Genomic DNA, 57,671 nt, shown 5'->3' with positions numbered 1-57,671 from the left:
GGCTCGTGAAGATCGACGAGGCGGCGGCCAGGCTGACGTCGGCCGACCCGGATGACGCACGACTGCTCAAGACCCTCGACGCCGACCGCAGGCAGACCAAGCGCCTGCTCGGCGCCATCGGCCGCTCGCCAGCGCACAGCACACTCGTCGAGTACGGACTGCTGCCCAACTACGCGCTCACCGACGCGAGAACCACCCTCGAAGCGACCCTCACGTGGGAGGAGAAGGACGCCGAAGGGCACGTCACCTACCACAACGACCCACGCGAGTACGCCCGGCCGGCAAGCCAGGCACTCACCGAGATCGCCCCAGGCAACACCTACTACGTCCGCGGCTACGGCCACGAGGTTTCCGGCCTCGACATCGGGGTCAAGGGCCGGGCCGTGCGCACCTGGCGGGTCTGCCCCTCCTGCGGGTACGTGCGGACCGCGCTCGCCGCCGCCGACATCACCCCCTGCGACCGGTGCGGCGAGGGCAACATCGCCGACAGCGGACAGCTCTACGACGTTTTGGTACCCACCCGGGTCACGTCGCGGGACCGCCGCGACGACGCGCGCATCGGCGACGACGACGATGACAGGGAGTCGGTCTCCTACACCACGGCCACCATCGTCGACATGGGTGCGGCAATGGCCGGGTCATGGCGACACGCCACCGAGACGTTCGGTGTCGACTACTCCCGACACGCAACGGTCCGGCGATTCAACCTTGGTCGGCTGCGCTTCGACAGCCGTACCGACCATCCGTTCGCAGGGGACACCGTACGAGTCAACCACTTCCACACCTGCGTGTCGTGTGGCGGCACCACTAATGACGGTCCGCCGCAGACCGCGGCCGGGCTCGGCATCTCGTCGGCGGTCGGCCGGCCACGCGGCGCCGAACACCACCGACCGTGGTGCCAGGGCTGGCGCGGCGCCACGATGGACCATCGCGCACTGGTGCTCGCCCACGAACTGAACACCGAGGCGCTGCGGATCCTCGTACCCGCGGTGGCCGCGCTGGTCGACCAGCGGATCCTGTCGTTTCAGGCGGCGCTGCGGCTTGGCATCGCCCAGCGTTACGGCGGCGACCCCGACCACCTGCGCACCGTGCGGGCATACCTGCCGGACACGGGCGAGGGCGGCACCGGTCAGCAGCGCCAGTTCGTCGTGCTTTACGACATCCAGCCCGGCGGCACCGGATATCTGCACCGCCTGTCCGACCCGGAGGAGTTCCGGCTGGTCCTCGCCGAGGCGCGGGAGGTGATCGCCAACTGCGCCTGCCGCGCCGAGAGCCGGGCCGCCTGCCACCGGTGCCTGCTGCGTTACGCCACGCCCAGTGAGTTCGACCTGATGAGCCGCCACGAGGCGTTGCTCATGCTCGACGGGCTGCTCGGCACGTGGCAGGTCGAACGGGACGTGCGCACCGACGAGATCTCGCTCATCCACCAGGTGGAGAGCGAACTGGAGGCGAAGTTCCTCAACGCGCTAATAGCGTGGGGCGGCCGCACCGACACACCCGCATCCATCAGTAAATCCAACGACCGCGACGGCGCCCGCATCGCTGAACTCCGGTTCACCTCGCCCGGCGGCGGCATCACGCACTGGCGGATGAAGCTGCAGAACACCATCAAGGGCACCCGACCCGACGTCCACTTCGCCCGCCTCGACGCCGCCGGCCCGGAGGTCGCTGTCTATCTCGACGGCTTCAAGTACCACGCATCGCCGCAGTACAACCGGCTCGCCGACGACGCGATGAAGCGCTCGATTCTGCGGTCCCACTCCATGTACGTATTCGCCGTTACTTGGGACGACGTCGAGCGCTGGACCGGCCGGAACGTGGACCGCAAGCCGGTGTGGCCGCCGTACGGTGGCAACGGGCAGCGAAAGGCACGGGAGTGGTTCAGCAAGCAGCCCGGCCGTGACCCCGACGAGCTGGAAAGGCTCGTGTGGGCGAACCCGATCGACACGCTGCTCGGCTACCTCGCCGACCCGGACGGCGACGTGTGGTGTGCGAGGGCGACGGGGGCGCTGCGCGGCCTGCTGGAGCTGCCGGCCCAGAAGACGACGGTCACGTCGCAGGCGGCCGGCGCGGCGGTTACTGCTGCCCTTCATGGTGATCCGCTGCCCGCACCGGTGGGCGGTGGGCGCATCGGTGTGCTGCGTATGACCGACGAGAACGGCTGCCCGCTGACCGTACTCATTGATGGGCGGGCAGGGGGAGCGCCGACCTGGTCGGCTCTCACCGTCGTCGACGATACGGCGGCGACGGTGGGGGGCGACAAGGACGCGCACCAGCAGCGCTGGGCCGCCTGGCTCTGGTGGGGCAACCTGATCCAGTTCCTTGACGCGGCGGGTGGCGACGGGGCTCAACTCGCGGTCACCACGCTGGGCGGCTTTGAGCCCGCTGAGCTGGCCATCAGCGAAGGTACCGGGCTCGTGTTGGCCCGTCGCGGCTTCGCGCTCGACGCGGAGACCGCTACCTGGCTCGGCCGGGCCACGGTCCCGGATGTGGAGCCCGAGGCGGATAAGGTCGATGAGCGCCAGCTCGACTCGCGCTGGCGCGACGTGCTCACCCTGCTGTTCCCCGACGAGTCGGGGCTTGAGTCCCTGGTGCGTGGCCTGATCGCGCGCCAGGCGCCGCTGCCCGAACACGGCTATGAACTCGACGACGCGGGCTGGCAGGCGGAGCTAGCCTGGCCCAGCCGGCGGATAGCGGTGATCCTTGCCGACGACTACTCCCACGAGGCCGCTGAGCGGGACCGTGCGTTCGCCGAGCAGGGCTGGGACGCGCGTACCGCGAAACAGTGGGACGTCGACGACCTCATTGTCAAGATCATGGCGACATCTGGGGAGGGCCGCTAATGGCAGGGCAGGGCGGTGCGACACTGCGCATCCTTGAGCGGGCGGACAAGGAGATCATGAAGTTGTCCCGGTCCGACCGGGGCGCCGTCTGGGAGTTCGTCTCCAAGTTCCGCACCAACCCAGGCAACCCGGGCCTGCACTTCAAACAGCTCAAAGGTGACTCGCGGCTGTTCTCCGCGCGGGTTAGCGCCGATCATCGAGCGCTGTTGCTGCACGCCGGCGATCACGACTACCTGCTCGTCTCAGTGAAGCACCGCAAGGACGTCTACGAGGACCTCGACCGGTACGCGTACCAGATCAACCGGGTCACCGGCGGGATCGAGGTCTTCGACCTCACACCAGTGGGCGACAGCATCGTCGGCAGACTCCTGCCCCCGGATCCCGCGGTGGTCGCGCCACCGGCCGCTGCGCTGTTCGCCGCCGTCAGCGACGCCGATCTGCTCCGGCTCGGGGTCGCGGAGCCACTGCTGCCCGCGATCCGGCAACTGACCAATGAGGACGAACTGCAGGCGCTCATTGAGGAGGCGCCGGCGCTGACCGGCGAGGCGCTGCTGCAGCTGTTCGGCGGCGCGAGCGTCGACGAGGTGTACGAACAGGTCACCTTCCCGGTCGCGGCCGGCGAAACGGTGGACCCGGACGACTACCTGGCTGCCGTGACCCGACCTGCCACTCCGGTCACGACGGATGACGAAGCGTTGCAGGCGATGCTGGACGAGCCGTTCGCCCGCTGGCAGGTCTACCTTCATCCGGCTCAGCGCAAGCTGGTCGAGCGTGACTACAGCGGACCGACCCGAGTAGGTGGCGGGCCCGGCACCGGCAAGACCATCGTCGCGTTGCACCGGGTCAAGCATCTGGTCGAACAACTGGAACCGGGCGCGGACCGGCCGATCCTGCTCACCACGTTCAACCGCAACCTCGCCGCGGACCTGCGCACGCGCCTGCTCACCCTCGGCGGTGAACAGGTCCTCGCGCGCGTGGACATCGTCACCATCGACAAGCTCGCCAGCCGGGTCGTTACCGACGCGGGCATGGGTACCGGACGCCGGGTCATCGACGACGACCGCGCGGTACAGGAGTGGCACGACCTGCTGTTCGAGCTGGGTACGCCGAAGTGGGAGCCCGACTTCCTGCACGCCGAATGGAGCCAGGTCATCCTCGGCCAGGTGCTCACCTCACGTGCCGACTACTTCCGGGCCCGCCGACCCGGTCGCGGCCGGGCGCTGACCCGCGCCGACCGGGACGAGATCTGGCAGCTCACCGAGCGGTTGGCCATGCGCCTGGAGGAGAAGGGTGTATGGACCTGGCGGCAGATCGCCGCGGCCGCGGCCCGCGCCGAGAACGCACGCGCCGACCAGGCCGCCGAGGCGAGTGACGGATACCGGTACCGGCATGTCGTGGTTGACGAGGCTCAGGACCTCAATGCCGCGCACTGGAAGATGCTGCGGGCCATGGTCGCGCCCACGCGCAACGACCTGTTCATCGTGGGCGACACCCACCAGCGCATCTACGACAACTACGTGACGCTCGGCCAGCTCGGCATCAACATCCGGGGCCGATCCTCACGGTTGACCCGCTGTTACCGCACCACCCGGGAGATCCTCGCCTCCGGCCTGGAGCTGCTCACTGGAGAGACCTATGACGATCTCGACGGTGGCGAGGAGACACTGGCGGGCTACCGGTCCCTGCTGCACGGCGACCGGCCGGTGCTGCGCGGGCTGCGCACCTGGGCCGAGGAGCGCGACGCGATCGTGGCACACCTGCGCGCCTGGGGACCCGCCCTCGACGGGTCGATCGCAGTCTGCCTTCCCACCCGGGAGATGGTCGGCGAAGTGGTCGACCGTCTGCGTGCCGAAGACATCCCCGCCGCCGAGATCGGGCCGGACGGACCGAAGCAGCCCGACGGGGTACACGTGGGCACGATGCACCGCTTCAAGGGCCTGGAGTACCAGCGCATGATCCTTGGCGGGATCTGCGACGGGCTCGTGCCGCGCGCGGGCATCACGGCCTACGCCGATGTCGACCCGGTTCGCTTCCAACGCGAGCGGGCACGCGAGCGGTCCCGGCTGTTCGTCGCCGCCACACGCGCCCGCGACGAGCTGGCGGTGTTCTGGCACGGCACCCGCAGCCCGTTCGTCACTGACGCGCTGGCGTCCCGGGCCGACACGTGAGCGGCCCGCTCGTCGGCGGCCGATACGAAGTCGAGGATCTGCCTGAGCGCGGCAGCATGGGCGAGGTCTTCACGGCGTACGACCTACGTCTCGACCGACGGGTCGCTGTCAAACGCATGCACCCGGACCTGCTCGGCGACCCCGGTGCGGTCAAGCGGTTCGAACGCGAAGCGCGCCTGACCGCAAGGGTGAGCCATCCCGGCGTACCCCGGGTGCTTGATTATGGCCTGGACGAGTACGGACCGTACCTGGCCCTCGAACAGGTCAACGGCAGAACGCTGCGGGATCTCATCTGCGAGATCTATCCGCTGCCCGTGGCGTGGGTGGCTGCGATCGGCGCCCAGATCTGTGCAGTGCTGATGCACGCCCACGCCGCCTCGCTGATCCACCGCGATCTCAAGCCGGCCAACATCCTGCTGCGCCCCGACGGCACCATCGCGATCATCGACTTCGGCGTCGCCGCTGTCGTCGGCGCCTCACGACTGTCAACGTTGACAGGTTCGGGCGCCATGGTCGGCACCCCTGAGTACCAAGCGCCCGAGCGCCGCCTCGGTGTGGAGAGCCCGCTGACCGACTTGTATGCCGTGGGCAGAGTGCTGCACGACCTGCACACGGGCACGCTCCCCGGACTCGTCCTGCCACGCGACCGTGTGTGCCAGACCGGCAACAACGAGGTGCAGGGCCTGATTGGTGAGCTGAGCGCGGTACGGCCGCAGGATCGGCCCTCCAGCGCGCGGGTCGTGCTGGATCGCCTGCTTCCCCTGGTGGGCGCGCCCGGAATACTGCCTGGTTTCGTGCTGGACCCGCACGCGATCCCTGCACAGGTCACGGCGTACGCAGCGGCCGTGGTGCCGGCGACCGGCATCCGGAGCGCGCCACCCAACGACAAGACGGCTGGCGTTGACGTTCCGCATCTGCGCCGCCGAGCTGAACGCCTCGCCCGCGCCGAGCGACATCGTCAGGCTATTGACTTGATCGACTATGTCATCGACCTGGTCGCCGACCCGCACGAGGCATTGAACCTGAAGTGGGATCGTGCGCGCTGGCTGTTTGAGGCCGGCGACCACCGACGGGCAGCAGATGCATTAAGGGACGCAACCGAGCTCATGGCTGCGCGACTCGGGGCGGTGCATCCGGCCGTTGTCTCAGGCCGACTGATGTTGGCTCAGGCCATGGCCGGCAACGGCGAAGCACCGGTTGCGATCGCCCTGCTCCGGACGTTGCTTGACGATCTCGCTGCCGACGGCGGCGCTGAAGGCCAGCAGTCTTTTCCGGTTCGGCTGGAACTCGGCATCCAGCTCGCCGTGGTCGGGGAAACGGATGAAGCGCGGACCACACTTGAGCCATTGGCTGCTGCCCAGCGTGCCGAATTGGGTGCACACCACTCCGATCTGGCGCTCACCCTCGACGCGCTCGCGGTGCTGTGAACGTGCCGAGGCGCAGCCTGGTCGCCTTTGGACTTGGGGCGGAACCTCCCCAGCGAGTTCAGCTCGCATGCGAGTAACTGAGTTAATGGCGTCCGACGTCGTCTTTGCAGGCACCCGTACATGGTGGAGACGGTGCCGCGGGGGCCCTGGTAGCCCCTTGTCGGCCCAGACTGGGAGGTTCGCGCACGCCAGTGCGTCGATGAGCCCGTGGGTGCGGGCGGCGGTCAGGCCGTGGGTAGTGCTTGGCAGGGCGGGTGAAGCCCAGAGCAGGTGGCCTCGCGCCCGGCCAGGACTTGGACGTTGACGCCGTGGCGGCGGTGCTTGCCCAGTGGCACGGTCGCTGGCCGGCCACCCGCTCGATTGGGACGTGAGTGCCGTCCAGATCACCCGCAGCGTTGCACTGCCGACCGCTTGGCGAGATTGCGTGCATGAACGGAGAGCAGGCCAACCGCCGCACGCAGGTGGCGGTAGACCGTGCCCACACCGAAGCCGAACGCGGCAGCCAGCCAGTGGTAGGTATCGCCGTTCGTTGCCACGCCAACGCCGGCAGGGACTGATGGCCAGGCTCAACGCGGCGTCACCGCGATCCGATCCGAGCACGGTGGTGTCGGATGAGGTCCGCCAGAACGATCAGGCTACGTGTCGCCAGCGGGATCGTGGAAGGATAGGCAGGCACGGCGCTCCCCGGAGATGACAGTGGTCTTGGTCGACTTGTTCATTTTCCAGGAGCCCTGTCCGGCACGGACCGCGGCTCATCGTCTGGCTTGACTTACCCGGCAGGTCGAAAAGGCGTCACTGGATTCCGAAGTAGACCATCAGTCGATCGCAAGGAGGCACAGTGGTTGGCCGGCAACTCGGGATCCTCTTCGCCGACGATGCGTGCATGTCCTACCTGCAGGAGATTGCCGATCGACGCGTACGAGGCGGGAACGGTGATTGCCGCGTGTCGTTTCCCGTACGTTCGCGGGTCAGAGCGGACGCGGTGTTGATCGCATATCGGAACGCCGTGCACTTCCTAGCAGGCGTAGATCAGGAACGCCGAGCTGATGACATCCGATGGGCATTCGGATTGCGATCGTTGACCCCGCTCGGCCGACCACTGGAAGTGAGCCGCCTGCGGGCAATGCTCCGAAAGGATCAGCGGCGTCCGTTGGATAGTCAGGGGGAGCTGACGGAGAAGGCCAGCACGGTTGTGCTCGATGTTCTCCTGGCCGAGAACCCCGAACTCGATTCAGTGATCGGAGCCCTGTTCAATAACCGGGACATTGATCTGCCCACCCAACGCAAGGCGGCGCTGGCCGAGGAGCGAGACACCCTAGCAACACTGTGCGCCTTCACCGGCGCTCCTGACCTTCTACCAGCCAACGGGTTCCTGGCTGAGGACGAGATCGACAGCATCGCCGACCGTGAGTCCTTCCTGCCCTCGATGCCTGGCCTTCCGCCACGAGAAGATCCGATGGTTGAACACGACGCGAACACGTTTCTCGGCTGGTCACGCCAAGAAAGCGACCGGCTAGCAGTTCGGAAATTCACTGACGGTAACGGTCGTACATTGGAGATAATGAATGTGAACCGATGGCCGATCGAGCACATGTGTATTCAGTCTTAAGGGACCGGCCGCGGTGCGATCTCCAGCGCGATACAGCGGGATGTCCCCAGGTGCGTTCGACGGCCGCGAGCACGCACCGCGTCTCCGATACTGGAATTTCGAACCCGCCGTCAGGCAAGCGACGAAGCCCGGGCCCACTCAGCACCATACGATCTCGACATAGGTGTGCCTGCCATTCGCCCGCCGCCGGGTTCGACCGGCGTGTCGTCAAGATGGAACACCTCCGCACAGTCGGTGTGTAGCACTGCCATACGAGGCATGGCCCTCCTAACATCCCGATGTATGCCGCATGAAGTGATCAACTGTTCGGCTTGGTTTGGGTCAGCATTCGGTGGAGTTCCTCGGGTACGGGCGGCCCGGCTCACTCATGTGGTGGTCGAGGTGCGAACTGGCGCCGCGGATGTGCAGGCGCCGACGGTGGGCCGGGATCTGGGCGATCGCATCGGCCCCAGTTCTTTTGGATGCGGTGACGCAGGCAGCGCAGGCCGGCGCCTGGTGTGCTCTCGAACGGTCGGCACGTGGACTTGGTCGGATCGGCGTGCACAAGGCCGCCGACTTGCTCCGCCACATGTGGGGGACACGACCGAGCGTTCCATGTCCCAGCACGCCGTTCTCGAAGGCCTTGCCGGCTGCGCGCCAGCGTCGACAATTCCACCGTGCTGGTTGTGTAAGCGAAGCGCGTGGTCCGTAGGTCCGAACTGGAGTAGGCCGGCAAGCGCCAGTCGGCGTTGTCGCCAACGTGCCCCCGTTTACCCCCCGAAAACCCCATCCCAGCGGTGACTATCAGTGACAAGCGCTCATCGTTGTCCGGCGGTGTTAGTGCAGCTCAGTGCACGAATTTGACAAACAGCGATAAACGAAATCGGATTACGTTCCGTAACAACCAGTCGTGGGTTCAAATCCCACTCGAGGTTAGCTCGGACCCGCATGGGCGGGAGCTACCTACGATGTTCCTACCGGCAACGCCAAGATCGTTAACGTGATGCTCCCGATGTTTCGGGATTGGCTGCCGGATGATGGGATGGGGTCATCCGGCGTCAACGGCGTTGAACCGATGTCAACGGTGTTCAAAGGGCGTGCCGTGACCTGCCGAAGTGCCGTTTCGGCAGGTCACGGCTGGGTGGTGGACCGTGTTGACACAGAGGTCCTCGCTCAACAGCGTCCAACTGCGCTCAACGGCGTCGAACCGCAGGTCAACGGCATCATCGAGGGTGACAAGGTTCCAGTTCCGCTCCCCGCGCACTTCGGCGTTCCAGAAGTTCGGGCGACTCGGCATGATCAAGTCGGGTGACGCGACAACTTCCTACGTGAACTGCGGCACTTGGAGCCACGTATCCACTCCAGACGCTGCCAAGTAACGACAGCTTCCGAAGTGTAGAAGCGCTCGGTCGATTGCCGTTGACCTCGTCTGACGCTGGCCGAGGGTGACCGCTTCCGAAATGTGGAAGCGCTCGGCGATTGCCGTTGACCACGGCAAACGTTAGCCGAGGGTGACCGCTTCCGAGATGTGGTAGTCCTGCTTCCAGGGATGGCCGCTTCCCGAGCGTGGAAGTGCTCCTGCCCCGGCACTGAACGTAGGTGGGCCGGACCGGCTGTTCAGGCGTCGGGCACGACAACTGGTCGTAGGTGGTTGTGGGTCGCAGGAGTCGTTACTGGCCGATGCAACGAGCCGTGCCCCCACCGACCCCGCACCCACTCGATCAGAGTCTCGTCAGTGATGCCGCGGTTGGAGTGGCTGAGCTCGACGATGACACTTTCGACGCCCACATGGGCCATCACCTCCGTACTGGCACAGTGTTCACTGGCACGCGGCGCGAGTCCGGGTGCCGTATCGGTCACGGAGTGCGCGTTGCCGCGGGCGCTGGGGCCGAGGACGGAGTCGGGGTTGCGGGGCCGCTGGCGTCGGGCTGCCGTTGGGCGGCGGCGATGCGCTGCGCACCGCTGATGTCGTTCGTTGCTGTGATCGAGGTCGGCCGGTTCATAGTCCATCGGCTAGTTCGGGATGTTTTTGAGCCGATCGCACGTACGCTGGCGACGGCAGTCTGTGTTGCAATGTCGTCGACCGTATGGCAATCGCGAATGCCATTGTGGAGGCCATTGTGGTGGGACTCTACGACGAAGCTGCTGTGCAGGCTCGCATCGCGGCGGAGCTTGAACCCCTAGCGCGGCCACGTCGCGACGCCGGTCAGATAATTGCACCGCCTACCTATGTACGTCGTCATGGCCCTGAGCACGCGGACGCGGGCGCCACGTTGGCTGATGGCCCGTTCGTCTCGGCTGAGTTCCTGCCTTTTGCTGATCCTCAACGGCTCCGGCCGTTACTGCGAGTCGACGCTCGGGCACCGACGGCCGGTTCGGCTCATCAGCGTCTCCTGGCCGCGTTTCGTCAGTGCTCGTACGCGTGGAATTGGGATCACCCGACCCAGAACCGTGAAACGTTGGCGTTCCATCAGCGTGCCGTGGAAGGTTCGATCACATCGCCGGAGCCCATCGGGCTGTGGCATACCGTTTGGGCCCGATGGGCTGCCGGATCTGGATGGGTCGTGGGCCGCCACACCGGCCGCATTGCGGCAGTGGCGACCGCCGTCCTGCCCGACGGGCGGGTCGTGGCCGTCACCGCCGGTCACGACCGCGTCGTGCGAGTGTGGGACCTTACCGTCGGCGCCGCTGTCGGCGATCCCCTCGCTGGCCACACCGACGCAGTGGTGGCGGTGGCGACCGCCGTCCTGCCCGACGGGCGGGTCGTAGCCGTCACCGGCAGCTACGATCACACGGTGCGGCTGTGGGACCTGACCACCGGCGACCCGATCGGCGATCCCCTCACCGGCCACACCGACGCAGTGGTGGCGGTGGCGACCGCCGTCCTGCCCGACGGGCGGGTCGTAGCCGTCACCGGCAGCTACGATCACACGGTGCGGCTGTGGGACCTGACCACCGGCGACCCGATCGGCGATCCCCTCACCGGCCACACCGACGCAGTGGTGGCGGTGGCCACCGCCGTCCTGCCAGAAGGGCGAGTCGTGGCCGTGAGCGGCAGCGCCGATGCCATGGTGCGGATGTGGGACCTGAGCGCCGTCGCGCCGGTTGGCGACCCCATCGCCGGCCACGCCAGCACAGTAAACGCGGTAGCCACCGCCGTCCTGCCTGACGGTCGGGTCGTGGCGGTCACTGGTAGTTTCCACGGTTCGGTGCGGATGTGGGACCTGAGCGCCGTCACGCCGATCGGCGAACCCTTCACCGACGACATCATTTGGGTAAACGCGGTAGCCACCGCCGTCCTGCCAGACGGTCGGGTCGTGGCCGTCACCAGCAACTGGCACGACACGGTGCGAATGTGGGACCTGGTTACGGCCACCCCCGTCGGCGACCTACTCACAGGCCACACCAGCACAGTGGAGACGGTGGCCACCGCTGTTCTGCCCGACGGGCGGGTGGTGGCGGTCACCGGCGGCCTCGACGCCACGGTGCGGGTGTGCGACCTCGCCAATGCCTCCCCGGTCGGCGATCTACTCACGGGTCACACCAGTACAGTGGAGACGGTGGCCACCGCTGTTCTGCCCGACGGGCGGGTCGTGGCGGTCACCGGCAGCGACGATCACACGGTGCGGCTGTGGGATCTGACCACCGGCGTCCCGATCGGCGAGCCCTTCACTGGCCACGTCGATAAGATCAGAGCCGTGGCCACCGCTGTTCTGCCCGACGGGCGGGTCGTGGTGGTTACCGGCAGCGACGATCACACGGTGCGGCTGTGGGATCTGACCACCGGCGTCCCGATCGGCGAGCCCTTCACAGGCCACACCGACGCAGTGGTGGCGGTGGCGACCGCCGTTCTGCCCGACGGGCGGGTCGTGGTGGTTACCGGCAGCGACGATCACACGGTGCGGGTATGGGACCTTGGGTCCGGCGTCCCGATCGGCGAGCCCTTCACCGGCCATGCCCACCAGGTGGTGGCGGTGGCCACCGCGATCCTGCCCGACGGACGGGTGGTGGCGGTCACTGGGAGCTGGGACGCCACGGTGCGGGTATGGGACCTGACCAGTGCCTCCCCGGTCGGCGAGCCCTTCACTGGCCACACCGCCATGGTGGAGGCGATCGCCACCGCTGTGCTGCCCGACGGGCGGGTCGTGGCCGTCACTGCTAGCACCGACGCCACGGTGCGGGTGTGGGACCTGTCCACCGCCACGCTGATCGGTGACCCCCTCATCGGCCACGCCTACATAGTGTCGGCGGTAGCCACCGGTGGTCTTCCTGATGGGCGGGTCGTGGCCGTTACCGGCGGCGCCGACGCCACGGTGCGGGTGTGGGACCTGGCCAGTGCCTCCCCGGTCGGCGAGCCCTTCACTGGCCACACCGGCATGGTGGGGGCGATCGCCATCGCTGTGCTGCCCGACGGGCGGGTCGTGGCTGTCACTGCTAGCACCGATGCCACGGTGCGGGTGTGGGACATCGCGGTCGGGACGTCGGTAGGCCATGCGCTATGTGTGGTCGATCCGGCTTGCGCGCTGGCGTGGGAGCCCTCCGAGGGTGGGGCATTAATATTCGCGGGGCCTGGCCTCGCACGATTGACCCTTTCATTGGCGGAAACCCGGCCTGCGGTTGCGGGTGGAGAAGTGGTGGCGTCGTGACTGTGGTGGTGGGTGTGCACGGCATTTGGCAGCAGCAGCGGGGTCGCCAACAACTGCTGGCGGAGTGGGGCACAGCGCTGGGAGATGGCTTGGAACGGGCGGGTCGCCGTGCCGCGTCGGTGGCGTTGGACATTGCGTTCTACGGTCACCTGTTTCTGCCCGACCTTCAGGGCAAGTCCGCAGTGGATGACATCGATCTGTTGGGCGAGGTGATGCCGGAAGAGTTGGCTGATCTGACCGATGCCGTGCTGGAGATCGACCCGGGCGCGGACCTCGACGACGAGTACACGAAGGGTGCACCGGCAATTCCGTTGCCGGTGCAGCGACTTGTCCGGTACGTGGATCGGCGCTTCAATTTGCCGGTGGGTGCGTTGATGCTGGGTGAGTTGCGGCAAGTACGCCGCTACCTGTGCGATCCGCAGTTGAAGGCGGCAGTGGATAGGGTAGTCGCCGAGATTGTCTCCGGAGACACCCGAGTGGTGGTGGGCCATTCGTTGGGAACGGTGGTCGTATTGGAGTACATGCGCCAACATCCCGGCATGGTCTTTGACCTGTTATTGACATTGGGGTCGCCGCTGGGTTTGCGGATGATCCGCAGGTACCTGCCGGACCCGACTTTCGGGGTAGCGGGTGGCAAGCCGGCCACGGTGGGCCGGTGGGTAAACGTGTACGACCCACATGACGCGGTCGCCGCCGCGGGCGGCTTGAAGCAGGTGTGGTCGGCGGTGGAGGACCGGATCGTGGACAACCAGGTCGATGCCCACAACGTGCAGCGGTACCTGTCGAAGAGGGTCACTGGGGATGCGATCGCGGCTGTGCTGCCGGGCACTGGCCGATGACAAGTCCCGCCAACAGGTCCGAGGTACCGCTTCGTCGTCACTTCGTGGCAATGGTCAGCGCCGCCTACGACGATCTACGCCTGCCGGCGTTGCCCGGCCTGGACAAGGAACTGGCCGTGCTGACGGCATGGCTCTGCTCGGAAGAGCTGTCGCCGGATCGCCACTTCACCCCGGCCCACACCGACCTAGCCCGCAACCCCACCTCCGGCGAGGTTCGCACGCTTATGTCGGCTGATCATGAGTGGTCCCCGGATGACGCAGGCGTGGTGTTCGTGACCGGTCACGGCGTCCGGAAACATGGCCGACACTGGTTGGCCTTCCGCGATACCAGGCTCGACAACGTGTTCGGCACCGCGGTGGAGACCGCTCAGTTCGTGGGCGCAATGGCCACCCGAAGTTACGACAACCTCCTGGTAATCGTGGACGCCTGCTACAGCGGGGCGACCGGCGAAGCCACGATCGCGTTCGACACCCCGATCCCCGAGCATTGCCTCGTCTTGGCCAGCGCCGGCGCCAACCAGCCGGCCTACGTCGGGACACTCACCGGAGTCATCGGCGAGATCCTGGCAGAGTTACGGTCCGACGCGCCTAGCCCGTTTGGTGACCAGCCATACCTGCGTGAGGACCATTTCTTCACCGAAGTCAACGAACGACTCAAGGCGCATGGCCAGCATCTGGTTCCGCTGGGGCATCGGCTGCTGACCGCCCGACCCAACCGGTGTCTGCCTAACCCCCGCCACCGCCCCGACACGGTCCAGCCGTCGCGGCGGGATCTGGCCATCCGCGCCGACGATCTCGCCGCCCACTGGGATCCCCGATCGAGGGGTGTCGTGTCGGCTGGTGAGCTGGGCTGGTTGTTTACCGGCCGCGCCGATCTGATGCGCCAGCTCATCGCTGCGGCCAGCGGGCCGGCTGGCACCACAGTGGTGACCGGCCGGGCCGGGTGCGGCAAGTCCGCCGTCCTGTCCAGGTTGGTCACTCTTTCCGACCCAGGGTTCATCGACAACCACGCAATGCAGGTCGCCGTGATCCCCGATGATCTGAAACCTTCGCCGAACGCTGTTGATGTGGCCGTACTGGCCACCGGCAAGCTTTCCGCCGACATCTTCGCCCAGGTCCTCTACGCCCTTGACATCCCCCTTGCCGCGTCAGTCGGCACCGTGCCGTCGCTCGCCGACATGCGCACGGCCTGGGCCACCCGGCCCAGCAAGGACACAGGCCTGGTCACGGTCGTGGTGGACGCGGTGGACGAGGCCGCCGACCCGGGCAGTCTCATTGACGACGTGCTGACCTCGCTCGCGGCCGACGGTGGCATACGGCTCATCATCGGGGTCCGCGCACCGAGTCCCGACGAACCCAGGCCGGAACCACCCACAGCGGCGCTGAGCGACCTTATCGCTGAACGACTCGCCGCCACCCGGCTGCAGATTGACCGGCCTCCCCTGTGGCGGGTAGACGATCTTGCCGACTATGTCGCCCAGACCCTCACCCAGGCCGATCACTCACCGTACAGGCACCTCGTAGTCGATAAGCTTGCCGAGGTCGCACGACGTATCGCTGCCGATGCCGGGTCGTCGTTCCTCATCGCACGCCTGGCCGCCAGCCAGCTCGCGACCCGCCCCGAGATGGTAGACATGGATTCTGCGGCGTGGCAGCACGCTATCCGGGCGGGGGTGGTCGGCATGTTCGGCGAGAACCTGCGCACCTCCCTCGGCCAAGACGATCGCGAGCGCGTGGTAGATCTGCTGCGGGCGGTCGCGTTCGCGTTCGGGCGTGGCCTGCCCTGGTACCAGATCTGGCCGCGGGTCGCCAACGCGGTGTCCCTCAACGGACGGGCTTATGGCGACGCCGACATAAGGTGGCTGCTCCAATCACCGCTATCCGGCTACCTGGTCACCGACACCGAAGACGACGCCACTGTCTATCGGCTCTTCCACGACGAGCTGCGTACCGCGCTGCGCGTACACGCGCACGAACTGCTTCAAGCCCAGCCATGAGCAGCATCGAGGATGTGGAGCGGCGGATTACCCGCGCGCTGGCGGACCTAGCTGACCTAGCCGAGCCATTGGACCGAGGCGGCCAACCTTCGCTGCCTCCGCCGTACGTGAGGCGACACTTCGTTGAACACGCCGCCGCTGGCGACACCCTTAACAACACCATCGTCCCTGATGCATTCCTGCCCTATGTGGATCCGGTTCGGCTTCGGTTGGCCGCGTTCAATCAGACTTCAGCGCCGAAGCTCAGTTGGTTGCCGCTGTTGCGGCGGGTTGGCCACCGCTGGGACTGGCACCGTCCAGAGTTCAACGACGCTGCGCTGCAAATATGGGGCGCCGCCACCGGCCACCCCTACCAGCGCCAACCCGCCGCCCGTGGTGGTTTCCATGTTCGCTGGTCCACACGTTCTGCCGATGACAGCGAGATCGTAGCCGCGTCCGTAACCGTCAGCTGTGTCGCGACCGCGACCCTGGACGACGGCCGAGTCGTGGCCGTCACAGGCAGTTACGACACCACGGTGTGGATGTGGGACCTGGCCACTGGCGCTCCGATCGGCGGCCCGCTCACCGGCCACACCGGTGAGGTGGCAGCAGTGGCCACCGCTGTGCTGCCCGATGGCCAGGTGGTGGCCGTCACAGGCAGTTACGACACCACGGTGCGATTGTGGGACCTGGCCACTGGCACCCCGGTCGGCGACCCACTCACCGGCCACACCTCCCTAGTGACGGCAGTCAGCACCGCCGTGCTGCCCGACGGCCGGGTCGTCGCAGTCACCGCCGACCACACGGTGCGGATATGGGACCTGACTACCTGCAACCTGGTCGGCGACCCACTTATCGGCCATACCGCCGCAGTGCGGGCAGTCGCCATCGCGACCCTGCGCGACGGGCGGGTCGTAGCCATCACCGCCAGCTTGGACGACACGGTGCGGTTCTGGGACCTGGCCACCGGCACTTCGATCGGCGAACCCGTGAACGGCTATGCCCTTGTGGAGGCGGTGGCCACCGCTACTTTGCCCGACGGCCGGGTGGTCGCCGTTACCTGCGGCTGGGACGACACGTCGCGGATATGGGACCTGACCACCGGCACTCCAATCGGCGATCCCCTCACCGGCCACACCCGTCAGGTGGTGGCCGTGGCGACCACCTGGCTGCCCGACGGCCGGGTCGTGGCCATCACCGGTAGTTACGACACCACGGTGCGGATTTGGGACCTGACTACCGGCAACTCTATCGGCGATCCCCTTACTGGACATACCTGCCCAGTGGTGGCGGTGGCGACCACCTGGCTGCCCGACGGCCGGCTCGTGGCCGTCACCGGCAGCTACGACGACACGGTGAGGGTATGGGACCTGACCACTGGCAACCCGATCTGCGACCCTCAAACTGGACACACCGGCCCAGTCTCGGCGGTGGCCACCGCGACTCTGCCTGATGGTTGGGTCGTGGCTGTCACGGGTAGCTACGACGACACGGTGCGGGTGTGGGACCTGACCACTGGCAACTCTATCGGCGATCCCCTCACCGGCCACACCGCCCCGGTGGCGGCGGTGGCCACCACCGTACTGCCCGATGGCCGAGTCGTAGCTGTCACCCGCAGCCTCTACATCGACACGGTGCGGGTGTGGGACCTGACCACTGGCAACTCTATCGGCGATCCCCTCACCGGCCACACCGCCACCGTCGCGGCGTCTGCCATGACCGTCCTATTAGATCGCCGGCCGGTGGCCGCCGCCGTGCTGCCCGACGGCCGGTTGGTGGCTATCATCGGCAGCAGCAGGGACGACAGGGTGCAGGTGTGGGACCTGACAACGGGCATCGCGATCGGCGACCCCCTTATTGGCCACACCGGCCCAGTCGCAGCAATCGCCACGGCCGTGCTGCCCGACGGCCGGGTCGTGGCTGTCACTGGTGGCTGGGATGACACTGTGCGGGTGTGGGACGTGACCACCGGCACTCCGATCGGCGACCCCCTCATTGGCCATGCCTCCGCAGTCGCAGCAATCGCCACAGCCGTGCTGCCCGACGGCCGGGTCGTAGCCGTCACCGGCAGCGATGACGCCACGGTGCGAGTATGGGGGATAGCCGATGCTGTGAGCTTGGACGTCCTACCAGTGCCTGCGCCAGTCGTAGCCGTTGCTGCCACAAACGAAGGGACGATAGTCATTATTGCGGGATCCCTGACCATTGCTGCCGACCTGATTCTTTGACTCGAGGCCAGCCCAGCGGTCACTGGGCGAGGTTCGTGTCGTGTCACTTCGACTGGCGTATCTTGGCGTCCCCAGCGCCATGGTGAGGCGAGCGGCGGGACATCGAAATTCCGAGGAGCGGGCGATAAGGGGAACCTCAACCATTTTCGTGATCCGCCAGATACGCCCTACGAACTATCACCCCCCGCTGACTTATTGCCGTGCCTACCAGCGCGAGGTGGACCAGGAGGCGTCGGAAGGGTGGGTGCCGAAAACTCCGTCCGGGCAGGTCAAGTGGCCTGTTCGAATTCATGGGCGACGCTTCCCGACGTCGCGTCGAGTGGCCCGTCCATGCCGTCGTCGCCGCCGCCCATCTCCGGCTCGGAATCGGTGTACGGCCAGCAACGATGCGAGCGTGCGTGCGGTGAGGTTCATGCGCCCGGCGCGGGTCGTGGGGGAGCGCGCGACGACGATCCTGCGGGAAACACCAAGATCGGTAGCGTGGTGCTCCCGTTGCTGCGGGATTGTCCGCTGGATCATGGGGTGTGGTCATCGGACGTCAACTGCGTTGAACCGACGCGAACGGCGTTCAAGAGCGGGCCGTGACCTGCCGGAATCCCGTTTCGGCAGGTCACGGCTAGGTGATGGACCGTGTTGACACGGAAGAGGTCACTGGTTCAAACCCAGTATCGCCCACCATCTATATAAGCAGTTCAGCTAGCCCGTTACCGAAGATGCGGTAACGGGTTTTTGCATTACTGGCCCTTACATTGGGAGCAGATTGGGAGCACAAGATCATCTAGTGTTCCGGTCGGTCCTGCGGTGGTAGTGAACGGCGTCGTGGGTTGCCGAGGATCGTCTCCTATTTCTTCATGAACCTCTGCGATGCAGGGACGCGGACCGTAGCCGCGCTCCGAAGGTTAGGTGCGGCTCCGCGCCAATCCGTACGGCATTGGTACGGCGGTCGGCAGGCGGTTGTCCGGGAACAGCTGAATGAAGTGCGGTGCCGCGGCGGTTTGGTCCCTTTCAAGCAGGGTACGGGGCGTGTCATTGGCCTGCCGGTGTCGCCGATTACGTGGCAGGCGACCGACGCGGTCGTCGGCTCGGTAGGGCGTTAAGGCGACCAGCTCACATCCGGCTGGGCGTGGGCGGTCACGGCGGGCGGTCGGGGTGCCGTTGCCGGCGCGGGTCTTTACCTGCTGACCGCCGCCGCAGCTGTGTTGGCCGCTGGAGTGCGGGGCCAGCCGCCACACCCGAGGAGGGAAGACGCTGATGAAAGCTATCTGGTGGATGATCCTGGCGGCTACAGCGGCGCTGGTGGTTGGCGCCACCATCGCGACGCAGGCGCCGAGGGGTGCTGACACGCCGATGAGCTGGCTACAGGCCGCCCTCACCGACCCGAACGTTGTATTCGTGCTGCTGTCGCTAGCGGTCATAGCGCTGGTGACGGAAGTCGCCACCCCACGCAAGCGGCTAGCTGGGTCCTTCGGACTGTTGTTGTTGCTGTTGGCCGGTTACGGCATGGCAGGGCTGCCGGTGCAGCTACCCGGTGCGGTGCTGATGCTTCTGGCGGCGGGACTCTTCCTCGCTGAGACGATGACGGGGGGAGTGGCCGTTTTCGCGGCGGGCGGGGCGGCCGCCATGTGCGTCAGCGCGCTGGTTCTGTTTGAACAGCCGGTAACGGTAAGCCCGGTGACATACGCGACCATCGCCGTTTTCGCCGCACTCGTCTCGTGGCTGGTCGGCCGCTACGTATGGCCGAAGAGGCACCGCACTGCACCGCAGCCGGACGCTCCAACCCGGACCGATTCCGAACCCATCCGATGACGCGTCCTGTTGACCGAACGGAGGCTCAACGTGAGAGTCCTGATCTGCGGGGCCGGGATTGCCGGGCTGGCCCTCGCCCAACGGCTGGCCACGCATGGTGCCGAGGTGACCGTGCTGGAGAAGGCGTCGGGACCTCGCGCTAGTGGTTACATGATTGACTTTTTCGGGCCCGGGTACGACGCGGCCGAGGCGATGGGAGTACTACCGCGCATACTCCAGCTCGGTTATCACATCGACGAGGTCGCATACTGCGATGCTCGCGGGCGCCGGCGGACAGGCTTTCGCTACGACCGCTTTGCCAAGGCGTCAGGCGGACGAGTAACAAGCGTGATGCGTCCGGATTTGGAGCGGGCGCTGCGCGAGCACGTTCCCGAGCAGGTCGACCTGCGCTACGGCAGAACGATCAGCGCGGTGGACAACCGCCCCGACGGTGTGCGGGTCACCTTGGATGACGGCAGCGACCTTGCCGGCGACCTGCTTGTTGGCTGCGACGGCGTCCATTCAGTTGTGCGAGCCCTCGCTTTCGCGTCCGAGGCCTGGAGTGTGCGCTATCTCGGCTTTCATACCGCCGCGTTCTCCTTCTTCGATGCTGCGGCGCACGCCGAGATCGGCGGCCGGTTCTGCATGACCGACAGTCTGCACCGGGCGATGGGGTTCTACGGGCTGCGCGACGGGAAAGTCGCGGTGTTCGCGGTGCACCCGGCCCGCGACTCTGAGCTGCCACACGACGCACGCCTCGAACTGCGGCGGCAGTACGGAGGGCTGGGCTGGATAGCACCCCGGGCGCTGGCTGCCTGCCCTCCCGCCGATGAGCTGTACTACGACCAGGTCGCGCAGGTCGTTATGCCGTCCTGGAGTCGAGGCCGAGTTGCGCTGCTTGGTGACGCCGCGTATGCGGTATCGCTGCTGGCTGGCCAGGGCGCCGCTCTGGCCGTGGCCGGCGCATACGTGCTTGGCGAGCACTTGGCCGAAGCCCCGTCCATGGATGCCGCGTTGGCAGGGTACGAGCGAATGTTGCGGCCGGTCGTTCTCGATAAGCAGGCGACCGCTCGCAAGGCGGTGCGCTGGTTCGTCCCGTCGACCCGCAGCCAACTTTGGTTGCGCCGCGCCGCGTTCGCCGCTGCGCGATTACCCGTCGCCGACCGTCTGGTTGCCGCCTCGCTGGTCGGCAAACCCAGCGCCGTCATCGCCGAGCTTGCTGGTGGGACCGCCTCCCGCCCGACGACAACCGAGCCGCCGCTATGAGCGAGTGTTCGACTTGTTCAGGAAGTTCGTACAGCAATTCGTTTCTCTCGCAGGGCGCGTAATGGTCGGATGGCCGGAAGCGATTGATCGGCGAGAAGCCTCTGCCCTGCTGACCTTCTCCCTCGTCAGGGCAAGGCCAAGTCATTCCTCAATGCAGGTTCGGGCTTCGTCGATTGTTTCGTAGCAACCGAAGAAATCGACAAGACCGCTGATCTCCAGCACGCGTCGCACCACGTGCTGGGGGGCAGCCAAAATCAGTTGTCCACCCTTGGCCTGCACGTTATTTCGGTGACGGATAAATGTTCGCAGGCCTGCTGAGTCGCAGAAGTTCAGTCGAGACAGATCGATGATGACGTTCAGATGGCCGTTCGTGAGGTTCTGAGCGGCCAGTTCGGCGACGTCACGGTAGCTGTGGAGGTCCAGCTCACCGTCGAGCGCGATCACGGTTGTGTTGCCTATGTAGTCGACGTTGATTGTCAAAGTCATGCCTGAACGCTCGCGTTCAGATTAACCATTACGTCCCATTCTCTATGCAGTAGATCGCATCGCCCCGACCGTCCTGGTCGTGACCAGCCACGCCCGGCACCGGCCCAGTGCCGCGTTATGGTACTGAACGAGGTGCCGCCGGGCATGTGCGCGCCTTCCTGTCGCATCATGCGTTGTCAGCCACACTTCTGAGCCTGCGTGACGTTGCGTCCTGCAGGCGTGCTTGACCAGGCAGCGCCACTCGAACGCGGCCGGATGCAGGTCGGGCATGCGAGACGACGCCCGCCGATGAGCGCCACCGGCGTCATGAATGGTCAGGCCGGTCTCGCCGAGCTTCGCCGCTACCAGAGGCCGCCTGAACGTCTCCACAGTAGCTGCTTCGGCCTCGGAGGACGAGTAGTCCGTTCGCGGCCAACGGAACGAGCATGATGAGGAAGGTCTCTCGCAGGCCGGTCGCGTTGGCGCGTCCACCCGGCCCGGCTAGCAGGTCGGCGAGCATGCCGAAGCAGAGCGGGGCGGTCGCCTCTCCGGTCATGCGCAGCAGCGTGCGTAGACTTTCCGCCCTTCCCCACAGGCCGGGCGCGACGATGTCGAGCCGGGCGGCGTCAAGCGGCGGATTCGCGGACGCGAGCAAGCCGGCCGCGACCGTGATGAAAGGCACCGCCCACCAGAGGGAGGTGGTGAAGAGAGCCGGTGCCAGTACTACGGCCACGGAAATGTAGGCAACCGCCGGCACCATTATTCGAGCGGCGCGATGGCCATGGTTCAACAGAGCGTCGGCCACCCGGCCCCCGGCCATGGTGCCGAGAATGGCCCCTACGCCGATAACTGGCACGAGCCCGCTGACCTGAACTGGACCAACGGCGAACCGCCGTTCAATGAACACCAGGCCGAACGTCCGAAGGCCAGCGAAGAAGAAGTAGCCGACGGCCGACGCGACGATCAGGACCCGGACAGTACGGATGTGCAGCGCGGCCGCCATGCCGGACAGTGATTCCGCGAGAGTCGCTCGCACGCGTCGCGCCTGGGGCGTTGGCCGGTGATGCGGCTGGTCAGGCGATACCGGGACCTGCGCCGCGCCAGGCCGGAGTCGGCTCGCGCCCCCGCGCGCCGGTTCCGGAAGCCAACGCGCAACCGCCGCGGCGAGTCCGCCGCCCGGCACCGAGAGGAGCCAGAACGCCCATCGCCAAGACCACGCGGCGGCAATATTGCCGCCTACAAGGAGTCCCACTCCCGCCCCCAGCATTTCGCCGGTCAGGATCCAGCCCAGGACCCGGGCTCGCTCCTCGATGGGAAACAGATCGCCCAACAGGGACGAAAGCAGTGGTCCCGCCGCGACAGCTGCGGCTCCGAGCCCGAGCCGGCTGAGGAGAAGCCAGAGGTACGAGGGCGCCGCACCGGCCAGTGCGAGCGCCCCGCTCCAGGTGGCAACGCAGCCGACCAGGAGCCGGACCCGCGGAAGTCGGTCGGCGGCGGCGCCCATCGGGACGGCGGCGGCCGCGCCAACGCCGGCGGATGCGGTTGCGAGCAGGCCCAACTGAGTGTGGGGCAGTTCCATATTCGCCTGCAGTTGTGGGGCCACGGCTCCGAGCGCACCAAGGTCAGCAGAGTTCAACGCCATCACGGCGGTGAGCAGGAAAACGACCCGTGCGCGCAGGGGGCCTCCGAACGCCGCTGTCAGTCGGCAAAGAACGCCGTGGGCCGCCCGGGCCGGGGAGGCGCGAGCAGCGCCGGCCGTCGAGCGTGCAGACCGCGCCAACCACATCGGTCCTCTTGCTGCGCCCGTGTCCTGTGCCGGAACGTCCGGTGGGCCGGCAGCGCCGGCGCGGTCGGCATGCGGAGGGCTTCCGGGGCGCGCTGCCCATTTCACCCATACGGGCAGGGCCGCGCTGGGAGTGCGTTTGATCGGCCCGGCAGTCATTGCCGACCCGCATCGCATGCTGCTCGGCTATGCATGGTCCTTTCCCGTGTCAGTCACCAGCAGTCTGAATCTCGTTGAGTGGTACCCGGCGCGCCCCGCCACAACCGCTCAGCGCGACGAACATTCGCCTTTTATGGGCTCTCCTGAGCGTCACTCGCGGCGTGTGCCGCCGCCGGGGCAGCGTTCGCGACTGCGCTGATCAACTAATACCGAACAAACAGCTGGCGTGCTCATGAAGCGTTCGTGCGGCCGCGGCTGTTTGACCGACCGGAACAGGGATATCTGCGTTGCGGAAGGAGGTGCGCTGACCCGCGTAATGCTTGGTCGCGACAATGAGTATGAGGATGATCTTGCGATGTGCCGCATACGTGGGGGATCTCGCGCGTGTCGCGGCGCTGGTGGCGGCTGTCGTGTGCGTCGTGAACGGTCAATGGGACGACGTCGCCCGATTCGCGGTCGTATTGAGCGTCCTGCTTGCCTCGCGGCTGGCGCGCATGCCGAGGGTTTTCGATGCTGCTCTGGGCGTGACGCTCACGGTGGCGACTGTGGCGATGGCGGCCAGTTGGTACGACACCGTGCCTTGGGTGGACATCGTCATTCACGGCACGACGACCGGGGCCGTGGCGGCCGTGGCGACGGTGGCGATGGGCCGGGCACGGCTACTGCCCCTGGCACAGTGCGGGACGCCTGCAGTGGTGGTACTTGTGGTTGCGGTCGGCTTCAGCCTCGGAGTGCTGTGGGAGTTCTGGGAGTGGCTCGCGACGCACGTGTTCGGCATGATCATGGTGGTCGGGTACACCGACACGATTGTCGACCTCGCGATGGACGGCGCGAGTTCGCTGCTCGCCGGTGTGGCGCTGGCGGCGTGGTTGGGTAACGGCCGGTCGATGTATCGCACGGAGCCGCCGGTCCGATCGCGTTCGAATGGATGAAGTCAACCCCGGTGGACTGCGCATCGCGCCGGTGTCCACCTTGAGGCCTCGCGCGACGGGCGTGTCGGTAATGCGACGCGCCCCGCTGGGTAAGTCTCCATGGTGTTCTTCGAGTCCTGGAACTACGTGTTGCGCGTCCTCGCGGCCGCGGTGCTGGTCTACCCTGCGCTGATCGTGCTCTTGCGCCTGTCCGGCAAGCGGACACTGGCGAAAATGAACGCGTTCGACCTGGTCGTCACGGTGGCCCTCGGCTCGACGCTGGCCAGTGTGCTGCTGTCGACCGACGTGACACTTGCGCAGGGCGTTGCCGCGCTGGCGGGATTGGTGACGTTGCAGTTCGCCATCGCGTGGGCCGTTGTCCGGAGTCGCTGGGCCCGCCGGCTGGTGAAGTCGCAGCCGACGTTGCTCTTACGCGACGGCGAAATGCTGGTCGAGGCAATGACCCGCGAGCGGGTCGCGCCTGAGGAGGTGCGTCAGGCGGTACGGGCGCGGGGCATCGGGGGACTGGAGAAGGTGACGGCCGTGATTCTGGAGACGGACGGGTCCTTCAGCGTCGTGCCCGCTTCCGGGATGGGGTCCGGAACTGCCCTTGACGACGTCGCGAGCCGGCAATAGCGGCGACGCCGTTTTCACCGTGCCGGCTGGGTGGTTGCGATGCCGGGGCATGCCGAGTCCACATTCATGGCGGCCTCAGGCACGCCTGCCGGACACGCGATCACGGTCGGTCCGGCCGGGGTGCTGCGGCGCGGGAACCGACCACTGGCCCTGTAGCGCGTCGTGGACCGCGGCGACGCCTTTCTCCAGCCGGACCTGGTCAGCTGGACGGAAGCGCTGCTCACGGGCGGTGGCCTGTAGCGCATCCAGCTCTTCGCGGACAGCGGCCCGCTCGCGCGGGACCGTCGTCGACCAGGCTACCTCTTGTAGGAGGGCGAGCAGCCGAGCCAGTACGTCGGGGTCTTGCGCTCCGTAGTGCGACGGCTGAGCGATCACCAGGCCGAGCAGCGCGACAAGATCGGGCTGGTCGAGCACGAGTCGTGCCCGGCCGCTTTCGTCGCATCGGACGCGAGGACCGGTTGACCGATCGGCGAGCTGGCACAACAGGGCGGAGGCGTGGCTGAGTGCATGTACGGCGGTGGTGGGATCGTTGATGCCGGGTGACAGTGCACGCACGGCGATGTCGACGATCTGCCGTAGCCCGAAGGCGACGTCGCTACCGCCGTTGCGTTCAAAGCCCACCCGTACCGCATGGGACGCCCGCCGGCGCAGCGACGTGTATGCGTCCTCATCGAAGCATGACCGTGACAGTGGCCAGGCGATCGCCACCGGAGTGTCGGCGATGACGGAGTCGCCGGGCTGCCGAAAGACATGGATCATGCCGTCGACCTCTGTAGCGGCCGCCATCAACTGAGTTTCATCAATGAAGATCAGGAACCCCGAGGTGTCGGCGTGAAGCAGGACTGTCTCGCGTCCGTCGGGGCCGACCGCGACAGGCGGGAGCTCCGGTTGGCGGCGTTCGGGGAACACGGCCTCAATCGCGTCCGTGGCGCGGCGGTGCACATCGCGGAGCATGGACTCGATGCGGATTTTGCGGGACAGGTGTGCCAGGAACAGCACCAGGGTGATGACGCTGGCTAGCGCCAACACGTAGGCGAGCGTGACGGATACCCGGGGCACGAATGCTGACCGGCCGTTGAAGTCCGTCCGGATGGTCTGCATCACCGTCATAGCGAAGGTGAATGTGCCGAGCAGCACCGCGAGGGTCACGTGGACGACTCGGTCCTGAGTGAAGGTACGCAGGACCCGGGGCGAGTACTGGCTGCTTGCCAGCTGCAACGTGATCACAGTGAGAGAGAACGTCAGCGATGTGACGGTGACCAGCGAACCGGCCACAGCGGCGAGGACGCCGCGCGCCGTGTCCGGACCGGCCCGGAACAGGTAACGGTCGACGCCATCGGGCAACCAGGCCACGAGTCGGCTGTCGAACGAGGGCAGCATGACTCCCAACGCCACGGCGACCATCAGGGCGAACGCGGGCGCCGGCCACACCTGGCTCAGTACCTGATCACGGACATTGCGCCAACGCCCGCCGCGCGATCTCATCTCACGCTCGCCTCCCAGTCCGGGCATGCCCCTCTGCGCGTCGACCGCATGCGCCCTGCCTACCCAGTGGTCGTACGGATAAGCGTCGGTTCAGTAGGCGGCCAGACTGTCGGACGGCGGCAGGGGCACGCCGTCTTGTCCCGGTGTGGGCGTTCGTGGCTTTGTTCGGCTTTGTCCTACGTCAACGTTGCCTGGCGCGTGCACTTCTCTAAATGATCAAGGAAACCGGACTATGCGGTTGCAACACGGCTGCGGGGTTGCCGCCGAAAAAATCTCCTCGCACGAGGGTTGACCTTGTTTCCGGTGGGCAGTGGCCCTGTGCGCCAAAAGTCGCACTAATACAACCGTTGCAACTCAGCAAGCATCGCGCTTGGTGCGAGTGAACGTATAAACCGTGCTCCAGGAGGAACGCCATGACGGCCACAACAGCGGACGTACTAGGCGTAACGCTGACGTCCCCCCAGCGAGGTATGCCGTGTTCCTGTGGCTCCGAGGCGTGCCGGCAGGATCTGGTAGATCTCGCCGGTGACCCACGGGACGGTACGCGACCGGGTTCTCCATGGCGCGAACTGCGTAACCGGGTCGTCGAACGCCATCTGACGCTGGCCGTCCAGGTTGCCCGTCGCTTCCGTCGTCCGAGCGTGCCGGATGAAGACCTGGATCAGGTGGCGTACCTCGCCCTGGTGGGCGCGGTAGACCGGTTCGATCCGGATCGCGGATTGCCCCTTTCGGCGTTCGCGGTGCCCACCATGACTGGCGCCATTAAGCGCTACTTCCGCGACAACCGGTGGATGTTGCGGACGCCGCGGCGTCTGAAGGAGCTGCACCTGCAGTTGTGCCAGGCATATGAGGAGCTGACGCAACGCTACGTCCGATCGCCCACCACGGCGGAACTCGCCCGGCACGTCGGCTGCGCCGAGGACGAGGTGATCGACACATTGCGCGCGACGGACAGCCAATCGCCGCTGTCGCTCGACGGTAAGGCAGGTGAAGGTCGGGATGCCCCGGTGCTGAGCGATTTGGTCGGAGAGACGGATCGCGGCTTCGATCATGTCGAAGATGTCGAGGTACTTGGCCCCGCTCTCGCAAAGCTGCCGGAACGCCAGCAGCGTGTGGTCATGCTGCGCTTCTACGGAGGCCTGACCCAAACCGAGATCGGGGACCGGGTCGGTTGCTCTCAGATGCAGGTCTCGCGGTTGCTCAAAGCGGCGCTTGAGAAGCTCCGTGCATTGCTCAATGTCGAGGACAGCGGTGCCTCGTCCGACACCGAGCCTGAAAGCGCGGAACCCACCAGTCCAGATGTCGTTCCGCCGGGCCCGGACCCGAAGCGGACGGCTGACCGTCCGCTGCCCGCCTCACCCGGTTCCTGGCGCCGCACAGCGTGCCGCACCCGGCGTCGGATTCCGCTGCGCCATTCGAACGGGCGGCTGGCCCATGCACGATCAGCGAACGCATCCATCCCAACGCGCTGTCGTGCCGTGCACTGTCGTGGCGCGTTGTCCGTGACCGTCGCACGCCCACTGGGCGGCTTGGGCGCCGGGCGAGGGCCTCCGGCAGGGCCTGTTGCGCGTGGCGTTGGGTTCACCACGGTGGTCGGGCCGGACGCGCGGTACCACTTCGGTGCTTCATGCCTCGACCTCCAGCGGATCAGGTTTATTCGACCGTTGCCACTGCCGTGACCACTCGGCTTCAGTCAGCTCTCCGGCCGAGCTCAGGAGGGCGCGTAAGGCGCCGGATACAGCCATTCGATCTTCCTCCGGGATCGCGCTGGCGACGGCGGCGATGCTGGCGCGCCGGCTGCGCATCACCTCTCCCACGACGGCGCGGCCGTGCTCCGTCAACGCGATCCACGTCGCCCGACGGTCGTCTCCGCGGCGGTACCGGCGCACCAGGTCCTTGCGACGCAGCCGGTCGCACATGCGTGTCATGGTCGACAGGCCCAGCGTGAGTTCGGTAGCCAGGTCGGACGTCCGCTGAGCTCCTTTCCCCGCGAGAATGATCAACACCCGGTACTGGGCCAGCGTCACGTCGGCGTCGATGCCGGCCAGCGAACGGGCAGACAGGCCGACCAGCAGGCGGCTTGTGGCGAGCAGATCATCGACGAGTGCGGCGGTGGTGCGGTCAGCGGCGTTCATCAGGTCCTTACGGGTTCGTCGTAGCATCTGCGCCGCCACGCTCCCATGGAAGTGGGACGGTGTGCCGCCACGCCTCAAGAAGCGGTGCGAGTCCTCGCCGCCTCGCGTACACCGGTCGCGGTCGCGGCCGCGAGCTGTTCCGTTGTGGCGGTTAGATCCCCGCCCACATCGCGCATGACCTGTTGGCCGCCGTCCGCCATGGCCCTGAGCCTCATCCAGCCCTGCCAGGCCAGTACGGCACCGGCGGCGAGATAACCTGTGGTAACGGACGCTGCCGCGAGGCGTCGGGGGAGGACCGCGTCGGCCGTGCGCAGGATGGTCGTGGCGGCGCTGCCGAGAGCGAGAATTCCGCAGACGCCTGCCGCACCGAGCAGCAGCGCGCCCGTGCCGCCCCGCCGCAGTATGCCGCCGACGTCCGCGCGCACTTTCGCCACCTCGTCGTGGACCACCGCGGCCATGTCCTGAGCCAAGCGCTCCACGGGCGGTTCGGTGGGCGTCGAGGGCCGCCGAGACATAGTGTCCATGATCGCCTCCATGATGTCCTTGTTCCCAGGGCGTGGGGAAGCGCTACCCCGAGCGTGCGCGCCCAAACTGCGACTACAACGGACTCCCGGCGGTGCTGAAGGCCTGGCGGCGACTGTTCCATGGCTCACCGCGTTTGTCTGTAGTCCGGCGGGGAAGTTCCGCCTCATGGCCGCGCCGGAATAGCTCGTGAGGCGCGGCGGTGCGGCCGGGATGCACGAACTAACGAGAACGCTGGGCACATGACACAGACTGTCGATGCCGTCGTCGTGGGTGCGGGCCACAACGGGCTCGTCGCGGCCAACATGCTCGCTGACGCCGACTGGGATGTCGTGGTGTTGGAGGCGACGGGGGCGGCTGGCGGCGCGGTGCGCTCCGCAGAGATCAGTCCTGGGTACCGTGCGGATCTGTGCAGCGCCTTCTACCCGTTGGCCGCCGCGTCACCCGCGCTCGCGGCGCTGGATCTGAGCGGGTACGGCCTTGCGTGGACGCACGCTCCCCATGTGTTGGCCCATCTGTTGCCCGACGGACGAGCTGTCGTGCTGGACCGCGACCCCACCCGCACCGCGGATTCAGTTGAAATGTTCGCGTCCGGCGACGGGGCGCGTTGGCGTGGGCTCTACGCCCGCTGGCTGCGGGTCGCCGAACCGCTCCTGGACTCGCTTCTGCGGCCGTTCCCGCCGCTGCGACCCGCGCTTCGGCTCGTTCGCGCCCAGCCCGCCGCCGAGCTGATCCGTCTCATTCATACGTTCCTCATGCCCGCCGGTCGACTTGCCGATCAGGTCTTCGCCGGTGAAGGGGCGAAACTCCTTTTGTCCGGCCTCGCGTTGCACAGCGACCTGGGGCCCCAGGAGACGGGCAGTGGCGCCTACGGCTGGATCATGGCAATGCTGGGTCAGCAGTTCGGGTTTCCCGTGCCCGTCGGCGGCGCCGGTGAAATCACGAACTCGCTCGTCGCCCGGTTCGCCGCGGCCGGCGGTCAGCTGCGTTGCGGTGCCCCCGTGGCGGAGATCGTCGTCGCCGGCGGCCGGGCCCTCGGCACGCGATGCGCGGACGGGACGCTGATCCGGGCCCGGCGTGCGGTGCTCTGCGACGTGTCGGCCCCGATGCTCTACGGTCACCTCGTTGCCGGCCAGCATCTTCCCCGACAGCTCCTCGCGGACCTCGACGGCTTCGTATGGGATCACAGCACGATCAAGATCGACTGGGCGCTGCGTGGCCGCGTTCCCTGGACAACCCCTGAAGTCGGCGGGGCCGGGACGGTGCACCTTGGTGTCGATTTCGCCGGGCTGTGCCGGTACGCCGGCGCGCTCTCGGCCGGGGATCCACCATCCGACCCCTTCGTGCTTGCGGGGCAGATGACCACGGCGGACCCCACCCGCTCGCCGGTCGGCACCGAAACGCTGTGGGCGTACACCCACCTGCCCCGGCGGCGGTTCTGGTCTGCGGACGCCATCGACGAGCATGTGCGTCGGGTGGAGGCCATCTTCGAGCGACACGCTCCCGGGTTCGGCGGTCTTGTCGTCGGCCGGCGGGTGGCAGGGCCCGACGCGCTGGAGGTCGAGAACCCGAACCTGGATCACGGGGCGATCGCAGGCGGCACTGCCGCGCCGCACCAACAACTCATCTTCCGTCCGCTTCCCGGCCTCGGCCGCGCCGACACCCCGATCGACCGGCTGTATCTGGCAAGCGCGAGCGCGCACCCGGGTGGTGGGGTTCACGGGGCGCCGGGCGCCAATGCGGCGCGCGCCGCGCTAGCCCGGTCGCGACCGTTCGCCGGGGACGTGTACCGCGCCGTCGTTCAGGCCGGCTTCCGGCGCGTGGAGGGAAAGTGACCTGGTGGGCGGTCGTTTCGTCACCGGGACAGTGGGTACGCGGTGCCGTTGGTTGACCGAGTTCGCGGGAGGACGAGATGACAGCACGGTTGTTGACCGCCAATCGCGTCGGCGACTCGATGACGAGGGCCGCCGGGAGTGTGGCCGGCGCGGTGGTCGATCCGAAGACCGGTTGGAAACGCCTGCGCGGGAGCGTCCCAGGCTCCAGGCTCCTCGTTCTGGGAGCCGCCCTCGCGGCGGCCTTCCTGGCGGGGCGAGCCAGCGTCCGACGCTAGGTCCTGAACCGGTCGGCCGGGCGGAAAGGCGTGACGCATGCCAGCTGACCAATTGAGCATTCTGGACGGCAGCACCTTCCTCGTCAGTGACCCGGACGGTGAGGTGCATCGGGACACGGACGGTCCGCAAGGGCTGTTCTATCGCGACGTGCGGCATCTGTCGCGTTGGCAGCTGCGGCTCAATGGTCGGCAGCTGAACCGTCTCAGCAGCGCCACAACCGAATACGACACTGCCGTGTTCTACCTCGCTGAGGCGACGGGCTCGGTCTACCGGAGCCCACCGGTGACGGTCGTGCGACACAGGCGCATCGGCGGTGGCCTGCACGAGCGTTTGACGGTGAGCAACCACCGGGGAAGTTCCGTCTCGCTGCATCTAATGATCATGTTTGCCGCCGACTTCGCCGATCTCTTCGAGGTCCGGGACGGCAACCCCAGCTCCCGGCGCCCACACATCTCGATCGGCGAGGGGTGCGTCACGCTGGAGTACCGGCGGGAAGACTTCATGCGCCGCACGGTGATCCGGGCCGACGGCGCAGCGGTGACCGAGCAGAGCCTGCTGTACCAGGTCGACCTCGAAGCGGGCGAGACGTGGCACACCGACATCACCGTGGAGCTCGTCGCCGACGGCCGTCGCCTGGCGCTCAAGGACAGCCGCCAGCCCAATATGAACTGCAGCGTCCAGGAGTGGCTGGAAAGCGCTCCCCGGCTGGAGACCGACTGGGCCGACCTGAACCATGCCTACCGTCGCAGCCTGCTCGATCTCGCCGCACTGCGGTTCTATCCCGACGTCGAGCCGCATCATTCGGTGCCGGCCGGTGGACTGCCCTGGTACATGGCTCTGTTCGGAAGGGACAGTCTCATTACGAGCTACCAGGCGTTGCCGTTCGTGCCCGAACTGGCCCACACCACCTTGCGGGCGCTGGCTGAACGGCAGGCCCACGACACTGACGACTTCCGGGACGCCGAGCCGGGCAAGATCATGCACGAGTTGCGCCACGGCGAACTCACCCGATTCCACCAGCGACCGCAGTCGCCCTACTACGGGTCCGCCGACGCCACGCCACTGTTCCTCGTCGTACTCGACGAGGACGAACGATGGACGGGCGACGCGTCGCTCGTGCGGGAGATGGAGGGCACCGCACGCGCGGCGCTGCGCTGGATGGAGGTCTACGGCGACCGCGACGGTGACGGCTTCATCGAGTACGCCACCCGCAATCACGACAGCGGCATGGTCAACCACTGCTGGAAGGACTCGGACAACTCGATCGTCTATCCGGACGGCCGGCCCGCCCCGCTGCCCCGTGCGGTCTGTGAGATCCAGGGGTACGCCTACGACGCGCGACTGCGGCTGGCCCGCCTGGCCCGGGAGTTCTGGCATGACGACGCCCTCGCCGATCGTGCCGAGGCCGACGCCGCCCGGCTGCGTGAACGGTTCAATGATGTGTTCTGGCTCCCGGATGACGCGTGCTACGCGCTGGCGCTCGACGGACAGGGGTGCGCCGTGCCCACGGTCGCGTCGAACATGGGGCAGTTGCTGTGGAGCGGCGTGGTGCCGCCCGACCGGGTGGACCGGCTCGTCGGTCATCTCTTCAGCACCCGGATGTTCTCCGGCTGGGGAATCCGGACGATGGCTGCCGGGCAGCCGGCGTACAGTCCGGTGGAGTACCACAACGGTGCGGTGTGGCCGCACGACAACGCGCTCATCGCGGCCGGTCTGGCCCGGTACGGGCGCCACGACGAGGCGGCGCGCATCGCGCGGGCGCTGGTCACGGCGAGCCGCACCTTCGACTACCGGCTCCCGGAGGCGCTCACCGGCGCGGACCGGGCTCTCACGGACGTTCCGGTCCGCTATCCCACGGCGGCCTCCCCGCAGGCCTGGTCTGCGAGCGCCCCGCTACTGATCATCCGCACCCTGTTGGGGTTGGTCCCTGACACGGACGGCCTCCGCACGAACGTGCACCTCCCAGGGGAGGTCGAACACATTGATCTGTTCGGAGTGCCGGGGCGGTGGGGCCGGATGGACGTGAAAACCTCCTGAGCCGCCATGGCCGCCGTACCAGGCGTTAGGTCACCGAACCGGTGGGTAGGCGGGCGCCGGACGCACTCGTTCCTGGAGGTGAGCACGATGACTGACACAGCCCGATTCACGATGGGTGACCATCCCGATCTTCTGGAGATGCGCGAGAGGTACGAACGGGCCTCCGCAAGCGGACCGGCCGTTATCGCCGACGGGTTCATGCTGCTCGCCGGCCTGTGGCTGGCCATATCACCGTGGGTTTTGCACTTTTCCGCGACGGCGCCCAGCATCGCCCTGAACAACCTGGTGCTCGGCATCGCCGTGGCGGTGGTGGCTATGAGCCTGACTCTCATGCCACAGCGCATGGTCCGTCTGAGCTGGGCGACCGCGGTGATCGGCGCGTGGGTGGTCGCTTCCCCGTGGATCATCCAGCAGTCCAGCGTGACGGCCGGTATCTGGATCAACAACGTGGTGACCGGGGCTGTCACGGCCGTGCTCGGCATCGCGGCTGGCGCGATCCTCATGGGCGGTTCCCGAGCTGCGGGGGACCGGTCCGGCTACTGATCCGTTCGCGCTCCTGCCCGGCGTGTCGGGCGGTTGCCGCCGCTACGACGCGCCGGGTGAGGGCTCCACCGGGGGATGGGCACAACCCGTCGACACAGATGAGGGGCGAGACATGGAAGAGATCGTGGGCGAAGCTGTCGCCCGGCGATTGGTGGAATGGGGCGTCGACACCGTATTCGGGCTGCCGGGTGACGGCATCAACGGCCTGATGGAGGGGTTTCGGCGCCAGGCGGACAAGGTGCGCTTCGTGCTCGTACACCACGAAGAGGCCGCGGCCTTCATGGCCACCGGTTACGCGAAGGCCACCGGCCGGCTGGGTGTCTGCGTGGCCACGTCGGGCCCTGGCGCGATCCACCTGCTCAACGGGCTCTACGACGCCAAGCTTGATCACGCGCCGGTCCTCGCGCTGACGGGCATGCAGGAAACGTCGGTTCTGGGCTCGCACTACCAGCAGGAGGTGCATCTGGACCGGCTCTACGAGGACGTCGCCGGCTACAACCTCATGGTCACCAATCCCCAGCAGGTCCCCGGCGTCGTGGACCTGGCGGTGCGTAACGCGCTGGCCAAACACACCGTGGCCCACCTGACGTTCCCGACCGACGTACAGGTGGCGCCGGTGAGCGAGGACCCGTACCGGCACATCGGCCCCGGCGGCCCGCCGCACAGCACGGCGGCCTACGTCGAGCGGCCCATGCCGGCCAGCGAGGCGGAACTCGACCGTGCGGCCGAGGTGCTCAACGCGGGGAAGAAGGTCGCGATGCTGGTCGGCATCGGGGCCCGCGACGCCCGGCAGGAGGTGCTCGCGGTAGCGGACGCGCTGGGGGCGCCCATCGTGAAGTCGCTGTCCGGCAAGTGCGTGGTACCCGACGACCACCCGCTCACCACCGGCGGTCTCGGGCTGCTGGGGACCAGGCCCAGCGAGGAACTGATGGAGGAGTGCGACACGATCTTCATGGTGGGCACGTGCTTCCCGTACTCCAAGCACCTGCCCAGCCCTGGCCAGGCGCGGACGGTGCAGGTCGATCGCGACCCGACCCTCATCGGGATCCGGCTGCCGGCGGACGCGCCGGTCACCGCCGACGCCAAGCTGGCGCTGGGCGCGCTGCTGCCGAAGTTGACCCGGGTGACGGACCGGTCGTTCCTCGAGAAGCACCAGCGCGGCATGCAGCAGTGGCGAAGCAACATGAGCGCCCTGCAGGACGCGAGCCGCGATCCGATCGCCCCGCAGTACCTGATGGGCTGTGTCGACCGGTTGGCCGCCGACGATGCGATCCTCACCTGCGACTCCGGGACCATCGCCACCTGGGCGGCACGACACTGGACGATCCGGGGCGGTCGCGAGTTCTACCTCTCCGGGAACCTCGCCACAATGGCGCCCGGCCTGCCGTACGCGATGGCCATGCAGCACGCCTACCCCGGTCGGCAAGTGATCGCCTTTGTCGGCGATGGGGGCTTCGCCATGTTGATGGCTGAGTTCCTCACGGCGGTGCGGCACGAGCTGCCGGTCAAGGTGATCATCAACAACAACAACGCGTACGGCCAGATCCTGTGGGAACAGATCGTCCTCGGTTACCCGGAGTACGCGGTGCGTCATGCCGAACCCGAGGCCGACTTCTCTTCGTGGGCCCGCGGCTGCGGTGCCCACACCGCCAAGATCACCAAGCCGGGCGAACTGGAACCGGCTATCCGCGCGGCACTCGCGCACCCCGGGCCCGCGCTGGTGGACGTCGACGTCAATCCCAACGAGCCGCCGATGCCGGGCAAGGTGACCTACGACCAGGCCAAGCACTTCACCGAGGCGTTCCTGCGCGGTCAGCCGCACAAGGTGGCCACCATGACGACGGTCGCCCGCGACAAGATCAGCGAGTTGTTCTCATGACCGCCGTGCGGCTCCCCGATCCGGTGGTCCAGGTCCGTCCGGTGTACCCGGACGTCGACCTGTCGCGGCTGGAGCGTGACCTCGCCGCCGAGGTGGACGGCGAGGTCCGGTTCGACGCCGGCTCGCGCGGCGCGTACTCGACGGACGCCTCCAACTACCGGCAGGTACCCATCGGCGTCGTCGTGCCCCGCACCGTGGACGCCGCGGTGGCCGCGGTGGCGGTGTGCAACCGGCACGGCGCCCCGGTCACGTCGCGCGGCGGTGGGACCAGCCTGGCCGGCGAATGCACCAACGTGGCGGTCATCATCGACTGGTCGAAGTACTGTCACCGGCTGCTGGACGTGGACGTCGGAGCCCGCACCTGTGTGGTGGAGCCCGGCATTGTCCTGGACACGCTCAACGGGAAACTGCACGCCTTGGGGCTGGAGTACGGCCCGCGGCCGGCCACGCACAACCACTGCACACTCGGCGGCATGATCGGCAACAACTCCTGCGGATCGACCGCCCAGCGCACCGGCAAAGTGGTCGATAACATCGTCGAGCTGGAGATCCTGCTCTACGACGGAACCCGGATGTGGGTGGGCGAGACCACCGACGAGCAGTACCAGGAGATCGTGGCCGGCGGCGGCGGCCGCCGCGCAGAGGTGTACCGGCAGTTGCGGGCCCTGCGTGACCAGCACCTGGCCCAGTTGCGCACCCGGTACCCGCACATCCCGCGCCGGGTCTCGGGGTACAACCTGGACAGCCTGCTCCCGGAGAAGAACTTCCACGTCGCGCAGGCGCTGGTCGGCAGCGAGGGCACGTGTGTGACGGTGCTGCGGGCCCGGCTGCGACTCGTGCCCACCGTGCCCGCCAAGTCCCTGGCGATGCTCGCGTACCCGGACATCGCTACCGCGGCCGACGACGTACCCAGGATCCTGCCGCACCAGCCGATCGCGTTGGAGGGCTTGGACCACCGTCTCATCGAGTTCGAACGGCGCAAGCACCTCAACCCGGACGCGCTACGGCTGATTCCCGGGCAGGGCGGGTTCCTGCTGGTGCAGATGGGCGGCGACACCGCTGCGGAGGCGGACGCCGCGGTCGACCGGATGCTGAAGGACCTGGACCGCAAACGCGGCGACCCGGACGTGGTCTTCTTCGACGACCCGCACCACGAGGAACAGATGTGGCACATCCGCGAGTCCGGCCTCGGGGCCACCGCCCGCGTGCCGGGACTGGCGGACACCTGGCCGGGCTGGGAGGACTCGGCGGTCGGCCCGGACGACCTCGGCAACTACCTGCGCGACCTGCGGGGTCTCTACGAGAAGTACGGCTACGGTCAGGCGTCGCTGTACGGGCACTTCGGCCAGGGTTGCGTGCACACCCGCATCCCGTTCGATCTCATGACGGCCGACGGCGTGGCGACGTTCCGGTCGTTCATGGAAGAGGCGTCCGACCTCGTGGTGAGTTACGGCGGATCGCTGTCGGGCGAGCACGGCGACGGGCAGGCCCGCGGCGAGTTGCTGCCGAAGATGTTCGGCGACGACCTGGTCTACGCGTTCGGCCAGTTCAAGGCGATCTTCGATCCGGACAACCGGATGAACCCGGGCAAGGTCAGCGCCCCCAACCCGCTCGATGAGCAGTTGCGTCTCGGGGCCGACTACAACCACGGCGACGTGGCGACCCGTTTCAGCTACCCGCACGACGAGGGCAGCTTCGGGCGGGCGGTGCTGCGCTGCGTCGGGGTGGGCCGTTGCCGGCGCGAGTCGGGCGGGGTGATGTGCCCGTCGTACATGGCGACCAGGGAGGAGGAGCACTCGACGCGGGGCCGCGCCCGGTTGCTGTTCGAGATGCTCGACGGCACCGCCCGCGGCGGCGCGATCGCCGACGGGTGGCGCTCAACGGCGGTGCGCGACGCCCTCGACCTGTGCCTGGCCTGCAAGGGATGCAAGGCCGACTGCCCCGTCAACGTGGACATGGCGACGTACAAGGCCGAGTTCCTGTCGCACCACTACGAGGGACGGTTGCGGCCCCGTGCCCACTACTCGATGGGCTGGTTGCCGCTGGCTGCCGTTGCCGCGAGCGGGACCGCGCCCCGGCTGGTGAACGCGCTCACCCAGGCCCCGGGCCTCGCGTGGTTGGCGAAGAAGGCCGCCGGCGTGGACGCGCGCCGCGACGTGCCGTTGTTCGCGCCGCAGAGCTTCCAGCGGTGGTTCGCCCACCGCACGGCCGAGGGCACGGGGCAACGCGGCGACGTCGTGTTGTGGCCCGACACGTTCACCAACCGGTTCGATCCTGCCATCGCGCGCGCGGCCGTCGAGGTCGTCGAGGCGGCCGGCTGGCGCGTCCGGGTGCCCAGCGAGCCGGTGTGCTGCGGGCTGACCTGGATTTCCACCGGGCAGCTCGACACCGCCAAGCGGGTCATCCGGCGCACTGTCGACATCCTGCGGCCGCACCTGCGGGCCGGCACGCTGGTGCTCGGGCTGGAGCCGAGCTGCACGGCGGTGTTCCGCAGCGACGCCGAGGAGCTGTTCCCGGACGACGCGGACGTGCGGCGCCTGCGCGAGCAGACGGTGACGCTGGCCGAGCTGCTCACCGAGCATTCTCCCGGCTGGCAACCCCCGCGGGTCACCCGGACCGCGCACGTGCAGACCCACTGCCATCACCATGCGATCATGAAGTACACCGCGGACACCACGCTGCTCTCGGCGGCAGGCGTGAGCACCGACGTGCTCGACTCCGGATGCTGCGGCCTGGCCGGCAACTTCGGTTTCGAGCAGGGCCACTACGACGTGTCCACCGTGTGCGCCGAGCGGGTGCTGCTGCCCGCCGTCCGCGCGGCCAAACCGGCCGACGTCATCCTCGCGGACGGGTTCAGCTGCCGCACCCAGATCCACCAGGGAAACGCCGCGGGGCGGCGCGCGATGCACCTCGCCGAGTTGCTGCGCGCCGGACTTCGCGGGGACGACGGCGGCGAGTACCCCGAGAACAAGTGGGCCGAGCGGCCCCGCCCGCCATCGCGGACCGTGCACTTCTTGACGGCGGGCGTGGTCGCTGGCGCCCTGGTCGCAGCCGCGGGTCTGGGGCTGCGTCGATGCCTGCGCTGAAGGCCAGCGCGTACACGGTCCCGACGGACGCGCCGGAGGGCGACGGGACGATGGCGTGGACGAGCACGACCCTGGTCCTCGTCACGGCGAGCGCCGACGACTGCACGGGGATCGGATGGACGTACGGCCCAGCGGCGATCGCGCAGGTCGTGAACGGTCCGCTGGCCGACGTGGCCGCGGACATCGACGCCGACGACGTGCCGGGCGCCTGGGTGGCCATGCAGCGCCGGTTGCGCAACGCCGGCCGGCCCGGCATGGCGGGCATGGCCCTGTCCGCGGCCGACAACGCGCTGTGGGACCTCAAGGCGCACCGTCACGGGATGCCCCTTTCCGGGCTGCTGGGCACCGTCCGCTCGGCGGTGCCCGTCTACGGCAGCGGCGGGTTCACCACGTACGACGCGCAACGCCAGCATGCGCAGCTCGCTGGCTGGGTGCTCGACCAGGGCATCCCCCGGGTGAAAATCAAAATCGCGCAATCCTGGGGTACGGAGGAAGCACGTGACCTGGCCCGCATGACGGCCGCGCGGGCCACGATCGGCGACGCGGAACTCTACGTGGACGCCAACGGCGGCTACCGGCGCAAACAGGCGATCCGCGTCATGCGTACGGCGACCGACCTGGACATTCGGTGGTTCGAGGAGCCCGTCAGCTCCGACGACCTGCACGGGCTCGACGAGGTGCGCCACGCCGTCGCTCCGGACGTCGCGGCCGGCGAGTACGGGTACGACCTGGTCTACTTCGAGCGCATGGCCCCGCACGTGGACTGCCTGCAGATCGACGTGACGCGCTGCGGCGGCATCACGGAGTTCGCCCGCGCCGCCGCGGTCGCCGCCGCTCACGGGCTGGACGTCTCCGGGCACTGCGCTCCGAACCAGCACCTGGCCATCGCGGCGGCGACGCCGAACCTGCGCCACCTCGAATGGTTCCACGACCACGTACGCATCGAGCGGATGCTGTTTGACGGGGCCGTCAGCGCCGACAACGGTGTTGCGGCCGTCAACGGTGACCGCCCGGGGAACGGCCTCAGCTTCCGCGACGCCGACGCCGAGCGGTGGCGGGTCGGGTAGCGTCGGCGTTACATGGCCTCCTTGATGCCCTTGCGGATGAGCCACGCGTTCACCGGGTACGCCGTGACAAAGCCGAGCATCATACCGACCTGCATGAGGAACCAGTACGCCGCGCTGTCGGGGTGCAGACCAGGCGCCGGGAAGAACACAAAAGCCATGAGGGCCATCCACCCGAACAGTCCGACCTCGAACGCGGTCAGGGACAGGACGTCCGCCTTCGCGGCCTGCCACAGTCCCTTGCCCAGGGACAGGCCACGCATCGGGGCGATGGCGAAGTACTGGAACGCGATGCCGAGCAGCAGGGCGAGCGCGTAGTCGCCGACATACTCGGCCCAGATCGCCCGGCCGGCTATGGCGACACCGAGCATGAAGATCGCCGACTCGGCGATGATGTCGCCGAGCGTGCAGCCGGCGCCGCAGTGCATGACGCCGATCCCGGTCGTCGCCCAGTCGGGCGTGTCCGGCGGGTCACCGTGCTCGGCCCGCCACCGGCCGCTGCGCGGACGCCCGAACCGGTAGTAGGCCCACAGTGCGAGCGGGCCAAGATAGACAGCGTTCACCGGCCAGACCCACCCCATGATCGGCATCCGCTGCCGGTACCCGAGCCCACGAATGTCGATGATCACCGCGAGGGCGCACACGAGGCCGGTGGCGAGCGCCGCCCACGCGACAACGGTCAACCATTGCGGCGCCATATCGTGCCTCCTGACCCGTGCGGCAGGTCCAACGACATGGTGCTACCCGCCGGGTCGCGGTCCATGCACTCGACAGGCCGAGGCGGCCGACCTGTCCGGTGGCGTCGTCAGCACTTCGTGTCCCACCACGTCGTGAAGGACGTCAGTGGCGATCGGCTCGCCCCGCCGTATCACGCTGATCGTCCCGGTGCGCTCAACGATCACCGCGGTCACCTCGTGGTAGCTGCCGACGCCCGACGCGCGCAGCTTGAGGCGCAGGTCACCCTCCCGCATCCCGGCACGATGCAGTCCATCGTGGAGGACCTTCCCGCGCGCCAGAACCAGTATCGGCCGGTTGGCGACCAGACGTTCCAGAGGCGACCTTCGGCCCAGTGCCCGGACGAGCGTCTGCGTGACGAACAGCGTGGTGACGCCGATCATCCCGGCGAGCAGCGACGGCGTGTAGCCCAGAATGGCGCGACCCGCGACCGGGCCTATCGCGACGATCGCCGCCAGATCGACGCTCGACATGGCGGCCAACGAACGCTGGCCGAATACGCGGATGAGCAGGAGCAGGGCCACGTAGACGCTGACCGCCGATATCACGATCCCGACCGCGTCGCTCCAGCTCAAGCCCAGTGGCACCGTCCACCCCCTTCTTTTCGGCAGGTCCTACTGCCCACCGTGGCCCGCGAGCGGGTCCGCGTCGATCCCGCGGCGCGTCCGGTGCTCCGGGAAAATGTGTCGCCCGTGGTGGACATGATGCCGCCGATTACCCTGGGGCCGCCATGGCGGCACCAGCCGACGCGGGCGCGGACAGGCGCCGTACCGCGTTGATGAGCCCGACGTGGCTGAATGCCTGCGGCGTATTGCCCAGCTGCCGGCCCGTCGTCGGCGAGTACTCCTCGCTGAGCAGGCCCAGGTCGTTCGCCGTGCCGAGCGAGCGGTCGAACACGGCACGCGCCTGCTGCGGGCGCCCGATGCCGTGCAGCGCCTCGGCGAGCCAGAAACCGCACGCGACGAAGGCGCCTTCCGCGCCAGCCAGACCGTCGACCCCGCCGTCGGCATCCGGGTGGTAGCGCCACAGCAGCCCGTCCTGCGACAGCTCGCGCTGTACGGCGTCCACCGTCCCCACCACGCGGGGATCCGACCAGGGGAGGAACCCGACGCGGGGGATCAGCAGCAGCGCGGCGTCAAGGCCGGCAGAGCCGTAGAACTGCGTGAACGTGTTGCGCTCGGCGTCGTAGCCGCGCGCACACACCTCGTTATGGATCTGCTCGCGGGCACGCGCCCACAGGTCCGTCGGCCCGTCCAGTCCGTACGCCTCGACCGCGTGGATCGCCCGGTCCAGGCCCGCCCACGCCATGACCTTGGAGTGCACGAACGGGCGACGCGGTCCGCGAACCTCCCACAGGCCGTTGTCCGGATCTTCCCAGTGACTTTCCAGATAGTCCAACAGGGCCCGCTGCAGGTCCCATGCGTCATCGGTAGTGCTCAGGCCCGCCTCGCGGGCCAGATGCAGCTCGTTGAGCACCTCGCCCCACACATCGAGCTGGAACTGGCCGGCCGCCGCATTCCCCAGGCGTACCGGGGTGGCCCCCTGGTAGCCCGGCAACCAGTCGGCGGTGTACTCCATCACGCGGCGGGTGCCGTCCAGGCCGTACATGATCTGGAGATCGGCGGGCTCACCCGCGGCGGCTCGGAGCAGCCACTCGCGCCAGGCCCGGGCCTCCGCGAGAAACCCGGTGCCCAGCAGCGCCTGCAGGACGAACGTGGCATCACGTAGCCAGCAGTACCGGTAGTCCCAGTTGCGCGATCCGCCCGGCTCCTCGGGCAGAGATGTCGTGGCCGCGGCCACAATCCCGCCGGTCGGCGCGTACGTCAGCGCCTTGAGGATGATCAGGGAGCGGCGCACAGGACCGGCCCACCCGCCGCGGTAGGTGAGATGGCCCAGCCAGTCACGCCAGAACCGTTCGGTGTCCGCGATGGCCCGACCGGCGTTCACGGGCGGCGGCGCCGGCTCGTGCGAGGGTCGGTACGTGAGCACGAACGGAACCCGGTCGCCGGCCGCCACGGCGAAGTCGGCGTATGTCGTCCGATCCTTCTCGAACAGCTCTACGGGAGTGCTCAGGTCGAGCGCGTCCGGCCCGGCGATCGCGGTGAGCCGCCCCTCGTGGAGGCGGACCCATGGCGAGATCCGACCGTAGTCGAAGCGCGGCCGCATCTGCATACGCATGGGCACCCGGCCGGACACGCCCTCCACGACCCGGACGACGTCCGGCGCCCGGCCGCGCGGCGGCATGGCGTCCACCACCCGGACGCATCCCTCCGGTGTGTCCCACTCCGACTCGAGGATGAGCGTGTCGTCGCGGTACCGGCGCCGGGAGGCAGAGCCCCCGCTTGCGGGCGACAACCGCCAGTACCCGTGCCGATCGTCGCCGAGCAGGGCGGCGAAGCACGCGGGGGAGTCGAAGCGCGGCATGCACAGCCAGTCCATCGAGCCGTCGCGGCCGATCAGGCACGCGGTCTGAAGATCACCGATGACGCCGTAGTCCTCGATCCGCCCCGCCATCGTTCCCCCCTGTCGGTCACCCAGCGGCCGGTCGGAAGCCACCGGAACTCCACCGGCCTACCCGTCGCGGTTCGCGCGAAACGAGTCCGTCGTTTCGCAGGAAAGCTAGGGCGTGTACGCGGTGTGGGATGGGGTAGTCGGCGCTCGTGAAGAACCGGACGGAGTCGGGCGGCGAGAGCACGAGAACCGTGGTGGTGGCGGTGATCGCCAACGCCAGTATCGCCACGGCCAAGATTATCGCCGCGCTGTTCACCGGGTCCGCGTCGATGTGGGCCGAGGCCGCCCACTCGGTGGCGGACAGCGGCAACGAACTGCTGTTGTTCGTCGGGTTGCGCCGCTCGAAGAAGCAGGCCGACGAGCGACACCCGTTCGGGTACGGCCAGGAACGGTTCTTCTGGGCGTTCCTCGCGGCGCTCGGCATTTTCCTCGTCGGGGGCGCCCTGTCGATCGGCGAAGGAATCCGGAGCTTGTTACTCCCCGAACCGTTGGACTCGTGGCTGGTCGGAGTCGGCGTCCTGCTGGTGGCCGCCGTATTCGAGGGGTATTCGTGGACCGTGGCCCGTAGGCAGCTCCGTGCGGGAGCCCGCGCGCGCGAGCGTTCGATGTCCGAGCACCTGCGCCGGGCCTCGGACCCGAGTGCGACGACGGTGTTCCTGGAGGACAGCGCGGCGCTGATAGGTCTGGGGATCGCCCTGGTCGCGCTCCTGTTGCACGAGCTGACCGGGTGGGCACAGTGGGACGCCATCGGCAGCATGGGCATCGGGGTCCTGCTCATCGTCGTGGCGTATCTGCTCGCCCGGCGGTCGAAGGCCCTGCTGCTCGATGAGTCCGCGCCGGCCGACGTGCTGGATCCGATCCGTGCACTCGTGCTTCGTGCGGAGTGGGTGGACGACATCCCACGCCTGCAGGCGGTCTACGTCGGTCCCTCCCGGTTGCTGGTCAACGTCTGGGTGGTGCCCACCCCGGCCGCCAGCGAGGCGTCCGCGGGCGACCTCGTCGGGCGGGTGGGCGACCTCCGTTCGGCAGTCCTCGCCAGCCCGCATGTCGTACAGGTCTCGGTGACGGTGGACGGGTCCGGCAGGGCCTGGTCGGCAAGCGTCTGACCTTTCGACGCGCCGACACGCCACGCCCGGGATATGCGTCAAACGCGCCATTCTGATCTTTGTGTGCCGGACTGGGTGTTTAGCTGGCCAGGAACAGGGAAGAGCGCGGACCGCGGTGGAGGGAGGACGGATGCGCCGCTCGGTATCAACGCGTCTTCTGTGGGCTTCGGCCAGCGCCGGTGTGCTGGCGCTTGTCTTCTCGCTTACGGGCTGTAGTGGGGGTCAGCAGTCGACCCTGGACGCGGTCGGTCCGGGCGCCCGCCGCACGGAAGGGCTCTGGTGGCTGTTCTTCGGCATCTCCATGGGCATCTTCGTCGAGGTGATGGCGCTGCTCGGCTGGGCCCTCTGGCGCAGGCGGCGCTCGCGCGTGCGGATCAAGGACGGCGACGCGGTCGGCTTCATCAGCGCGCTGGGCGTCGTGGTTCCGTTGCTCATCCTGATCCTCGTCTACGGCGTGGGACTGCGCGACCTCAACGCCCTCGCCGCCCCGGACGACGAACCCACAGTCAATGTCGATGTGGTGGGGCACCGGTGGTGGTGGGAAATCCATTATCCCGACCGGCCGCAGGCCGTCACCGCCAACGAGATTCACATTCCCGTGGGGGAATCGGTACGGATCCGGCTCACGACCGCGGACGTGCAGCACAGCTTCTGGGTGCCGCAGCTGATGCCCAAGACGGACCTCATCGCGGGCAAGGTGAACTCCACCTGGCTGCGCGCGGACCGTCCCGGGCGCTACCGCGGACAGTGTGCGGAGTACTGCGGACAGCAGCACGCGTTCATGGCGCTGCTGGTCATTGCGGAGTCGCGGCCGCAGTTCGACAGTTGGCTCGCGGGCCTCGTGCCGCCCACCGATGAGCCGCTGACGGACGCCGAACAACGTGGCCGGGCTGTCTTCGCGCGCAGCGCCTGCGCGACGTGCCACACGGTGCGCGGGACGTCCGCCACGGCCACGGTCGGGCCCGACCTCACCAACGTGGGCGGCCGGTGGAGTCTCGGCGCGGGCGCCGCGCCCAACGACCCGGGCCACCTCGGCGGCTGGATTGTGAACTCGCAGACGATCAAGCCGGGCAACGCCATGCCACCTCAGCCGGTGGCGCCCGGTGACCTCCCCGACCTCATCGCCTACCTGCGGTCCCTCGGCTAGGCCGCACCGTAACCACACGCAGGGAGCCGCATGACCGTGAGCACCGCTGAGCAGCTTCGGACGGGAGTCGGCCCGCGCGACATCGCCCACCTGGAGCGCGAGTGGGGGGAGCGGCCGTCGCTGCACAGCTGGTTCGCCACGGTGGACCACAAGCGCATCGGCCGCCGGTACATGGTGACCGCAGGGATCTTCTTCATCATCGCCGGCACGGACGCGATGATCATGCGTACGCAGTTGGCCCGCCCGAACAGCACCCTGCTCTCGCCGGAGGAGTACAACCAGCTGTTCACCATGCACGGCACCGCGATGATCTTCCTGTTCGCGACGCCGATGTTCTTCGGGTTCGGCAACTTCCTCGTGCCGCTCATGATCGGTGCGCGGGACATGGCGTTCCCGCGACTCAACGCGTTCGGGTACTGGGTGTTCGTCTTCGCGGGGTCCGTGATGTTCGCCAGCCAGTTCGTCGGCGCGGCACCGGACGGCGGCTGGTTCGGTTACGTACCCCTGACGGACCGCCCGTACTCGGCCGGAATCAACCTGGACGTGTACTGCCTGGGCCTGCTGTTCCTCGGCGTCTCCACCACGGCCGGGGCGATCAACTTCATCGTCACCGCGCTGAAGCTGCGGGCGCCGGGCATGTCGCTCAACCGGGTGCCGCTGTTCGTCTGGGCCATCGTGGGCACCTCGTTCATGGTGGTCTTCGCCCTGCCGGCACTCAACCTCGCCAACGCGATGCTGTTCCTCGACCGGCGGTTCGGCACCCACTTCTTCGACCCGGCCCACGGCGGCAACACGCTGCTCTGGCAGCACCTCTTCTGGATCTTCGGGCATCCGGACGTATACATCATCGTCATGCCGGCCCTGGGCATCGTGTCGGCCGTCCTGCCGGCGTTCTGCCGGCGCGGGGTCGCGGCGTACCCGCTGATGGTGCTGTCCATCGTGACGATCGCGATCATCTCGTTCGGCGTGTGGGTGCACCACATGTTCGCCACCGGACTGCCCCAACTGTCGTACAGCTTCTTCAGTGCGGCCAGCACCCTCATCACGATCCCGTCCGGCATCCAGATCTTCGCGTGGCTCGCGACGATGCTGAAGGGACAGATCCGGGCGCGTACGCCGTTCCTGTTCGTCGTCGGGTTCGTCGTGACGTTTGTACTCGGCGGGTTCACCGGCGTCATGTTCGCCATCACGGCGTTCGACCAGCAGGTCACCGACTCGTACTTCGTGGTGGCGCACTTCCACTACGTGCTCTTCGGCGGGGCGGTGTTCCCGATGATCGCCGGAATCTACTTCTGGCTGCCCAAGTTCACCGGCCGGATGTACGCCGAGCGGCTCGGGAGGTGGGCGTTCTGGCTGGTGTTCGTCGGGTTCAACACGACCTTCCTGCCCATGCACGTCAGCGGCCTCTTCGGCATGCCGCGCCGGGTGTACACCTATCCCACCGGACTGGGCTGGGACGCGTGGAACCTCATAGCCACGGTCGGCGCGTACGTGCTCGCCATCGGACTGTTGCTGGTGCTGACCTCTGTGGTGCGCGCCATCCGGTGGGGACCGCCCGCGCCGCCCGACCCATGGGAGGCCGACACCCTGGAGTGGGCCACCAGCTCGCCACCCAGACCGTACAACTTCGCGGTCATCCCGCAGGTGCACAGCGTGCACCCGATGTGGGACCGGCGTACCCGCGACGGCCTCGCGCGCGGCGAGGCGTTGTCCGGGCACCGCACCCCACAGACCAGTGAGCTGGACGGACAGCACGAACGCGACACCGACATGCCGGAGGAGTCACTCATGCCGTTGATCACGGCCGTCGGGATCCTCGTCCTCGTGCTCGGTCTCCTGTGGGGCTGGTACTGGGTCGCCGGGATGGGCGCGACCGTCCTCGCCGGCACCCTGGCGCGCTGGCTGTGGCCGCCCGAGCGGTCCCCCCAGGAGGCGGGGATCGTGTCATGACGACCGCTGAGCTCCCCGAGACCGTACGCGAGGCGATCACCCCGCAGGCCCTGGCTACCGAGATGCCGTCCGGGCGCACCACCGGCTGGTGGGGGATGGTCCTCCTCGTCGCCACCGAGGCGACCATCTTCGCCGCGCTGCTGGGCAGCTACTTCTACGTGCGGTTCCAGTCCGGGCCGCAGTGGCCACCGCCGCCGCTGGAGGACCCGAAGCTCACCAAGGTGCTGATAATGACCGCGCTGCTGCTGCCGAGCAGCGTGCCGGTCATGTGGGCCGAGCGCGGCATCCGCAAGGGCCAGCAATGGCGGCTGCGCGCAGGTCTGGCCATCACCTTCCTGCTCGGCTCCGCCTTCCTCGGCATGCAGGCCCTGGAGTACGCCGAGAATCTCACGAAGTACACGTTCACCACAAACGCCTACGGGTCGCTGTTCTACACCACGACCACGTTCCACGCGCTGCATGTGACAGTCGGGCTGCTAATGGTCGGCTGGCTCCTGGCCGCGTCGCTGCGCGGGGCTTTCGGGTACCGGCGCCATGAGCGGGTACGGCTCACCGCCATCTACTGGCACTTCGTCGACCTGGTCTGGGTGGCGATCTTCGTGTGCCTCTACCTGGCGCCGCGACTGTGACGGGCTCGCCGACGACCCGCGAACGCGGCCGCAAGCTCGGTGGGCTGCTCATGTGGTTCGCCGTGCTCGGCGGGGCGGTCGCCTGGGCGGTCCACCTGATCATCACCTGGGCCGCCGATGAGGTGACCTGTCAGGCCGGCAATGACACCATCCAGGGCATCCCGTTGCGCGTGGTAGTCGGGGCCGGCGTGGTCGTACCGGCGCTGATCGCCGCCGCCGCGCTGCTCATGGCCTGGCGCGCCTGGCGGACGACCAGGGCCGCCGCGGGCGAGGATGACGACCCGCGCCTGGCCAGAGCAAGCATGCTGGCCCTGGTGGGAGTGTGTGCCGACACGCTGTTTCTGTTGATCATCCTCGCCGGTGGCGCGGCCGTCGTCGTCCTCGCGCCGTGCCAGGGGTGAGGCCGTGACGCCGCCCGCCGAGCAGTGGACCGACGTCGTCGGCGTCGTCGCCGTGGCCGCCCTGGGCGCCGCGTACGGGCGCGGCGTGCACGAGCTGTGGGCCCGCCGCGGCCACGGAGCCGTCGTGCCGTCCTGGCGGGCCGGCGCCTTCGTGCTGGGACTGGCGATCGTCCTGGTGGCACAGCAGGGCCCGGTGCACGACGCCGCCGAGCGGTCCTTGGCCGGCCACATGGCACAGCACATGCTGCTCATGCTGGGCGCGGCGCCACTGCTGGCCGCGGGCTGCGCGGGACTGCCGGTCACGCTGGCCACACCGCGCCCGCTGCGTCAGGTCACGCACCGCGTGCGGACGTCCGCCCCGGCGCGCTGGCTGCGCCGGCCGCTCACCGCCGCGCTCGTGGCGGCTGGCGTACACACCGTCGTGCTCTGGGCGTGGCACCTGCCCCTGCCGTACGAGTGGGCCGAAGCCAGCGCCCCGGTGCACGCGGTGGAGCACGCGAGCATGGTGGGCGCCGCCTGGCTGCTGTGGGCCGGCGTGGTCGCGCCCGCCTCCCGGCGGTTGAGCCCGCCGATCGGGCTGCTCATGCTGTTCGCCGCCGGGATGCCGGCAGCGGCGTTGGGGGCGGTGCTCACCTTCGCGCCGGAGCCGATCTACGACGTCCCGTCCGGCCCACGCGCTCTGGCGGACCAGCAGTTGGCGGGCCTCGTCATGTGGATCCCCATGGACGTGCTCATGCTGGTCGCCGCCGTCGTGCTGTTCCTCGGTTGGCTTGCCGACCTGGAGCGGCGCTCGCCCGCCGGCCGCGACCTGCGGCCCGGCCTGCCCGAGGAGGTACCGACATGATCCGCGGACGCCTACGCCAGTGCTGGCCCGTGGTGGCGACCGCCGCGACGGTCCTCGCGGCCGGCGGCTGCTCGACGCTGTCCGCGACGCCACCGACCGAGGTGCCGGACGGCGACCCGGGGCGCGGGGCCCAACTGGTCACCCGGTACGGCTGCGGCTCGTGCCACAGCGTTCCCGGGATCAGGGGGGCCGACGGGCTCGTCGGGCCGCCGCTGACACGGTTCGGCAGCCGTTCGTACATCGCGGGGAAGCTCGTGAACAACGGGACGAACCTGGAGCACTGGATCCGCGACCCACAGGAGGTGGAGCCGGGCACCGCCATGCCGGACCTCGGCGTCCCGCCCGACGACGCGAAGGACATCGCCGCGTACCTGTTCACCCTGGACTGAGGGACGACACACGATGACCCACGACCCGCTACGTCCATCCGCGCCCAGGCGGGCCGCGTGGCTGTTGCTCGCCACGGCAGCCAGCATCGGGGTGCTCGGCCCGGCGTCGGCCGCCGCGCCGACACTGTCGACCCGCTCGGCACCGTCACCATCCGGCACGTCGATGCCCAGCACGGCGCCGTCCGGCGCGGCGACGCCACCATCGGGGCCCGGGGCCGCGCTCTACGGGCAGAACTGTGCGAGCTGCCACGGTGACCGGGGCGGGGGCACGGCCTACGGCCCGGCCCTGACGGAGGTGGGCCCGGCCGACGTGGATTTCCAGCTCAGTACGGGCCGGATGCCGCTGCGCCAGGAGCGGTACTCCGACGTCCACCGTGATCCCGCGTTCGCGCCGGACGAGATCGCCGCCCTGGTGCAGTACGTGGCGTCGTTCCCACCGGGCGGCGGGCCGACGGTTCCTGTCGTGCGCCCCGGCGACCCACGCACCGGCCGGGAGCTGTATCTCACCTACTGCTCCGCGTGCCATTCGGCGGCCGGCATCGGCGCCACCCTCACCAACGGCCGGTTCGCCCCGTCGCTGATGCGGGCGACACCGACCCAGGTCGGCGAGGCCGTCCGGGTCGGTCCCGGCCTCATGCCCGCATTCCCCTCCGGTGTGCTCAGCGATGCCGACGTGGATGCGCTCGCGGCCTACGTCGACGTGCTGCAGAGCGGTCCGGCGGAGCTCGACCGTGGTGGCTGGTCGCTGGGCCGCCTCGGGCCGTTCACGGAGGGAGCAGTGGCGTGGGTGCTCGGACTCGGTGCGCTGGTCCTGCTGGCCCGCCGGTTGGGGAGCCGTGCCCGATGAGCGGACAACACCGACCCCAGGGGGGCACGGTCCATGCCATCCGGCTGGCCTTCGGGATCTCGGTGCTCGGCGCCGTGGAATTCGCGGTCGCGTACGGCTTGGGCGGGAACACGCAACTGCTCGGCGTCGGGCTGGCGGTCGCGTTCGGCGGGCTGTGCGTCGGACTCTGGTTGTGGGGGCGGCGGTTGCTGCCCATGGGCGGGTTCGTCGAGCAGCGGCCGCCGCTCGCGGCCACACAGCAGGACGTCACGCTGCTGGCCCACGCCATCGGCGGTCCGGAGAGCCCGGTGCGCCGCCGCGGACTGCTCGGCATGTTCGCGCTCGCGGTCGGTACGGTCGGGCTCGCGCTGCTGTTCCCCGCCCGCTCCCTGCTCTCGTTCCGCAAACCCGATCCGGACGTTGCGCTGGACCACACGGCCTGGCGTTTCGGTGGGCTGCGGCTCGTCACGCCCGAAGGCGTACCCGTGCGCGCGGCCGACGTGGGCGCAGAGACGATTCAGATCGTGGTGCCCGAGGGCCACACCCGCGACGGCGACGTACCGGCGTTCGTGGTGCGGGTGGACCCGGCGAACCTGATCACGCCACCGCCCGGCGGCATGGTGGGCGGTGGTCTCGTCGCGTACTCCCTGCTGTGCACCCACGCCGGCTGCCCTGTGGCGCTCTACCAGCAGACCACCGGCCGGATGCTGTGCCCGTGCCACCAGTCCACTTTCGACCTGTTCAACGCGGCCACGCCGGTCGCCGGTCCGGCCGCGCGGCCGCTGCCCGGCCTGCCGATCGTGGTCGATGCTGACGGGTACCTACGGGCAAGCGGCGACTTCACCTCCCCGCCCGGGCCCGGGTACTGGAGCCGCCCATGATCACCCGATGGGTCTACCGGACGGTGGACGCCCGCCTGGGCACCACGTCGGTGGCGCGTACGGCCCTGGCCAAGGTTTTCCCGGACCAGTGGACGTTCATGTTCGGCGAGATCGCCCTCTACTCGTTCCTCGCCCTGGTGCTCACGGGGGTGTACCTGACGCTGTTCTTCGATCCGACCAGCGCGCAGACCGTGTATGACGGCGCCTACCAACCGCTGTCCGGTTCCACCGTGTCCGGCGCGTACGCCTCGGCCGTGGCGCTGAGTTACGACGTGCGCGCCGGACTGCTTATCCGCCAGGCCCACCACTGGGCCGCCCTGCTGTTCGTCGGCGCGATCGTGCTGCACCTGCTGCGGATCTTCGTGACGGGCGCGTTCCGTAAGCCCCGGGAGATCAACTGGGTTATCGGCGTGACCATGCTGACCCTCGCGCTGCTCAACGGCTTCACCGGGTACTCCATGCCCGATGACCTGCTGTCGGGCACCGGGCTTCGGATCATCTACTCGGTCGTGCTGTCCGTCCCGGTCGTCGGCGCTTGGCTGGCCCAGCTCGCGTTCGGTGGCGAGTTCCCCAGCGACGCGACGCTGCCCCGACTGTTCGTCACCCACGTCCTCATCGTCCCGGCCGTGTTCGCGGCACTCATCTCGGCGCACCTGGCGATCATCATCAGGCAGAAGCACACCCAGTTCCCCGGGCCGGGGCGGCGGGAACGCAACGTCGTGGGTTCCCGGCTCTGGCCGGCCTATACCGTGCGGACGCTGAGCCTGGCGGCGGGGGTATTCGCCGTCGTCTTCGCCCTCGGCGGCCTTGTCCAGATCAACCCGGTCTGGATCTACGGTCCGTTCAGTCCCGCCAAGGCCACCTCACCCGCGCAGCCCGACTGGTACGTCGCCTGGGGCGACGGCGCGTTGCGCCTATTCCCCGCGGTGGAGTTCCACGTCTTCGGTCATCTGGTGCCCTCGCCGTTCCTGCCGGCTGTCGGCGTCGGCACGGTGACGTTCCTCGTGTTGTACGCCTGGCCCTGGCTGGACCGGTGGCGGACGGGCGACAGGGCCAGCCGGCATCTGCTGCAGCCCCCACGGCAGCGCCCGGGGCGCATCGCGGTCGCCGCGTGGGCCGTGACGTTCTTCGCGGTCCTTCTCGTCGCCGCCGTGGACGACATCATCGCGCGCCTTTTCGCGATCCCCGTCACCGGAATCTTACGTACCCTGCAGGTTCTGGTGTTGACGCTACCGTTCGTGGTCGCCGCGGTCGCGTACACCGTGGCCCGCGCGCTGCGCGGCGGAACGGCACGGTCCGTCGGCGAGCTGACCGCCGAGGAGCTGCGCGGTGGGTTGACCGCGTCGCCCGGCCCCGTGGAGCTCGGTGACGACGATCCGGTCGCCCTTGATCAACTGATTACCCTCTGGCGCAACCCGGACGACACGTGGCGATGGCGGTGGACCGGGCCTGACGATGAGAAGCTGGCCAGCAACGAGGCGTACCTCAGCAGGGACGAGGCCGTCGCGGCGGCGAGCGTGGCCTTCGTCGGCGTCCCGATCGACCAGACGGAACCGCCGCCCGACGTCGTGTTGCCACCACCGACGGGACACGGTCGAGCTGCCCGCGTCGCGGCGGGGGCCGCCTGGGTGGCCATGGCCATCGTGGCATGGCGGCGGTCGCGCAAGGACCGACCGTAGGACGTTCACCGATCGCCCAGCAGACGCCGCACCTCAGCGGCCGCCGGGTGGTCGGGTGCCTGCCGGAGGAACCGGCGCAGCGTGGCGGCAGCCTTCGGCGACCCGCTCGCCCGCTGCGCCAGCCCCAGCAGCAGCAGCGCGTCCGGGTCGCCCGGATCGTCGTCGAGCACCCGCGCGGCGACGGCCTCCGCCTCCACCAGTCGTCCGGCTCGCAGGAGCGCGAACGCTAGCCGGCGCCGGAGCCGGTCATCCGGCTGCTGGTCCAGGGCGTCCCGGTAGACGTCGGCAGCCTCCGCGTACCGTCCCTGCTCCTCCAGCGATCGGCCCACAGCGAGCGTGATGACAGTCGGGTCGGCGGCGGTGGCGGCGGCCGGGCCGCCGGGTTCGCGCGGGCTGGCCACGGCTACCGCGGCGACCAGCGCGACCACCGCCACGGCGAGGACATCCCACGCCCGACGCCACGTCCGCGCGGGCCCGGTCGCCGCCAGCGGGCCGGGGTCGGCGGGCCGGCGCCGCGACCGCCACACGAGTACGGCCAGCGCGGCGAGGACCAGCACGGGCACCACCCACAGGACGGCGCCCAGGCCGCCGGCGGCCGGGTCGGCGAGGATGCCCGCACCGTACCGGTCGACGAAGTACTGCCGGATCTGCTGTCCCGTGTGTCCGGTCGCGAGCTGCTGGGCGATCGTGGCCCGCATGGCGGCGGCCATCGGCGACGCCGACTGGGCCACGGTCTCGCCCTGGCAGGCGGGACACACCAGTTGCGCGGCGAGGTCGCGGGCCGATGGCTGGTCGGGTGGCACGGAACGCCAGACGGCCGCCGCCGCGCCGGCTGCCAGCACGAGGGACCCGGTGAACCCGACGAGTCGGCGCTTCATGACGCCAGCAGCGGCGTAACGCGCCGCTGCAACCATGCGGTGTCCACCGCACCCCGGGCCCATACCCTGACGACGCCCTGGCGGTCGACGAGGAAGGTTTCCGGCACGCCCCGGGTCCCCCAGGCGACCGCGGTGGTCCCATGTGGGTCCGTGACGGTTGTCAACCCGGTGACGCCGAGGTCGGTGAGCAGTCGGCGGGCGGACTCGGTCGTGTCCCGTACGCCGAGGGCCACCACGGCGAAACCGCGCCCGGACCACCGTCGCTGCGCGGCGGCCAGCGCGGGCAGCTCCTGCCGGCACGGGTCGCACCACGATGCCCACACGTTGACGAGCACCACCTGCCCGCGTAACCGGGTCAGGTCGAACGACCGACCGTCGAGCGTCGTACCGGTCAGCGGGGGCGCCGGCGCGCTGCGCAGTTCGGTCACCGGCCCGGCCGCCCGTGCCGCGTCGGGCTGACCCGTCCGGATTCCGTACCCGAGGAGGACCGCCAACGCCGCCACGACCGCGGTCGCCGCGATGAGCGCGGCCAGCCGCCGCCTCATGCCGTGCTCCCGGCACCGACGCGATCGGGTCGGACATCCTCCGGCCGCCCGGCACGCGACCGCCGAACGATCGTCAACAGCCCGCCAGCGGCGATCAGCGCCCCGCCCAGCCAGATGAGGCCGACGAGCGGGTTCACGGCCAGCCGGACCGTCGTCGTGCCATCGTCGCCAACGGCCAGCACGGTGATGTACACATCGCCGGTCGGACGGGAGCGGATGGCCGGGACGCTGACCGTGAGGTCGCGCGCGGGGTAGTAGCGCAGCCGTGGGTGGCTTGTGCCACTGGCGTGCCCACCGAGCGTCAGGGTGACGCGGGCGCCGGTCGTGCCCGGCGTGCCGGGCCCGTCCACGCTGTCCAGCCGGGCGGTCACCCCGCCCGCCCGGACGGTGTCCCCGATCCGCAACTGCCGCTCGCTGCTGACGGTGTACGCGGCGGAGGCGGCGACACCGATGGCCACGATTGCCAGGCCGGCATGGGCCAACAACCACCCCGCCCGACGGTCCCGGCCCCCGGCGGCCGGACCCCGGGTGAACAACCCGGTCAGCACGAAGGCACCCAGCCCGAACGCGAGCAGCGGCAGGACACCTGGCCGGCTGGTCATGCCGACGACGAGTGCGGTGGCCAGCCCGACAAGGGCGGGCAGACGGACGGCGGAGAGGTCGGCCGGCCGACCAGGCCGCAGCGTCCGCGCCAGGCCCATGAGCAGGAGGACAACGAGCCCGACCGGAACGGCCGACCTGGCGTAGTAGTCGGGGCCGACCGCGAGCTGCTCACCCCGAACGGCGCGCGCGAGCAGTGGGAACAGCGTGCCGGTCAGGACGATGGACGCGACGGTCACCAACAGGACGGCGTTGCCCGTCAGGACGGATTCCCGCGACAGGAGGGGCGACGTGGTGGGCCCACCGGGTGCCCCCGCCCGATAGGCGACCAGGCCGACCACGACCGCGACAGCGAGCAGCACGAAGCCGAGCAGCATCGGGCCCAACGGTGACGCGGTGAACGCGTGCACACTGGCCACGGCGCCCGACCGGGTCAGGAAAGTCCCGACCAGCACGAGCAGGAAGCTGACGCAGGCGAGGCACACGCTCCAGGTGCGCAGCGCCGGGGTGGCCCGCCCGGCGACGAGCGTGTGCAGCAGAGCGGTGGCGGTCAGCCACGGCAGCAGCGACGCGTTCTCCACCGGGTCCCAGGCCCAGTAGCCCCCCCAGCCCAGGACCGCGTACGACCACCAGGCGCCCAGCGTGATGCCCGCCGTGAGCAGAGACCATGCGCCCAGCGTCCACCGGCGCACCGCGGCGTCACGGATCCGGTCGGCGCGCCCGGTCAGCAGCGCGGCCAGCCCGTAGCCGAACGGGACGACCAGGGCGATGTATCCGGCGTAGAGCAATGGCGGGTGCAGCCCCATCGCCGGATGCTCGCGCAGCAACGGGTTCGGTCCCGGGCCGTCGGCGGGCGTGGGCACCACCGTCGCGAACGGGTTGGCCGCGAAGTACGTGAGAGCGAAGAAGAACACCGCCACCACGCCCACCACCGACAGCGCCCACGGCCGCAGCTCGTCGGCGTCCGCGTCTACGCGTTGTCGCCCGAGCAGCACGGCGCACCCGGCCAGGATCAGCAGCCAGAGCAGCAACGAGCCGTCCAGGGCTGCCCACAGGCTGGTGACGGTGAAGTACGTCGGGACGTCCCGGCCGCCGTTCTCGGCGACATACCGGACGCTGAAGTCGTGGGTGAGCAATGCCCACTCGAGCACACCGCAGCCCGCCGCCGCCGCGACCAGCAGCGTCCAGGTGGCGATGCGGGCCGGGCGCGCGTCGGCACCGATCAGCGCCACCCGCAGCCACGCCAGCGCCGAGGCCACCGCGGCGACCAGTCCCACACCGAGGGCGACGTTGCCGACCGCGCCCGTCATCGCGCCGAGCCGGCGCCGGACCCGGCGGGTCGGTACTCGTTGCCGTGTCGGACCATGACCGTGTCCGAGCGGAAGGTTGCCCGGCCCGCGTCGTACTGGCCCTCGACCACCACGTCGCGCCCCTCGCGGACCGTGCCGGGCAGATCGGCGACCTGCTCTACCTGTAGCTGCGTGGTCCCGTCGGTGACCCGGAACAGGGTCAGGCCGCCGGCCGTACCCAGCGAGCCGGGCACCACCTGACCACCGAGCCGCACCCGTCCGGACGGGCCGTGCACCACCTCGGTCGGCGTCCGGTAGAACGTGAGGGTCTGCTGGAAGCCGGCGGTGACCAGCAGCGCGGCCGCGACGACGAGGATGAGGAGCAGGCTCGCCCGTGCGCGCCGCGGCGTCATGCGCGGCCCGACGAAACGAGTCCCGTCGCGACCGGCGCCGCCTCGGGATGGTCGTCGCTCGGCGGGCCCACGCGGCTCTCGAGCGCGGCGAGCCGGCACAGGAAGAGCCACGCGGCCGTTACGGAGACCGCGCCCGCGCACAGTAGCAGCGCGGTCAGCATCACCCCGTTGATCGGTGGCGTCGGATCGGGTGCCAGGACGGTCGCCTGCTGATGCAGGGACCGCCACCAGATGACCGAGAAGTGGACGGTGGGCACGATCACGAAGCCGGCGACCCCGACTACGGCTGCCCGGCGTTGACCCCGGGCGGTGGTCGTACCGGTCCAGCGCACGGTCAGCTGACCTAAGTAGATGAGCAACATGGCGGCCGTCGCTACCAGGCGGGGATCCCAGGCCCACCAGACGCCCCAGACCAGTCGGCCCCACACCGACCCGCTGATCAAGGTCACGATCGTGGCGGCGACGCCGATCTCCCCGGCGGCCCGGGCGGCGCGGTCCCAGCGCGGATCGGCCCAGATCAGGTAGGCCACGCTAGCCAGCAGGACCGCGACGAACGCCAGGTAGGCGGTCCAGGCGGCGGGGACGTGGACGTACATGAGCCGCTGCGCGTCGCCCTGAACGGCGTCGCGCGGCGCCACCCATAACCCGAGCGGCACTCCCGCCGCACCGAGCCACACCGCCGTCCACGCCATGTTGCGTCGGTCGGCGGCGGCTCTCTTGCTGAGTACCAATGGGGTCGCTCGGTCACTATGCATGCGAAAGCTCCTCGTGTATCCGGACCGCTCGCGGCCGGCGCTTCCCAGTCTGGGGCGGTTCAAACGTCGTGACGGTAATACGCGCGGTGTGCCGAAAAACGCATATTTGAGTAGTGGAGCGAACCTCGCTTGATCGGTCTTGCATGTCCCGTTGGTGGTCGGACGTGCAGCTGCGTTCCGCGACCGTTTTGATGATCAGATTGCTGTAAGCAGCGATCCTGCGGCTGGCGGAGCGCGGGGGACGGCAAGGTGCAGAGGGCGTCCACTCGGCGGGTTATTACGACGGTCTCGTCGCGATCAACTGGAGGAGAACGTGACCGCGCGGACCGGAACGTCGCAGGACGAAGCGGCTCTAGCGGTCGGATGGCGTGGCAAGGCCAACGTCAGGGCCGCCGCCGGGCGCGGATCCAGGCCCGCCGTCACCGGCGCGGGACTGGCGGTGCTGGCCGGTCAGGATTGCCCAGATTCGGTCCTTAGGGACTGCCGATAATTAACTCGGCGTTTTGGTCTT

The 57,671-nt window shown here is 68.7% G+C and carries 44 protein-coding genes (1 of these 44 running past the window's edge); 30 read left to right on the top strand and 14 right to left on the bottom strand.

Annotation, left to right across the window (positions count from 1 at the left end; all coding sequences use genetic code 11):
• The 3 genes in view from ABD211_RS12090 to ABD211_RS12080 are tightly spaced (each overlapping or abutting the next) and all read left to right on the top strand, a layout consistent with a single transcriptional unit that may run on beyond the window.
• Positions 1-2,843 carry the end of a DEAD/DEAH box helicase gene (locus ABD211_RS12090; protein WP_344129490.1) on the top strand. Its footprint begins 3,622 nt before the window's first position, so the window shows 2,843 of its 6,465 coding nt (coding positions 3,623-6,465); its start codon lies beyond the left edge, outside the window; its stop codon occupies positions 2,841-2,843.
• Positions 2,843-5,011 carry a UvrD-helicase domain-containing protein gene (locus tag ABD211_RS12085; RefSeq protein ID WP_425560397.1) on the top strand — a complete coding sequence of 723 codons (2,169 nt, stop codon included), beginning with the start codon at positions 2,843-2,845 and terminating at the stop codon, positions 5,009-5,011. Before ABD211_RS12090 ends, ABD211_RS12085 begins: the two co-directional genes overlap by 1 nt.
• Positions 5,008-6,438 carry a serine/threonine-protein kinase gene (locus tag ABD211_RS12080; protein WP_344129484.1) on the top strand — a complete coding sequence of 477 codons (1,431 nt, stop codon included), beginning with the start codon at positions 5,008-5,010 and terminating at the stop codon, positions 6,436-6,438. Before ABD211_RS12085 ends, ABD211_RS12080 begins: the two co-directional genes overlap by 4 nt.
• A gap of 383 nt (positions 6,439-6,821) precedes the next feature.
• On the opposite strand, the gene ABD211_RS12070 is transcribed toward ABD211_RS12080, so the two are convergent.
• The gene (locus ABD211_RS12070) at positions 6,822-6,974 is read right to left on the bottom strand and encodes a hypothetical protein (RefSeq protein ID WP_344129481.1); all 153 of its coding nucleotides are present in this window, start codon (positions 6,972-6,974) and stop codon (positions 6,822-6,824) included.
• A 347-nt stretch (positions 6,975-7,321) separates the two neighbouring features.
• Here ABD211_RS12070 and ABD211_RS12065 point away from each other — a divergent pair, with 347 nt between their 5' ends.
• The 8 genes from ABD211_RS12065 (at position 7,322) to ABD211_RS12030 (ending at position 20,766) form a co-directional block, all read left to right on the top strand.
• Positions 7,322-8,047, top strand: a complete 726-nt coding sequence (locus tag ABD211_RS12065) for a hypothetical protein (RefSeq protein WP_344129478.1) — start codon at positions 7,322-7,324, stop codon at positions 8,045-8,047.
• A gap of 979 nt (positions 8,048-9,026) precedes the next feature.
• Complete coding sequence (locus ABD211_RS12060; protein WP_344129475.1) at positions 9,027-9,338, top strand: hypothetical protein; 312 nt, start codon at positions 9,027-9,029, stop codon at positions 9,336-9,338.
• 775 nt (positions 9,339-10,113) lie between these two features.
• Entirely contained in the window at positions 10,114-12,672 is a 2,559-nt protein-coding gene (locus tag ABD211_RS12055) for a WD40 repeat domain-containing protein (RefSeq protein WP_344129472.1), read from the top strand.
• Positions 12,669-13,511, top strand: a complete 843-nt coding sequence (locus tag ABD211_RS12050; protein ID WP_344129469.1) for a lipase family protein — start codon at positions 12,669-12,671, stop codon at positions 13,509-13,511. Before ABD211_RS12055 ends, ABD211_RS12050 begins: the two co-directional genes overlap by 4 nt.
• Positions 13,512-13,555: 44 nt before the next feature.
• A complete protein-coding gene (locus ABD211_RS12045) occupies positions 13,556-15,508 on the top strand; it encodes a hypothetical protein (protein ID WP_344129467.1) in 1,953 nt (650 codons plus the stop codon).
• Positions 15,505-17,715 carry a WD40 repeat domain-containing protein gene (locus ABD211_RS12040; protein WP_344129464.1) on the top strand — a complete coding sequence of 737 codons (2,211 nt, stop codon included), beginning with the start codon at positions 15,505-15,507 and terminating at the stop codon, positions 17,713-17,715. Before ABD211_RS12045 ends, ABD211_RS12040 begins: the two co-directional genes overlap by 4 nt.
• A gap of 1,251 nt (positions 17,716-18,966) precedes the next feature.
• The gene (locus tag ABD211_RS12035) at positions 18,967-19,521 is read left to right on the top strand and encodes an NfeD family protein (RefSeq protein ID WP_344129461.1); all 555 of its coding nucleotides are present in this window, start codon (positions 18,967-18,969) and stop codon (positions 19,519-19,521) included.
• A gap of 30 nt (positions 19,522-19,551) precedes the next feature.
• Positions 19,552-20,766 carry an FAD-dependent oxidoreductase gene (locus tag ABD211_RS12030; RefSeq protein ID WP_344129458.1) on the top strand — a complete coding sequence of 405 codons (1,215 nt, stop codon included), beginning with the start codon at positions 19,552-19,554 and terminating at the stop codon, positions 20,764-20,766.
• A 141-nt stretch (positions 20,767-20,907) separates the two neighbouring features.
• Here the strand turns inward: ABD211_RS12030 and ABD211_RS12025 are convergent, their stop codons facing one another.
• Together ABD211_RS12025 and ABD211_RS12020 are read right to left on the bottom strand one after the other, a co-directional pair.
• Complete coding sequence (locus tag ABD211_RS12025) at positions 20,908-21,252, bottom strand: STAS domain-containing protein (RefSeq protein ID WP_344129456.1); 345 nt, start codon at positions 21,250-21,252, stop codon at positions 20,908-20,910.
• Positions 21,253-21,556: 304 nt separating this feature from the next.
• Positions 21,557-22,873, bottom strand: coding sequence for an MFS transporter (locus ABD211_RS12020; RefSeq protein WP_344129638.1), 1,317 nt, complete (start codon positions 22,871-22,873; stop codon positions 21,557-21,559).
• A gap of 668 nt (positions 22,874-23,541) precedes the next feature.
• Here ABD211_RS12020 and ABD211_RS12015 point away from each other — a divergent pair.
• On the top strand, positions 23,542-24,105 hold the full coding sequence (locus ABD211_RS12015; RefSeq protein WP_344129454.1) for a DUF2238 domain-containing protein: 564 nt from the start codon (positions 23,542-23,544) through the stop codon (positions 24,103-24,105).
• Between the two features lie 99 nt (positions 24,106-24,204).
• Positions 24,205-24,720, top strand: a complete 516-nt coding sequence (locus tag ABD211_RS12010; RefSeq protein ID WP_344129452.1) for a DUF421 domain-containing protein — start codon at positions 24,205-24,207, stop codon at positions 24,718-24,720.
• A gap of 75 nt (positions 24,721-24,795) precedes the next feature.
• On the opposite strand, the gene ABD211_RS12005 is transcribed toward ABD211_RS12010, so the two are convergent.
• Positions 24,796-26,205, bottom strand: coding sequence for a DUF2254 domain-containing protein (locus ABD211_RS12005; RefSeq protein WP_344129450.1), 1,410 nt, complete (start codon positions 26,203-26,205; stop codon positions 24,796-24,798).
• A gap of 413 nt (positions 26,206-26,618) precedes the next feature.
• Here ABD211_RS12005 and ABD211_RS12000 point away from each other — a divergent pair, with 413 nt between their 5' ends.
• Positions 26,619-27,884: a SigB/SigF/SigG family RNA polymerase sigma factor gene (locus tag ABD211_RS12000; protein ID WP_344129447.1), complete on the top strand. Its 1,266-nt coding sequence runs from the start codon at positions 26,619-26,621 to the stop codon at positions 27,882-27,884.
• On the opposite strand, the gene ABD211_RS11995 is transcribed toward ABD211_RS12000, so the two are convergent.
• Together ABD211_RS11995 and ABD211_RS11990 are read right to left on the bottom strand one after the other, a co-directional pair.
• Positions 27,831-28,379, bottom strand: coding sequence for a MarR family winged helix-turn-helix transcriptional regulator (locus ABD211_RS11995; protein WP_344129444.1), 549 nt, complete (start codon positions 28,377-28,379; stop codon positions 27,831-27,833). The genes ABD211_RS12000 and ABD211_RS11995 overlap by 54 nt on opposite strands.
• Positions 28,380-28,414: 35 nt before the next feature.
• Complete coding sequence (locus tag ABD211_RS11990; RefSeq protein WP_344129441.1) at positions 28,415-28,876, bottom strand: phage holin family protein; 462 nt, start codon at positions 28,874-28,876, stop codon at positions 28,415-28,417.
• 228 nt (positions 28,877-29,104) lie between these two features.
• Here ABD211_RS11990 and ABD211_RS11985 point away from each other — a divergent pair, with 228 nt between their 5' ends.
• From ABD211_RS11985 to ABD211_RS11960, 6 genes are all read left to right on the top strand, one after another.
• Positions 29,105-30,697, top strand: a complete 1,593-nt coding sequence (locus ABD211_RS11985) for a phytoene desaturase family protein (protein WP_344129438.1) — start codon at positions 29,105-29,107, stop codon at positions 30,695-30,697.
• Between the two features lie 312 nt (positions 30,698-31,009).
• Entirely contained in the window at positions 31,010-33,010 is a 2,001-nt protein-coding gene (locus ABD211_RS11980; RefSeq protein ID WP_344129435.1) for an amylo-alpha-1,6-glucosidase, read from the top strand.
• Between the two features lie 87 nt (positions 33,011-33,097).
• Positions 33,098-33,553: an SPW repeat protein gene (locus tag ABD211_RS11975; protein WP_344129432.1), complete on the top strand. Its 456-nt coding sequence runs from the start codon at positions 33,098-33,100 to the stop codon at positions 33,551-33,553.
• A 112-nt stretch (positions 33,554-33,665) separates the two neighbouring features.
• Positions 33,666-35,432: a thiamine pyrophosphate-dependent enzyme gene (locus tag ABD211_RS11970; RefSeq protein WP_344129429.1), complete on the top strand. Its 1,767-nt coding sequence runs from the start codon at positions 33,666-33,668 to the stop codon at positions 35,430-35,432.
• Positions 35,429-38,518 carry an FAD-binding and (Fe-S)-binding domain-containing protein gene (locus ABD211_RS11965; RefSeq protein WP_344129426.1) on the top strand — a complete coding sequence of 1,030 codons (3,090 nt, stop codon included), beginning with the start codon at positions 35,429-35,431 and terminating at the stop codon, positions 38,516-38,518. The genes ABD211_RS11970 and ABD211_RS11965 overlap by 4 nt, the downstream gene beginning before the upstream one ends.
• Positions 38,506-39,585, top strand: a complete 1,080-nt coding sequence (locus ABD211_RS11960; protein ID WP_344129423.1) for an enolase C-terminal domain-like protein — start codon at positions 38,506-38,508, stop codon at positions 39,583-39,585. The genes ABD211_RS11965 and ABD211_RS11960 overlap by 13 nt, the downstream gene beginning before the upstream one ends.
• Positions 39,586-39,593: 8 nt before the next feature.
• Here ABD211_RS11960 and ABD211_RS11955 read toward each other — a convergent pair whose 3' ends face one another.
• The 3 genes from ABD211_RS11955 to ABD211_RS11945 form a co-directional block, all read right to left on the bottom strand.
• Positions 39,594-40,280 (bottom strand): DUF4396 domain-containing protein, encoded by a 687-nt coding sequence (locus tag ABD211_RS11955; protein WP_344129420.1) that lies wholly within the window; start codon positions 40,278-40,280, stop codon positions 39,594-39,596.
• Between the two features lie 42 nt (positions 40,281-40,322).
• Positions 40,323-40,892 carry a DUF421 domain-containing protein gene (locus ABD211_RS11950; RefSeq protein WP_344129417.1) on the bottom strand — a complete coding sequence of 190 codons (570 nt, stop codon included), beginning with the start codon at positions 40,890-40,892 and terminating at the stop codon, positions 40,323-40,325.
• A 139-nt stretch (positions 40,893-41,031) separates the two neighbouring features.
• A complete protein-coding gene (locus ABD211_RS11945; protein WP_344129413.1) occupies positions 41,032-42,831 on the bottom strand; it encodes a glycoside hydrolase family 15 protein in 1,800 nt (599 codons plus the stop codon).
• Between the two features lie 146 nt (positions 42,832-42,977).
• Here ABD211_RS11945 and ABD211_RS11940 point away from each other — a divergent pair, with 146 nt between their 5' ends.
• From ABD211_RS11940 to qcrB, 10 genes are all read left to right on the top strand, one after another.
• Positions 42,978-43,934, top strand: a complete 957-nt coding sequence (locus ABD211_RS11940) for a cation diffusion facilitator family transporter (protein WP_344129410.1) — start codon at positions 42,978-42,980, stop codon at positions 43,932-43,934.
• Positions 43,935-44,064: 130 nt separating this feature from the next.
• Complete coding sequence (gene coxB, locus ABD211_RS11935) at positions 44,065-45,081, top strand: cytochrome c oxidase subunit II (RefSeq protein ID WP_344129407.1); 1,017 nt, start codon at positions 44,065-44,067, stop codon at positions 45,079-45,081.
• Between the two features lie 30 nt (positions 45,082-45,111).
• Entirely contained in the window at positions 45,112-47,031 is a 1,920-nt protein-coding gene (ctaD, locus tag ABD211_RS11930; RefSeq protein WP_344129404.1) for a cytochrome c oxidase subunit I, read from the top strand.
• Positions 47,028-47,660 (top strand): cytochrome c oxidase subunit 3, encoded by a 633-nt coding sequence (locus tag ABD211_RS11925; protein ID WP_344129401.1) that lies wholly within the window; start codon positions 47,028-47,030, stop codon positions 47,658-47,660. Before ctaD ends, ABD211_RS11925 begins: the two co-directional genes overlap by 4 nt.
• The gene (locus ABD211_RS11920; RefSeq protein ID WP_344129398.1) at positions 47,657-48,061 is read left to right on the top strand and encodes a hypothetical protein; all 405 of its coding nucleotides are present in this window, start codon (positions 47,657-47,659) and stop codon (positions 48,059-48,061) included. The genes ABD211_RS11925 and ABD211_RS11920 overlap by 4 nt, the downstream gene beginning before the upstream one ends.
• Before the next feature lie 4 nt (positions 48,062-48,065).
• Entirely contained in the window at positions 48,066-48,905 is an 840-nt protein-coding gene (locus ABD211_RS11915) for a cytochrome c oxidase assembly protein (RefSeq protein ID WP_344129395.1), read from the top strand.
• Entirely contained in the window at positions 48,902-49,294 is a 393-nt protein-coding gene (locus ABD211_RS11910) for a c-type cytochrome (protein ID WP_344129392.1), read from the top strand. Before ABD211_RS11915 ends, ABD211_RS11910 begins: the two co-directional genes overlap by 4 nt.
• Positions 49,295-49,307: 13 nt before the next feature.
• Complete coding sequence (locus ABD211_RS11905) at positions 49,308-50,141, top strand: c-type cytochrome (protein ID WP_344129389.1); 834 nt, start codon at positions 49,308-49,310, stop codon at positions 50,139-50,141.
• Positions 50,138-51,001, top strand: coding sequence for a ubiquinol-cytochrome c reductase iron-sulfur subunit (locus tag ABD211_RS11900; RefSeq protein ID WP_344129386.1), 864 nt, complete (start codon positions 50,138-50,140; stop codon positions 50,999-51,001). The genes ABD211_RS11905 and ABD211_RS11900 overlap by 4 nt, the downstream gene beginning before the upstream one ends.
• The gene (gene qcrB, locus ABD211_RS11895) at positions 50,998-52,680 is read left to right on the top strand and encodes a cytochrome bc1 complex cytochrome b subunit (protein ID WP_344129383.1); all 1,683 of its coding nucleotides are present in this window, start codon (positions 50,998-51,000) and stop codon (positions 52,678-52,680) included. The genes ABD211_RS11900 and qcrB overlap by 4 nt, the downstream gene beginning before the upstream one ends.
• A 5-nt stretch (positions 52,681-52,685) precedes the next feature.
• On the opposite strand, the gene ABD211_RS11890 is transcribed toward qcrB, so the two are convergent.
• Genes ABD211_RS11890 through ccsA form a run of 5 tightly spaced genes read right to left on the bottom strand, consistent with a single transcriptional unit; the run spans position 52,686 to position 57,160 of the window.
• A complete protein-coding gene (locus ABD211_RS11890) occupies positions 52,686-53,558 on the bottom strand; it encodes a cytochrome c-type biogenesis protein CcmH (RefSeq protein WP_344129380.1) in 873 nt (290 codons plus the stop codon).
• Positions 53,555-54,103: a TlpA family protein disulfide reductase gene (locus ABD211_RS11885; RefSeq protein ID WP_344129377.1), complete on the bottom strand. Its 549-nt coding sequence runs from the start codon at positions 54,101-54,103 to the stop codon at positions 53,555-53,557. Before ABD211_RS11885 ends, ABD211_RS11890 begins: the two co-directional genes overlap by 4 nt.
• Positions 54,100-56,013, bottom strand: coding sequence for a heme lyase CcmF/NrfE family subunit (locus ABD211_RS11880; protein ID WP_344129374.1), 1,914 nt, complete (start codon positions 56,011-56,013; stop codon positions 54,100-54,102). Before ABD211_RS11880 ends, ABD211_RS11885 begins: the two co-directional genes overlap by 4 nt.
• Positions 56,010-56,405 carry a cytochrome c maturation protein CcmE gene (locus ABD211_RS11875; protein WP_344129371.1) on the bottom strand — a complete coding sequence of 132 codons (396 nt, stop codon included), beginning with the start codon at positions 56,403-56,405 and terminating at the stop codon, positions 56,010-56,012. Before ABD211_RS11875 ends, ABD211_RS11880 begins: the two co-directional genes overlap by 4 nt.
• Complete coding sequence (ccsA, locus tag ABD211_RS11870; RefSeq protein WP_344129368.1) at positions 56,402-57,160, bottom strand: cytochrome c biogenesis protein CcsA; 759 nt, start codon at positions 57,158-57,160, stop codon at positions 56,402-56,404. Before ccsA ends, ABD211_RS11875 begins: the two co-directional genes overlap by 4 nt.
• Between the last annotated feature and the right edge of the window lie 511 nt (positions 57,161-57,671).

Origin of the sequence: Luedemannella flava (assembly GCF_039528515.1) — a bacterium.
Lineage (GTDB): Bacteria > Actinomycetota > Actinomycetes > Mycobacteriales > Micromonosporaceae > Luedemannella > Luedemannella flava.
Note: the sequence above shows the minus strand (reverse complement) of the source record. Positions and strands in the feature narration are given on the sequence as shown.

Excerpts from the sequence above, each read along its gene's own strand:
- ABD211_RS12085 (WP_425560397.1), top strand. The coding sequence starts at position 2,843 with ATGGCAGGGCAGGGCGGTGCGACACTGCGCATCCTTGAGCGGGCGGAC.
- ABD211_RS12065 (WP_344129478.1), top strand. The coding sequence starts at position 7,322 with ATGTCCTACCTGCAGGAGATTGCCGATCGACGCGTACGAGGCGGGAAC.
- ABD211_RS12055 (WP_344129472.1), top strand. The coding sequence starts at position 10,114 with ATGGCAATCGCGAATGCCATTGTGGAGGCCATTGTGGTGGGACTCTAC.
- ABD211_RS12040 (WP_344129464.1), top strand. The coding sequence starts at position 15,505 with ATGAGCAGCATCGAGGATGTGGAGCGGCGGATTACCCGCGCGCTGGCG.
- ABD211_RS12035 (WP_344129461.1), top strand. The coding sequence starts at position 18,967 with ATGAAAGCTATCTGGTGGATGATCCTGGCGGCTACAGCGGCGCTGGTG.
- ABD211_RS12025 (WP_344129456.1), bottom strand. The coding sequence starts at position 21,252 with ATGACTTTGACAATCAACGTCGACTACATAGGCAACACAACCGTGATC.
- ABD211_RS12020 (WP_344129638.1), bottom strand. The coding sequence starts at position 22,873 with ATGGCGTTGAACTCTGCTGACCTTGGTGCGCTCGGAGCCGTGGCCCCA.
- ABD211_RS12010 (WP_344129452.1), top strand. The coding sequence starts at position 24,205 with ATGGTGTTCTTCGAGTCCTGGAACTACGTGTTGCGCGTCCTCGCGGCC.
- ABD211_RS12005 (WP_344129450.1), bottom strand. The coding sequence starts at position 26,205 with ATGAGATCGCGCGGCGGGCGTTGGCGCAATGTCCGTGATCAGGTACTG.
- ABD211_RS12000 (WP_344129447.1), top strand. The coding sequence starts at position 26,619 with ATGACGGCCACAACAGCGGACGTACTAGGCGTAACGCTGACGTCCCCC.
- ABD211_RS11990 (WP_344129441.1), bottom strand. The coding sequence starts at position 28,876 with ATGGAGGCGATCATGGACACTATGTCTCGGCGGCCCTCGACGCCCACC.
- ABD211_RS11985 (WP_344129438.1), top strand. The coding sequence starts at position 29,105 with ATGACACAGACTGTCGATGCCGTCGTCGTGGGTGCGGGCCACAACGGG.
- ABD211_RS11980 (WP_344129435.1), top strand. The coding sequence starts at position 31,010 with ATGCCAGCTGACCAATTGAGCATTCTGGACGGCAGCACCTTCCTCGTC.
- ABD211_RS11975 (WP_344129432.1), top strand. The coding sequence starts at position 33,098 with ATGACTGACACAGCCCGATTCACGATGGGTGACCATCCCGATCTTCTG.
- ABD211_RS11970 (WP_344129429.1), top strand. The coding sequence starts at position 33,666 with ATGGAAGAGATCGTGGGCGAAGCTGTCGCCCGGCGATTGGTGGAATGG.
- ABD211_RS11965 (WP_344129426.1), top strand. The coding sequence starts at position 35,429 with ATGACCGCCGTGCGGCTCCCCGATCCGGTGGTCCAGGTCCGTCCGGTG.
- ABD211_RS11960 (WP_344129423.1), top strand. The coding sequence starts at position 38,506 with ATGCCTGCGCTGAAGGCCAGCGCGTACACGGTCCCGACGGACGCGCCG.
- ABD211_RS11955 (WP_344129420.1), bottom strand. The coding sequence starts at position 40,280 with ATGGCGCCGCAATGGTTGACCGTTGTCGCGTGGGCGGCGCTCGCCACC.
- ABD211_RS11945 (WP_344129413.1), bottom strand. The coding sequence starts at position 42,831 with ATGGCGGGGCGGATCGAGGACTACGGCGTCATCGGTGATCTTCAGACC.
- coxB (WP_344129407.1), top strand. The coding sequence starts at position 44,065 with ATGCGCCGCTCGGTATCAACGCGTCTTCTGTGGGCTTCGGCCAGCGCC.
- ctaD (WP_344129404.1), top strand. The coding sequence starts at position 45,112 with ATGACCGTGAGCACCGCTGAGCAGCTTCGGACGGGAGTCGGCCCGCGC.
- ABD211_RS11925 (WP_344129401.1), top strand. The coding sequence starts at position 47,028 with ATGACGACCGCTGAGCTCCCCGAGACCGTACGCGAGGCGATCACCCCG.
- ABD211_RS11910 (WP_344129392.1), top strand. The coding sequence starts at position 48,902 with ATGATCCGCGGACGCCTACGCCAGTGCTGGCCCGTGGTGGCGACCGCC.
- ABD211_RS11905 (WP_344129389.1), top strand. The coding sequence starts at position 49,308 with ATGACCCACGACCCGCTACGTCCATCCGCGCCCAGGCGGGCCGCGTGG.
- ABD211_RS11900 (WP_344129386.1), top strand. The coding sequence starts at position 50,138 with ATGAGCGGACAACACCGACCCCAGGGGGGCACGGTCCATGCCATCCGG.
- qcrB (WP_344129383.1), top strand. The coding sequence starts at position 50,998 with ATGATCACCCGATGGGTCTACCGGACGGTGGACGCCCGCCTGGGCACC.
- ABD211_RS11890 (WP_344129380.1), bottom strand. The coding sequence starts at position 53,558 with ATGAAGCGCCGACTCGTCGGGTTCACCGGGTCCCTCGTGCTGGCAGCC.
- ABD211_RS11885 (WP_344129377.1), bottom strand. The coding sequence starts at position 54,103 with ATGAGGCGGCGGCTGGCCGCGCTCATCGCGGCGACCGCGGTCGTGGCG.
- ABD211_RS11880 (WP_344129374.1), bottom strand. The coding sequence starts at position 56,013 with ATGACGGGCGCGGTCGGCAACGTCGCCCTCGGTGTGGGACTGGTCGCC.
- ABD211_RS11875 (WP_344129371.1), bottom strand. The coding sequence starts at position 56,405 with ATGACGCCGCGGCGCGCACGGGCGAGCCTGCTCCTCATCCTCGTCGTC.
- ccsA (WP_344129368.1), bottom strand. The coding sequence starts at position 57,160 with ATGCATAGTGACCGAGCGACCCCATTGGTACTCAGCAAGAGAGCCGCC.